Consider the following 57,671-nt stretch of genomic DNA (forward strand, 5'->3'; position numbering starts at 1 on the left):
ACCTTCAGGGTTGATCTCTTTAAGACCAAACTTAGCCACTGTGTCTACAAACGTTTTGTGCGTTAGCTCAACACCTTCAAACAAAGGCTTAACCACTTCGTTTTCAGCATCTGCAGCTTGCATTGCACGCTCTAGGTTGTCGATTACAGGAAGTAGACCTTCAGCAAACTTGTTCAAAGCGAATTTACGCGCTTTATCAATTTCTTGCTCGCTGCGGCGACGCATGTTTTCAACTTCAGCTTTCGCGCGAAGAACAGAATCTTGCTGCTCTTTCACTTTAGATTCGCTAGATAGCAGTGCAGCTTCTAGTTGAGCGATTTTTGCTTCCTGCTCATCAGCAGCGTCTTCGTTCAGCTCAGCAGCTTCCACTTTTTCTGCTTCAGCAATGATCTGATCTAGCTCTTCTTCGGTTACTTTGTTTTCTTCGTTGCTCATGATATCTCCAGAATTCGTTTTCAATGCAAGTGACAGGCGTGTTTGCACCCCAAATTGATATAAAACACTCGCATAGACGTTCAACTTGCCTTTATTATGGGGATGAAGAATTTTGATTCAAGCCTAATTCGTTTGGAAACGTTATGAAAAAGCCATTTGAAGTCATCGCCATTATCGGTAAACCTCGAGATCAGCAAGCAATTCAGACTCATAGAGAGCTCTATCAGTGGTTAAGTGCTGAGGGTTATCAAGTGTTTGTTGATGACAGACTCGCCACAATTTTAGACGATATCCCAAAAGAACATTTTTCTAGCCTGATTGAATTAGGTAAACGCGCCGATCTCGCGATTGTGGTCGGTGGTGACGGAAATATGCTAGGTGCTGCTCGAATTTTGTCACGCTTCGATATTTCAGTGATCGGTGTTAACCGAGGCAACCTTGGTTTCCTAACCGATCTTAACCCTGAAAACTTCCAGAGCGCGCTGACGGATGTGCTTAAAGGCGAGTTCATGGAAGAAGAGCGCTTCTTACTTGAAACTGAAATTCATCGCCACGGCCAAATAAAAAGCCACAACGCCGCACTCAACGAAGCAGTACTTCACCCCGGTCAAGTTGCCCACATGATCGAGTTTGAAGTGTACATCGATGACAGCTTTGCTTTCTCTCAGCGTTCTGATGGTTTGATCGTGTCCACGCCAACAGGCTCTACCGCCTACTCGCTTTCTGGTGGCGGTCCTATTTTGTCATCAAGTTTGAATGCAATTTCATTGGTGCCAATGTTCCCACACACGCTTTCAAGCCGCCCACTGGTAGTCGATGGCAAGCGCCGCATCAAGCTGATCGTATCGCCTGATAACCGCGGCACTCAAGAAGTCAGCTGCGATGGTCAAATCTCGCTACCTGTGTCTCCGGGCGACGAGATCCACATTTACCAAAGCCCAAATGTGCTCAAGCTGATCCACCCGAAAGACTACAACTACTACCATGTCCTACGTAACAAACTGGGCTGGTCGAGTAAGTTGTTTTAACTAAACGACTCTAGCAATAACCGAAAATTTTAAAGGCTGACGACATTCGTCAGCCTTTTTTATTTCCCACTGAACGCCCGTCGGCTCTCACTTCTCGTCAATTTGCTTATACCGTCATTCCCAAGAGGGAGGAACGACTGAGTTGGGAATCTATAGTGCTTTCAGTGATCTACACACAAGTTCAATTCTGAGAGCTATCGCAAAAAATTTTCAACTGTCGACTTTACTGTATAAAGAAACAGTATATACTGAACTTATATACAGTATTGTTCAGTTATACAGGTAAATAAAAATGCTGGCTCATTTAAGTGTTAATAATTTCGCTATTGTTAAGTCTTTACAGCTAGAACTCTCTAAAGGCATGACAACAATCACCGGGGAAACTGGTGCGGGTAAATCTATCGCTATCGATGCTTTAGGCTTATGTCTTGGAGGAAGATCAGATGCAGGAATGGTTAGACAAGGTGAAGAGAAAACCGAAGTCAGTGCCGCTTTTTTACTTGAGAACAATCTGCATGCAACTCGCTGGTTAGAAGACAACGAATTGCTTGATGGCGGTGAATGCATCCTACGCAGAACTATCTCTAAAGAAGGTCGCTCTCGTGCATTCATCAATGGTAGCCCGGTTCCTCTTTCACAATTGAAATCACTTGGCCAGCTGCTGATCAACATTCATGGTCAACATGCTCATCACCAGTTAATGAAGAGCGACTACCAAATGGCCATGCTTGATCAATACGCAGGCCACTTGAACCTATTGAAGTCGACACGTAACGCTTACCAAGCATGGCGACAAGCAGATAACCATCTAAAAGAGTTGCGTGAAAACAGCCAACAAAACCAAGCTCAAAAACAGCTTCTTGAATATCAAATCAAAGAGCTAAACGAGTTATCTATTGGAGAGGATGAATATGAAGAGCTCGAACAAGAGCATAAGCGCCTCTCCAATAGCGGAGAATTGGCCTCAACCTGCCAACAAGCTATCGAACTTATTTATGAAGGTGAAGAAGTTAATGCGCTTGGTATTCTGCAATCGGCCAATCACTCCCTAATTCAACTTGCCGATTTAGATGAAAGACTAGCTGAGCTACCAAATCTACTCTCTGAAGCCATCATTCAGATTGAAGAAACCAATAGCGAGTTAAGAAGTTACCTAGACAGCATTGATGTCGACCCTGCTCGCATGGCTTACGTAGAAGAACGCTTCTCAAAAGTGATGTCGATGTCGCGTAAACACCACGTGTTGCCAGAAGAACTTTATAAGCACCATCAAGACTTGCTACAACAAGTCGAAGCGCTGGATTGCTCTGATGAAAAGCTGGATGAATTAGCTAACGAAGTTGAGAGCCAATACCAGTCGTTCGTGGCGAAATCCGAAAAGCTGCATAAATCACGTACTCGTTACGCAAAAGAGCTGAACAAACTGATCACGCAAAGCATGCACGAACTCAGCATGGAAAAGGCGCAGTTTGCTATTGAAGTGAACAACACCAATACACACCCATCGCCACTGGGTATGGATAACGTGACCTTCATTGTGTCCACCAACCCAGGCCAACCGATGCAGCCAATTGCTAAAGTAGCCTCTGGTGGTGAGCTATCGCGTATCTCACTCGCGATTCAGGTAATCACGGCACAGAAAGTCGACACACCAAGTCTGATTTTCGATGAAGTCGATGTGGGTATCAGTGGACCAACTGCTGCGGTTGTCGGAAAAATGCTACGTACATTAGGTGAATCAACTCAGGTGATGTGTGTGACTCACTTACCTCAAGTAGCAGGTTGTGGTCACCAACAACTGTTCGTTGCCAAGAATACCAAGTCAGGTAAAACAGAGACGCAAATGCACACGCTTGATGAGCAACAACGTATTTCTGAGCTTGCTCGCCTGCTTGGTGGCAGCCAAATTACAGAATCGACCCTTGCCAACGCAAAAGAGTTATTAATCGCAGCTTAGGTCAAATATTCAGCAAATCTCTGATAATTTACCGAAAATTCTTGGCAATTTTGCAACTAAATTCAAAATTGCCAGTCATAACAAGCTCAAAGCGCAAGGAGCTTTTTACTTCTTGCTGGAGCTTGTTTATTATCAGGCAGTATTTTAGCGAAGAAAGATCTCAAACTATGCGAATTAAAAAGTGGTTAGTTGCAGTTCCACTTGCACTAACAATGTTGACCGGTTGCTCTCTACTAGAGAAGTTGGTTTATCGAATTGACATCAATCAGGGTAACTATGTTGAACAAGAAGCTGTCGACCAGCTCAAGTTTGGCATGACAAAAACACAAGTTCGTTACGTTATGGGCTCACCTATGCTTATCGAAAATGGCTACCCAGATACGTGGTACTACATTTACCACCATCAAAAAGGTCACAACGACCCTATTCAGAAAAACCTTGTCGTGAACTTTGATGCTACAGGCACTCTAGTAACGATCAATGGTGATTTTGAAGCCAGTGATGAGTTCTTCGAAAGCCTTCGCTAGCTTTCCAGTCAACAAAGCTCTCAGCTAACAAAGCTACTAGTAGACAAAAATAGATCACAAAAGCCTGCTCACATGAGCAGGTTTTTTTAATATCTGCTAACAAATTAGACTGTAGACTGTATTGTCTAACCAACAGATGCAAAAAAAAGCTCGCCAATGCGAGCTTCTTTATCATTCAAATTTGTCTAGCATTACGATTTAGCTGCGGCCGCTTTTGCTTGTTCTGCACGCTTGCGGCGAATCTCTTTTGGATCAGCTAACAGAGCACGATAGATTTCGATACGGTCTTTATCACGAACCGTTGCATCTAACTTCACGTTACGGCTGAATACACCAACCTTGTTCTTAGCCAAGTCGATCTCTGGGTACAGTTCCAAAACACCAGACTGCGCGATGATCTCTTCAACGGTCGCGTTCTTGTTCACAACTAAGGTAAACACACGCTGCTCGTGTGGAAGCGCAAACACAACTTCTACGTGGATCATATCTGATTCAATAGTCATGGCTTAGTAAACCTGTTTCGCTCGTTGAGTAAAAGCACTGACCATATTGCTCGTCAGCTCATTGAAAATCTTACCAAAAGCCATTTCAATCATACGGCTAGAAAATTCAAACTCCAACTTAAGCTCAACCTTACACGCTTGGTCGTCAAGAGGAGTAAAGTACCAACCACCCTTCAGTTTCTTGAATGGGCCGTCCACCAGCTCCATCAAGATCTCAGCACCATCCGCTAAGCGATTCGACGTTGTAAATGTTTTGCTTATACCGGCTTTAGAGACATCAACCGAAGCCACCATAATTGAATCTGAAGATTCGATCACACGTGAACCAGAACATCCTGGCAAAAACTCAGGATAACGAGCAACATCATTGACCAAGCTGAACATCTGGTCGGCACTAAAAGATACTAATGCTGAACGAGTAACCTTTGGCATATAGACTCCTGTTAAAGACAGCGTTACATTAACACAAACTGCAATTTTAATTGTATTGGGCCAGAGCGCAAATAAAAAGGATTCCCCATCTAGGGCGCATTCCGTATAATGAGGCCATTATGGCAAAGAATAAATCAAAATCAAAAGCCGGTAGTAATACCATTGCGCTTAATAAGAAAGCTCGCCACGAATATTTCATCGACGATGAGATAGAAGCGGGGCTTGAGCTACAAGGCTGGGAAGTAAAATCCCTACGTGAAGGCAAAACCAATATCGCAGAAAGCTACGTTTACATCCGAGATGGCGAAGCATTCATCAGTGGTATGACGATCACTCCGCTTACTCAAGCGAGTACTCATATCGTGGCGAACCCAACACGTATCCGTAAACTCCTTATGTCGAGAAAAGAACTCGACAACCTTATCGGTCGTATTAACCGTGAAGGCATGACACTTGTCGCAACCGCACTTTACTGGTCTCGCTCTTGGGCGAAGATTAAAGTTGGCGTAGCGAAGGGTAAAAAACTGCACGATAAACGTACTGATATGAAAGAAAAAGATTGGGCGAGAGATAAAGCACGAATTATGAAGAGTAATTTGCGTTAATTTTAAGCACTTAAACGCACAGTGCTAGACAGGTTAAGCTTTTCTGGTACTATGCAAATAACACTTGGGGCTGATTTAGGATTCGACAGGAATTTTGAAGTCTGAGGTGCATGCCGTGGGGCGGTTGGCCACGTAAAAAGCCGCAAAAAAATAGTCGCAAACGACGAAAACTACGCACTAGCAGCTTAATAACCTGCTCAGAGCTCTCTTACCCTAGCTTCCGCTCGTAAGACGGGGACCAATAAGAGATCAAACCCAAACTAGCTAGCGTGGCTTCTCCCACCTGAGAGGAAAAGCGCGAATTATAATTCAGGTTAGCCTTTAACTAGCGTGTCGGTTCGCAGGTTGCTGGTGAAATTAAAGATCGACTAAGCATGTAGTACCAATGATGAATGATTTTTGGACGCGGGTTCAACTCCCGCCAGCTCCACCAAACGTTTGGAAAGGGCGGTAACTCACTGAGTTATCGCCCTTTTTGTTTCTAAGCTATGAGTTTTTGCAGTTTGGTACTAAAAGTAGGTACTAAACATGCGCTATGTCAAACTGAGCAAAACTGGAATCTGGATATTTAGATTTCAGCTCCCAAAATCAAAGCGTCATCATTTCGAAAATAGATATGAGGTGAAAAAGCACCTCAAGGCCACCACCAAAGACTAAACATAGTCCATTTAAATGCCTAGAGGACTATAAGGCATACAAATCCTCATACATATCTAATAAGTCCATCATGGGTGCTGTAGCCAAATGTAAGTTGGTTCTTATACTTTCAGGACAAGACCACATATCGACAATACGCAGAGCCGGTGCTGAACGAGTTAGACAGCTGCTAACAAAACTTCCATCTAATATTAAAAAACACCGCCAATTTACTGGACTTTCACCTTCTCAAGCCATTACCCTTAATGAGAAGCTTCAGCTTCCAACTATTTCTCAAAACAGTGTAAAAGACTATATCCAGAAAGCATCTTCATTTTTTGAATGGTGTGTTCAAATGGAGCTAACAGACGAAAATCCGTTTAAAGGTTTTAAGTTTCGTAGTGATAAGAAGATAAGCCAATCAAAGCATGCTTACTCTAATGAAGACCTTAGAAAACTGTTCAGCTCTTCCATTTACTTAAACCACGACTTCAAACACCCTGTTACTCTTGGAGAGATGCACGAGCAGAGATAGAGTTCATTATCGCGGACGAGCTAGATCGTATCATTCCTGTTGAAGTAAAAAGCGGAAAACGCACTCGGGCAAAATCACTGCAATCCTATATCGAGAAGTGCAGCCCTCACAAAACCATTAAGCTGACGGAAGCTCAAGGATCTCCAGCATCAGAAACAGAAACAGAACACATTGATATTCCTTTGTACTGCATACACGGAATACTTACCTAAACACCTGAGTGTGAAGGCTCGAGATATCAGTGTGTGCTAGCGTATTTTCTAGAGGTTGCCACTTACGAGCGTCACTGAAGCTTAAGCAATAAAAACTTCCTTTTTGTTTGCTGCGGATCGCGGTAATAAAACTAACTCGACCTATTCAAACCGACAAGGTTTGGGCATAAGCTATATTAACAGCCTCTCATTTGGATCCACCTCAAAGCCCAACGCGCGATAGCCTTTCTCCCTTTTCTTAAACATCCTCGACAGCATGGGGATTCTCGAATCGACGTAGTCGATAACTTTAACTTCATCTTTCCCTTCAAACTCACGCTGGATTCGACCAACATACTGAATAAGCGAACCTTTCCAGGATACTGGCAGTGCCAATATCAGCGTATCTAATCTAGGTAAGTCGAAGCCTTCTCCAATAAAGCGCCCAGTAGCAACAAGTACTTCGGTGGTTGCTAGTTTTGCCATAACTTCCGCTTGCTGCTTTTTTTTCATAGCTCCAACAAGCATTTGGTGGTTAAGTCCAGTATCCTCTAACATCCTAGAAATGATATTGGCGTGCTCTCTTCGCTCTGTTAATACAATGGGAACTTTTCCTTTAGCAACTTCATTTTTGATGTCATCAACTATTATCTTGTTACGTTCAGAGTGCAGCATCAACCAGCGATATACATCAGAGATATGCGGCTTAGGCTCAGCAGAAACCAAGTTTAGCGGGACTTCAAATGATAAGACTTTCTTTTCCAATCGCTGAAATAACCGAGCTCCTTGATCTGACTTGATACTATGCCTGACCTTACCCGCTTGCATGAAGATAATCGGTTGATGTCCGTCTCTCCGCTCTAAGGTAGCACTTATACCAACAATAAACTTGGCAGGGGATTCAGATAAAACTCGTTCAAATTGAGGCGCAGATAAATGATGACACTCATCGACGATTACTTGTCCATAATCCTGAACCAGTTCATTAACGCTGTTGTCACTTCTATTGACCAAACTTTGATACGTCGCAATATCGATTTGCCTCGTGGGCTTCTTCTTGCTCCCAGTCCACACACCAACCTCAACACCCTGAGCAAAGACCTTCAACCTCTCTTCCCACTGCTCGACGAGTTGTTTATTGTGAACCAGCACTAAAGTATTAATCTTCCTTTGGCATATCAGACCAATCGCAGTAATAGTTTTTCCGAACGCTGTCGGTGCATGAAGTACACCATTATCATATTGAAGAAGTTTATCGACAGCTTTACGTTGTGCAGGACGCAGAGAACCTACAAATGTAATGGCTGCTAGTTGCTTTCCTTTGACCCTCTTATCTTCTAGCTGTAATGAGATACCATAAGAAGAACAGATATCCTCTAAATCATCCAAACACCCTCTAGGCAAACTCAAATAGCCACTGTCTATCTCCGCTAGACAAATAAACCGAGCAATACCATTTGTCGATAAGCGTAATCCCTGAGCTTTGAAGAACTTTGGATTTGAAAAAGATGCCAATTTTTTGAACTGAGCAATTAGAGGATTCGGAACTTGGTTTATCGGTAAGTACAATCGATTGGCGAGAACGATGTCTAACGCCTTAGGTTTGTCTGGGATGGCAGCGCTTGTGTTCACAGTTCGTTCCCATGGCTTGATTGATGCGCCATCTTCACTATTATTTCGATGGTCCACTCTGCTTTCGAGAAGTAATTCTATTTTCTCAATAGATAATCGTCCCGTCGACGCTAACACCTCCCATTGATCAGGGTATGGTGTAAAAGAGTGATCGACAAACACTGAGTTTCCATTTAAACGAGCTTGTTTTTGTAACGGCAAAGCAATCAGATTCCCAATTCCCCCGATAGGTAGCACGTCTTGATTGGGGAATAGGCGGTCATAGGAATCAAATGACAAAGCACCATGAATTTTCATGGCTTCATCAAGTAAATAGAACCCTAACTGCCGAGCTACTTTTGCATCAGTCGCCTGTGTAAAGAAAATCCATACATGTGCCCCCTGACCTGAGCGAGATCGTTCTAATAAACAATCGATGCCTTTTAGTTTGCACACTTCGACATACGCAAGAGAGGCTTCTTGCCAATCACTTTTATCGAAATCAACCGCTAGTAACCAACAGGTGTTATTCGCCAGCATAGGATACAAACCAACCACCTCTTTGCCAGTAAGGTGGGCATACATAGTATCGTCACCTAACGGCTTGAATGCTTGGTTGGGGCACTCCAAACACTTTACTTTAGGTTTACCGCATACACCTTGATGCCACTCGTTTTCGCAAGCAATCGCATAACCACTTCTGCCTTGTTGGTTCTGCCACCTATGCGCATAGCATTGAGTATTGCCTTTAAAATAACTCTGATAGATAGACAGTTTTTGCTGAGGTGACATTTCACATGCAGCTTCCTTTTCAATCGCTCCTTGCGTCAATAGACGCTGCTTCTGCTGTTCAAGTTGAGCCAGATCCTTTTTCAGCTCATGAATCTTTTGTTCAATTAGCTCAAGCTCATCCATATCTAGCCCCGACAATTACATCACTTTCATGCAGTTAATAACCGATTGTATAAAAGACAATACGAAAACAAAGGCACAATTCACAACCTATCTAACATATTTATAAAGCATTCTTGCCTAAAATCAGTACATACCGTCGCTAAATTGAGAGTTATTCACGTTTTGATGCAGCTTCAACATGTGCCTTTCGGCTTAAGAATCCAAGATCAGACATTCGTTGATGTCGCTGATGTTGTGCGAGGGAAGAATTGCGGCTGTATATGCCCTTCTTGCCACACACCACTGATTGCGAGACAAGGTGAAGAAAAGCAATGGCACTTTGCTCATGCGAGCCGTAAGGTTGAAGGAACTGACAAAGAATGTGATTTTTCTTTTTTTGTTTCTGTGCGCATGATGGCGAGACAAGTGATAGAAACGGGTATATCTATTGTTCTTCCTGAGTACAGAAGTTCTCTTACAAAACAAGCGAAAGGAAAGTGTTTCACAGAAGATTTTTTGGTTGCTAAGTCATCCACCATCTTACTTGATAGCGTCGATAAAGAAGCGTTATTTGAGAAATGTATTGTGGATGTAATGGGCAGAGTCGGTGAGTTCATCTTTGTTATTTATTTCACCCACCCAAACCGTCCACTTCCAAGTGAGTTGCTCACACCACATAACAGGCAATGCGGTGTGCTCGAAATCAAGTTGGATGATACACATCATCTATTTACACGCGATAAAGTGTCAGGGACTCGGCAACTGGACAGACTAAAAGGTTACCTTCAAAACGATGTCGAATCTAAAGTGTGGGTATTTCATCCGCGCTACGCTCAGTTGGAACAAGAAGCGACTGAGCGATTATCCTTAAAGGCATCTCAGTACACACCACCACCTACTCCGAGCTTTCGTAATGACCAATATCGTCATCGCAACCAGAGGAATGTCAACCTTCACAGCTCCGACTCATGGCAATCAACAACGAAAGCTATCCCGCCTACACCTATACCAAAACGTTCAGCTCAATTTGAGTGCATCATGTGTCAATGCCAGTGGCAAGTTACGCTACCTAGTACACCAATCTGCCCTCAATGCCATAGCCACCTATACGCTAGCGAGGTCTCTTCAAGATAAGCACCACATCAATTGTTCATTTTATTCTTCTGTTCATTTTTTATGAACAAACAAAAAAATTGAACACCGCTAAACACTATTTCACGACATTACCTCCAAGTATCAATGTTTGTTTCACCAGACCCGCTTCTGAATCTAGCACTGGGAATAGCATTGAATACGGTACTGTCCAAGCCGTATTAGCAACTAATACAACAGCTCTCTTGGGGTTTAGTTTGGAAACTTGTCCAATATACTCTTGGTTGTCTCGACTACTGATAAAGCCCACCGTTTGACCGATAGACAGCTCAGCCTTCGACAGCCCTACAGCTTTATTTGATATTAACTCAGTATCAATGTGATCAAGGTTCAAAAAGTAAAAGGGCAATGACCAACCTTTACCTGTTTCTTTCTCACGGATCTCCACCCGAGTCCTGCCGACTTTCAATATGCTACAAAGCACAGAATGATTTCGTTCAGTACAAAAATATTCCACCTCCATACCTACCGTCATTTTGGCTTTTAAAGCCTTTGCTCTATCTGGATCTTCTAAAACTTTCTCTATGGCTGATTTGATCCGAAATAGTTCAAAGTCACTCGCTTTTTCTAGCTCTTCAAAAACTTGCTGGATATTCATAATATTCCTTAGGATGTTTAAAAATCGAGACCTCACCAATTCTGCCATAACATGACGCAGCTTTTTACCTTGTTGTTTTGATTATTCAATTTCAGATAAACAATAAAATCAACAATAACAATCACTTAAGCCTTACTATCAAAATAAACACTTGATAACGTCGTTGGTTATACTGAGTATGAATCACTCACCATATACTCATCACCGCGACTACCCCCCCACCACACATAATCATGCGCACACCAACATACACACTTTTACGCGCATAAAAATGTCAAACAAAGCATTTTAATGCGCGTTAAAATGTTTATCCTTGCATTTTATCGCGCATTTTTATGTAATGAATATCGAACATGAAATCGCTATCACTGAGGTGGCTAGATGAAACGAACACTGCTTGAAAACCTACTCACCTGGAAAGGCAAGCCAACCAGGAAGCCTTTACTGATTGACGGTGCTAGACAAACTGGCAAAACATTCTTATTGCAGGAACTGTTAGGAAGTACATTCGAAAATGTCCTAAGGATCGATTTCTTAGAAAGCCCTGAGTTAATGGAAGCTTTTTCTGGCTCTCTAAATCCTGATGACATCATCACCAATATTGAACTCTTAACAGGGCAAACCTTCGAACCATCTACAGATCTACTTATTTTAGATGAAATTGGTGAATGCCCTAGAGCGGTTACCGCACTTAAATACTTTGCAGAAAAGGCTCCCAAAGCTTATGTTGCTGCAAGTGGTTCCAATATTGGATTGCTCACCTCTTTCCCTGTTGGAAAAGTTGAACAGCACAACTTAAGACCACTGACTTTCAGGGAGTTTTTGTGGGCATCTGGAGAGAAAGCTCTTCAAAAAGCGTTTGACCAAAAGCTGAGTTCTTCTGCGGCTCATTCCAAGCTAATCGAGCTGCTAACCGATTATTACTTCGTTGGCGGCATGCCTGAAGCCGTAAACTCGTGGTTCGAAAACTCTCAACTCAGTATCATTGACCGAATTGAAGCCGTCTCTGAAGTCCATCGAAACTTAATTGAAGGCTACATGCGTGATTTCGGAAAATACTCTGGAAAAGTGGATGCGCAACTCATCGAATCTGTATTTAGAAGCATCCCAGCCCAGTTATCTTCGGTATTCGATGACTCCGTTAAACGGTTCAAATTCAAAGGCGTTCACGAACGCAAATCTCGATATGCTGAATATGAAAGTGCGATCACATGGCTTCACAAGTGTCGACTTGCGCTAAAGAATCATCCTATTGAAGGACAACCTCGTTCTCCTTTAGCTGCTTATCAGAAGGAAAATGCAGTTAAATTATTTCTATTTGATGTAGGTCTGTTGAACCATATGCTCGGCACGGGTTACCGTGAAATCAAACAGCAAGGCTATGAATACAAGGGATATGTCGCAGAAAACTATGTTCAACAGGAAATCGCCGCACTAGGTATTGAACCAAGTTTCTCTTGGGGAGACGCAAGGGCTGAGATAGAGTTCATCATCGCTGATGACCTAGGCCGTATTGTGCCTGTAGAAGTAAAGAGCGGTAAGCGAACCCGAGCAAAATCATTGCAGTCTTACATCGAAAAGTGCAAGCCCCACAAGACGATCAAACTTACAGGCACTCAAGGCTCTTCAGCAACAGAAAAAGAACACATAGTGATGCCACTTTACTACACTGAATACTTACTTGATCACCTAAGAGATCTAGATAAAAGCTAAGTGAGTAAGAGCATACTCATTAATACCGAAGAATCCATGATATGGGCAATATTTGGCTCATATCATTTAAACAAAGTGTTCAAACCTTTGGGTCTAAGAGTTGGTCTGATACTGTCCTCATCTAGTATGCTAAACTCATTGCTCGACAGTAATAAATCACCTGTTGATGAATAACCATTACATGTAGTTTTAAGATTATTTTGCTATGATTAACACTGGCTTTAATAGCAAAAAGTTATATTTGGACGGGGGTTCAGTTCCTTTTGCAGTAGGAAATTGATGTAACATTTGATGCTACACCAAATTGGTAACACCAAGCTAATTACCTGAATTTTAAAATATTGACACATTGGTTCAACTCCCGCCAGCCCAAACGTTTGGAAAGGGCCAACTCGAAAGAGTTGGCCCTTTTTGTTTGTCTAAGGGTTATTTATTAGTAGATAATTCAATAAGCAACAAACACTTAGCATCACTAGCGTCAATATCCAAAAACAAACACTCAACAAAAGCCACACATTCCATTGCTGAAACGTGTGGCCGTTTAGAACTGTTCTATTTCGATTTTAATAAGTTGAGGCGTTACTCCATCTCACCTAGTACGTAATCTTCATCACTGCTGACTACCGCGCCGTGCTTTAGGAAGTTCTTACCTAAAATCATGCTGTACTCGAAGCGTGAACGATCTTGAAGGTTTACTCTCACCTTCTTCTCTAGGTCGCCTAGCTTAACGTTCATCTCTACCACAGGGCGAATGTTCACCTTCTCGCCTTTCTTGGCTTTAATGCGCATTACATCAATCACTGGCTTAGTGAACTCTTGCTTATCGCCTTGGTTGTTTTGATAAGTAAAGGTCACCATGTCTTGGCCATCTTTCTTAAATCTCTTGATGTTCACCGCATTCATTGAGCTTACATCAGCGCCTGTGTCTAGCTTGGCAGGGAATGTCATGCCGTTCACTTCAACGACTTCAATGTGTCCTACTTTAAACAGAGGCTCAGCTTTCAATAGATAGTCAGAACGCGTGTTTACGTAAACGCCCTCTTTCGCCATCTTCTTACCTAGAATGAAGTAGGCTTCTTTTTCATTGCTGTTTAGCACATCGATAGCAAACTCTTGTGTGCGAACCTTGCCAGATGCCGAGAACTCACCACTTACAACTGGGCGACTATCATCTCCGACTTTAAGCTTTTTAATGATTGGTTTTGTGACCTTCTGCTGTTCGCCATTCGCGTCAGTTAGGTAAAGCTCAACGGATTCATCTTTACCCTTGCCGACAATCTCAAAGCTGTCGACCTTCAACAGAGGCGTGTTTACCGTGAAAGAAGCCACAGCCTTAAGCGGAAAATCATCAAGTGTGATGTCCTCTTCCGGTGAGATAATCATAGGCTCACCAGACTCCGCCACATCACTAAAGCTCTCTGAACCTTCTGATAAAATGTTTTCAGCGCTGGTATCTATCATGAAGAGTTCGCTAGCTGTGTTGGTTCCCAATCTTAGCTGTGAGCTGCTGCTTGAACGGTCACGTAAGTATACGAGAACATCTTTAGTCGTGTTCTCATCAAGTTGAACTGGTACATACACTAATGGTCTCTTGTTACCGCTCACACTTAACATACGAACCAGTGGCAATGTCATCTCTTTCTGTTTGCCATCGTTATCGAACATATCAAACGTCACTTGTTTGTTCTTTTTGTCTACGTCGATATTTTTTGCATGCAAAATACTGTAGCGGTTCTTTAACGAGAAGGTCGCGTTCATCGCCATGCCCGAGATAGACACTACCTCTTTACGGCCTACCACCGTCGCGTTCTCTTGCTCTTGCAAATAATCGTAGCCAGCAAAGACTAATGCGTTATCTGCAAGGAAGGTTTTGCCAATCAATACAGGCGCGGAGAAGTGACTTCTGTCTGTCAGGTTAACATCAGTTTTTAGCTCTTGGTCTGCAATGGTCAGCGACATTTTAATCGTCGGGCGAAGCAGAGGTGTGCTGCTAGTGCGGCTGCGGATCATGCTGACACGCTCTAGTGGCGCCTCAACCAATACCATCTCACCAGTACGTGGGTTTTGAACTTTAAAAGAGACCACAGCTTGGTATTTCGCAAAAGTGCTGCCATCCCAATCGTCATATTCAACGTCGCTATTGTTCAGCACATCTTCAGTCAATGCAGACATCAACTCTTTGTCTTTGAGGTTCTTATAGTCGGCATGTGTGCTTTTTACATGGATGTCTTCTGCATGCATGGAGGTGGTTTCGGCACCGGTGTCGATTTTGCCAATGAAAGGAACATCTTTAAGCCCTTGAACGCTAGAGAGGTACACATTCTCAGTACGGCCTAATACCGCCTTGCCATCAAGTTCGTAAGTAGGGTTTTGAGTCGTGTGCGAAGTGTCTGTTGCCAAAGCACATTGTGAAAAAAGTAGCGTACTTAGAAGAGTTAGAGCCAAAGGTATCTTTTTCATTAGTTGGTCCATTGTGATCAATTCACTAATAATACTGGTGTTTTGGCGAAGAGTTCCCCTACCAGCACAGGTTCTCACATAACGTTAACGCTATGAGTTTTTCAATGACAAACCGATGACTTTACAGAGCAATACGTCATCAATTTTTGACTAAGGTGCACCCAATCACCTTTTGAGTACTCAGTGTTCTTTTGGAGAAACGACTATAAAATCAGCCAACGACATAGGTTGGTCTTAGCGATTCAGAATACACCTTAAACGAGCTTAACTTGCTAAAACAAAAACGATTCTAGATAAACATAGCACTAAAAAGTGCCTACGGTTTTCTTTGCGCAGATAGCCCGAGCTTTTTCTGCGTCCCCGCTTTTATTCTGATTAAAACATTGGCGATAAGATTCGACATAGCGCTCAAATAACACCTTGGCTTCAGGTTGTGGTTTAGAGAGCAGTTGGTTAACGAACTTTCTTGAGCCGACCTCAAAATGCTGAGTATCAATTGGGGAATTCCAATCCCCTCCCCAGATCATAAATCCGTGATGGGCAAACAGCTCCACCACATCTTCCGCCATGCCTCGGCGTTCAATGTCGTTACGAGCACGAAAGCGAGTTCTATTCACGTAGCTGGTTGCCGATTGCGATGGCTTTACCGTGATGGTTCCGTTGCTATCGAACGCTAAGAAGGGGTTTTGAACTGGATTGATATCGATTGCCACACCGTAAGCATGCTTCGACCAACCTCCTCCGCCAGTGATAGGCCGAGCATTAAACGCGCTACTGTTATTGGCTTCCATCGAGGCATTATCATCACCGTTAAACTCACGCATTAAGCGCGCAGAATGCAGTGGGAAGTTACGCTGTTTGAGCACTAAAAAGATTTGTTCAACAGAAGGGGCGATAACATCAAGCACAATCATATTTCCCTGCTGCGTTTCGCCCTTAAAGTTAACGAAATCAAAGTCCACTTTGGATAGGCGATCACAGCCAACAGGAGATCCACTATTCAATACCTTGTTCTTTTTCATCATGTCGCATTGCCACTGAGAGACAGGGGCAACTTGGCCGTAACTCGTCGCACTGATCAAGGTTACCAGCAAGCCAACAATTAAACGTTTCATATCAAGGCTCAAAAACAGTAAGAGTAAAAAGACAGGAAGTGGAAAATAACACACTCAACCTAACAGAGCGCATACTTTGCTAGTGCGTTTTGTTCCAATAAACGATTTCGCGAACTCGACCATTCTGATCCTTATCCGCCTTTCCGCCAATCTCAGAAAGTTCAGGCAAGCACGACAATGTTGGAACGTGATAAGCAATCAGCATCAATATGAATGCGTCATAAATATCATCTATCGCGACATCTTTACGCTTGGTGTTTGAGATTGCTAACGCCACACCCTCACACCATTGTGGGGCGAGTTGCTGAATAATCGAAAGCCTTTCCTCTTTGCCCTCTTGAGTTCGCTTAGAAAAGGTCAGCGGTTCTCCTTTTAAGGCAGCGAATACCACCTCAGGGTGAGATTCTCTGATCGACAAACTTGGGTGATCATCGATGAGTTTATCTAGCTCTCGGATTTTAGGAACAATCCCCCAAGTTTGCTTAGAGAACTTCTTACCAAGCTGCTGCACATTGGCATTACACGCCGTAATGTAATCGGTTTGGTAAACCGCCTCACGACACGGAACAGGAAACACTGAAGAACCACGTTTGCTGGTTAGAAAACGCCTTGCAGCTTTGTCGCACAAGCGATCTGGAGTTTGTGCGTCACTAAAACCAATCGGCATATCGATAAGCGCCGTTGAACCGATAAGATCACTCGCTAGCTCATCAAGTGCCTTTACTACTTTGAAAACTGGCGCCTGATCATCAGAGACAATCCAAGCGATCCAACCCGCCTTACAGCCATCAATTCCGATGTATTTCATTGTTATCTCAAGTTACGTATACATGTAATCTACGTACTGTCGCTAACTATCGGCTCTGGATCAACTTAACTCCGGAATATATACCAACAATGATACTCAGCACAGAAAAAACACCCGCTAGAGAGAGCACAGGCATAGCCACAAGAAGTTGAGTGTCATTCCCTCCTCCTGCCATCACGGCCCCAAACCCCATAAGTACACCAGCAATTAAATGTTTACCAAACCGACGTATCGGGCTAAACCTCAATGAAAAAGATCCTGTAAATAGTGCAGCACTGATCATTCCAACCAATAGTGAGGTCATCAATATAAAACGCTCACTACTCGGCCAGTCTTCTGTCTTCCCATGCCAAATTGAAGTACCCATAGATTTCAGCAAACCACTTGGCGTCCAATGCGGTTCATACAAGAATACGAAGCCGGCCATCAACCCAATACCCAGCATTGAAAACCACAGCTTACGATTGACCGAGTTCATAAAGTAACAACTCACCACAATTGTGAGCGAGATACTTCCAAGGAATACGTATCTGGAAAAGTCGGACAGTACCAACCTAGAGCCTTTCAACTCCAAAGGCAAAACCGGAGCAAACACCAGCCAAGCAACAAACCAACCGAATACAGTAGCCAACATAACCACTTCGCCGCGCGCTAACCTGCTCACTGTAGAAACCCCACAGCCACTGTTGATTGCCGCGCCAATACCAAATAGAAAGCCACCAAGCAGTGAGAACAAACTCGGCCAAAAAGCTATGGACAACTGGCGCCCCTCAATCACTGAACCTAACCCCATTGATACCCAAGCCAGCGATCCACTAAAAACAATCGCAACGATGAACATTGGTGATCCTTTTATCGCCTCTTTTACTCCTCTCACCATACAAAGGCCTGTGGTTTGGGCGAGATATCCCAATAAGAAAATGCAGAGCAAAGCGAGAATAAACAACATACATAGCCTCCAGATTGCATTGATTTTGCTGTCGTCGTTCGTTAAATATAGTAAGAACGTAAAATTCCAAGGTAAGAATATGAACCACATGCTGGTTAACTGGTATAAGTGCAAGCACCCTGAGTACTTGGGTATCAACACAACTAACGAACTTTCTGCCGCGGAATTACAGCGTCTAGCGGCTCAAATTCTGCAGCCTATAGAACGAGAATTTGGAAAACTAACGGTTACCTACGGCTACACCAGCCACTCTTTACTTCGTTGGATATTAAAGAATAGCCCTGGTGACATGGCTTCAGACATTGACCAACACGCTTCCATGGAACTCAACAGCAAAGGCAAGCGTATTTGTAAACGCGATGGAGCAGCCTGCGATTTCTATATTGAAGGCTATGAAACCCGAATGGATGAAGTCGCAAAATACATTTGCACTCACCTAGCGTTCGACCGCCTCTACTTTTATGGAAAGAACAAACCGATTCACATCAGTATTGGCCCAGAAAACAACCGATATGCGCTGATTCGGCAAGCACGAAGTGATGGGCTTCGCGTAAATATGAAAAGTGCAAACGGCAGCGCCACACAGACCTTATTCGATGACTTATAATCGAGAAAACACCGGAGAGGACAAGGAATGAACGAAGAACTGTTTGCTGAGTTGGTAGCACAAATCAAAGTGGGGAAACAATTGCCGGATGCCGTTTACCTTCATAGAGATGCCTTCAATGCCCTTCCAAATGTTCTTACACAATTCATTCCTGCCGTTGCAAAAGCCGTTAGCTTAGAAGACGACAACTGGAACCTAGTTAAGCTATTCAAGAAAGAGTTCCGCTTATCCCTACTTCACTACCCTGACTTTTACACCGATTCTTATCCGGCTTTAAAACAGAGCTTAAACGTCGACCTCTCTAAACTCAGCCATAAAATCATGAGCTACGAAGGCTCTGATAACCCTCCGATTTTGCACCGCAAAGAGACCATGATTCAGCCCGACAGCGACCACTTCGAACACTTCACCTCTCTTACACAAGAAGGTGAAAATGCAGGGCTTTATGAGAACAGCCGCGTCATTGGATTTAAGCGCTCCTGGGAGAACTTGATTGCACGCCATGGCTACGAGCTTGTCGATGGCCGCCTATTTCGTAGCTCTGCAATCTCGCATGTGGAAGACGCAGGCATAGACAGGCACAAAACTGCATTAGTACGACATGAGTTGTCTGCACCGATGAAAACATTGGTAAAGCATGGTTATTTGGAAGGCTCCTATTCTATTTTCGACTACGGTTGCGGCCGAGGTGACGACTTAAGAGAGCTTGAAGCGCACGGTTTAGATGTGCTTGGTTGGGACCCTAACTTTCAACCGGACAACGACAAGGTTAATTCCAGCATCGTTAACTTAGGCTTTGTACTTAACGTTATTGAAGATCAAGATGAACGGTTAGAGGCTCTATTAGGAGCATGGGAATTAGCAGACAAGTTCTTGGTGGTGTCTGTGATGCTGGCGAACGAGAACTACATTGCACAGTTCAAACCTTATAAAGATGGGGTGATCACCTCACGTAATACCTTTCAAAAGTACTACGCGCAATCTGAAATAAAAGCATACATAGAAAGAAGCCTTCAAGAAGACGCCATTACCGTCGCGCCCGGTATTTTCTATATATTCAAAGACAAACTTGAAGAACAGCAATACCTACAAAGTAAATACAAACGACACCATAAATGGCAGCAACTGACCTCGCCAGAACCTATCGAGGCAAAAGATAAAGCCAAGCTACTTATCACTCAGCATCAAGACTTGTTCAACAGCTTTTGGAATACCTGCTTAGAGCTAGGCCGTATTCCTGCCAATGATGAATTTGTACAATCCGAAAAAATCCGAGAGTTAATCGGTTCACACAAAAAAGTGTTCAACCTGCTGCAAGAAATGTTCGATACCCAAGAGTTTGAGCAAGCAGAAAAGAGCAGAAAGGAAGACTTGTTACTGTACTTTGCAATGGGGCTGTTTGAGAAAAGAAAGCCTTACACTCAGCAGCCTGAGCCCCTAAAGCGCGATATCAAAGCCTTGTTTGATGACTACAAAACTGCCACTAACTTGGCTGCCGAGCTGCTGTTCGCGATTGCCGACACCGACTTAATCCAGAAGCAGTGTGAGAAAGCACATAACCAGTTACCAGCCAGCCTTCTAAATGAAGGGCACTCATTGATTTTGCATCGAGACTTTATTGATGATTTGCCATTACTGCTGCGAGTCTACGTAGGCGCGGGGCTACAAATGTATGGTGAGCTAGATGAAGAGATAGACCTTATCAAAATTCATATCGCATCCGGTAAGCTCACCCTAACCGCATATGACGACTTTGAAAAATCGGTTCCTTTCTTAGTCGAGCGCATAAAAATCAAGATGGCCGAGCAAGACATCGACTTCTTCGATTATGTTAATGAAGATCGCAGGCCACCATTGCTGAATAAGCACCTTTACATGCCAACCGAACACGAGAACTATAAGAAACAACAGAGCTTCGACAAACGATTGGCGAAGCTCATGGAGCTTGAACCAACCGAAGAAACACAGATGATAAGAGCAGAATTTGAGGTGCTTTTAGGGAAGGAACACAAAAAAATCAAAGGGTTTACGCTAAGTTCAAAATAGCGTTTTTTTAATAATATAAAAACCTATGGTTGCCATAGAATTCTGACCTACATACCTGTAAGATATTCAGCCTATTTTGGCATACCTATGTAATAATTCGCATAGATAAGACTAATGCATAACAAACTAAAAGCTTAGTTTGTCAAAATATGACATACCAACTATGGTTTATGTCATAGGCAAATAACATAACTTAGAGTTCACTATGCAAAATCAAGATTCAGGCTATTGCTATTCATTTCCAGCTGTCAGAGGTATTCAAGCAGGACGTCCATTTTACATTGCGACATGCCCTCTTCGAATCATCCCAAAGATTTTCAGTTATAACGAAGATGATGTTCCACCAGAGCTTAGAGCTCAAAGAACATTAAACAAGACTCGCATACCTGAAATGGTCAGATACCTACTCGACAACCCTAAAGAGTACGTATTCTCAGCATTAACAGCATCGGTTGGAGTTGATATATCTTTCCACGATCATGAAGGTGCGCCTAATTTAGGTACACTTCAAATCCCAATGGATGCGCAGATTCTAATTAACGATGGGCAACACCGCCGTAAAGCGATAGAAGAAGCACTAAGAGAGAATCCAGACCTTGGGCAAGACAACATTCCAGTATTGTTTTTCATCGATGAAGGTTTAGGTAGAAGCCAACAAATGTTTGCTGACTTAAACAAATACGCAGTAAAACCCAGTCCATCTCTTGGCACTCTCTACGATCACCGAGACGAAAGCTCTGAATTAGCGCGTGAATTAGCAGCTAAAGTGAAGCCATTTATCGGAATGACTGAAATGGAAAAATCCAACATCAGTCCAAAGTCGAACAAACTCTTTACTTTAAGCAGTATTAAACAATCAACACGAGCACTTTTAAGTAAAGGCCCTAAAGATGGTTTCACTGAAGAAGAGAAGCTGTTAGCGTCTGAGTTTTGGGAAGAGGTCACCCGCCATATTAAAGATTGGCAAATGGTGATCGACAAACAAGTATCCCCTGCACAGCTTCGCCAAGAATACATCCACGCACATGGTGTCGGGCTGCATGCGATTGGCGTCTTGGGTAAACACCTGTTGTGCCAAGAACCAAAACAATGGAAAGAAAAGCTCCAGTTACTAGGGAAAGTTAATTGGTTGAAAACCAATCCTGAATGGATAAAGCGTAGCATGAATCACGGCAAGTTGAGTAAATCAAACATCAACATTCAGCTCACGGCAAACGCACTTAAAATTGAACTTGGGTTACCACTAACCCCAGAAGAAAAAGCTCTAGAGAAGCAGTTATCATGATACACGAGCTAAAATTGGCAGAAGATCTCGCCGAAGAATACCAAGAATTCATCAACGCTGAAGAGTTCGCAAATAATAAACTCAGCTACTATGTTGCTGACGTTCAACGCGTCTATTGTGCAGACAACCGCCCATGGGTAATTGGCTACAGTGGTGGTAAAGACTCCTCCGCTATCATGTCTTTAATCTATATGGCACTACTTGGCCTAGAAAAAGAACAACGCCACAAACCCGTATTTGTCGTTTCATCAGACACACTGGTTGAGACACCTGTTGTTGTTAACCACATTAAAGACTCCTTAGCTGCGATACAAAAAGGAGCCAAGCGCGACGACTTGCCAATCAGCTGTCACAAAGTGGTACCTGAGTCAGACCAAACGTTTTGGTCAAGTCTTCTTGGTAAAGGCTACCCAGCACCGACACGTTCATTTCGCTGGTGTACAGAGCGAATGAAGATCGACCCGGTTAGTGACTTCATTAAAAGCAAAGTATCTCAATTTGATGAGGTGATTGTTGTATTGGGCTCACGTAGCCAAGAAAGTGCCTCGCGTGCTCAGGTTATCGCTAAACACAAAATTGATGGCTCTCGTCTAGCTCGCCATACAACGCTAGCCAATGCATTCATTTACACCCCTATTGATACATGGGCTGTTGATGATGTTTGGAAGATCTTGCGTTTATGTCACCTAGAGACAAAAGAAACGCCACTAGGTACTAGAAACATCTGGAAAGATGACTATGACCTAGAATGGGAAAACCCATGGGGCGGTAAAAACCTAGTACTTTGGAATCTATATAAAGACTCTTCAGGCCAAGGTGAATGTCCAATGGTGATTGACGAAACTACCCCCTCTTGTGGTAACTCTCGTTTTGGTTGCTGGACATGCACCGTAGTAACCAAAGACCGAGCGATGGAAAGCCTTATCCAAAACGGCGAAGAGTGGATGGCACCTCTTCTTGAGTTCCGCAATAAGTTAGCAATGACGACAGATCCAGCTAACAAAGCAGAGTTCAGAAACCATAAACGTCGTACTGGTCGCGTAAGTTACCAATACGCAAAAGAAGGCGAAGATATTGCTAGCGAACGTAAACACGTTCCGGGTCCTTACTGGCTTAAATACCGCCGCCAATGGCTCCGTGAATTGCTAGAGCTAGATAATAAATTTAAAGCTGAAGGGCGAGAGATTGAGTTAATCACTGTGCCAGAGCTGCATGCTATTCGCCAAGAATGGATCCATGATCCAAACGAGCCGGATTGGGATGACTCTCTACCAACTATTTTTAAAGACGTTTATGGCTACGACCTTGATTGGGTATATGACGATAACGCAAGTTTTGGTAAAGATGACGCACAGCTGATTCATGAGCTTTGCAATAATTTCGATGTCGAACCTGAAATGATCATGAAGCTGATCGAGCTAGAGGTCTCTATGGAAGGTTTGAGCCGTCGTAGTGGTATCTCGAACAAGATAGCATCGCTATTGAAACGAGACTGGGGAAGCTTGGAAGAAATCAAACAAAAGCATGCTTCACTGCAAAGCAAAGCCGAGTTTGATATTCACCAACAAGAAATTGAGCGCTATAACGAACAGCTTGCTGACCTAGATAAACAGCTTCAAAAAGAGTTTTAAATACTGAAATGTTGATTACAAAACTAACTTTAAACAACTTTCGCGTGTTTCGCGGTGTGCATGAAATTGACTTGCGCCCAGCCCCAGCTCGTTTAAGTAAAAGTGGCCCTATTGAAGGAACCGAACGACCGATTATTTTGTTTGGCGGCTTAAATGGTGCCGGTAAAACATCAATACTGACAGCAGTTCGCTTAGCGCTTTTCGGGCGTCAATCATTTAGCCAAGTTCTGTCAAACGGCGAGTATGTTGATACTCTCTCCGAACTCATCCATAAAGGTGTCGGCCACGGTGGAGTTCAAGATAATGCATCGATCGAGCTTGAGTTTAAGTACAGTCAAAACGGCGAAGAAAACACTTATAAAGTGATTCGCGGCTGGAAACGAGGCAAAAAAGACAACCTTTGCCTTGAGAAAGATGGTATCCAAATTCCAGAGCTAAATTACGAACAGTGCCAAGGTTTTCTTAATGAACTGATTCCCACAGGCATCGCTGACTTATTCTTCTTTGACGGTGAGAAGATTGCCGAATTAGCTGAAGATGAGTCTGGTAGCGTACTCAAAACCGCCGTTCGTCGTTTATTGGGATTAGATGTTATAGCTAAGCTTAAAAGCGATCTGAACATCTTCTTAAAAAAGCAGGGAGCAGGCGCTTTAAGTCAATCCCTAAAAGAAGAAATGAATTCACTAGACGAGCAACGCATTATTCACGAGCGTAACGCTGAAAAGCTGCGTGGTGAAGCAGACATCGTTGATGCTCAAATCGAACTCGTGTCACGCGACATCCTTAGTCTGGAGAATAAGCTTTCTCAAAATGGTGGCGCATGGGCAAAAACCAGAGAAGATGAACAACTAAAAGTTGAAAGCTTGCTGAAAGAAAAAGTGGAGCTTGAGAAACAGATCCGTATGGAGATGGAAACCAACCTTCCATTTTCACTTGCTCCAAAGGCAATGCAAAGACTGCAAACTCAAATCAAGCAAGAGCAGCAGGTTAAGAAGAAACAAAACTTTGGTAATGAGCTAGATTCCTTCCTAGAAACTCTATGCTCAAAATATCCAAGCTTTGATACCGAAATGGCGCAAAATGCAATCGCAGACAGCTTTAAAGCACACGTCGGTGAATTCGATTCAACTGAGCTTCTTTTGGATATCTCCGATCGTCAGTCGAACACCATCGATTACCAGTTATCAAACCTTTCGCAAGATTCTTTTTCTCGCTTTGATAAGGCACGAATACGTCTTAAAAAAGTTGAAGACGAGATCGACCATGCTTCAAACAATATCGCGCGAGCTCCCGAACAAGAGCAGGTACAAGAGTTGTTTACGGATGTTCGAGCATTAGATAAGAAGAAAGAAAAGCTAATTATCGAATATCATGATTTACTTGAAAAAGCTAAGCGTGAGCTTCGACTAGCACTGGAAACAGCTCGTCAAATCCAAAAACTACACGACAAGCACAAAGATCAGTCCAACAAAGATCAAAGCGTTGGCAACGCTCAAAACTCAATCTTATTGCTAGATAAGTTTGGTGAACAGCTAACTAAAGCGCGTGTGAACCAGTTAGAAAATGAGTTCGTTCAATCATACAAAAAGCTTGCTCGTAAAGAAGATTTACAACTCACAGCTTCAATCAACCCAACAACATTCGATGTTGAGTTAGTTGATGAACACGGTATTAAAATCAACCGTAAGGCGATGTCTGCTGGTGAAAAGCAGATCTACGCTATATCAATTCTAGAGGCACTTGGTCGCACGTCTGGTCGTAAGCTGCCAATCATCATTGATACACCATTAGGCCGATTAGATTCGCATCACCGTGATAAGCTGGTAGAGAACTATTTCCCAACCGCAAGCCACCAAGTTGTAATTTTATCTACCGATACAGAGATCGATAGAAACTACACAAGTCTTATCCAAGACGATATTGCTCGTACTTATGAGATCTGTTTCGACGGTACAACTAAGGCTTCAACATTGAAAGACGGTTACTTCTGGAAAGAATCGATTAAGGAGGCTGTTTAATGCTACCTAACCGTATGAACTTAACCCGCTCTACTGAAGAACAGCTCAAAAAGCTAAAGGGGTATACAGGAATCACTCCAAACGTATCGGCACGTATCGCTTTCTTCCGCTCCATCGAAAGTGACTTTCGATACCAAGGACAAGAAGCAAAATTAGATGGGTCACTGGTGTTAGATAAGTACACATGGCTTGGTGAGACCGGTGAAGTGACTGAACTCATGCTGAAATTGTATTACCCAGAGCTTGATACAAAAGAGTACCAACAAGCTTGGGCAGCACACGTTGAAGATGGGATAGCTTCGATTCGAAACCATAAATCTTGTCAAGAGTTTAGCCTCCCACTTTAAGTCAACCAATCGTATTCTAGCTATTGAATTCGCTCTGAATTCAATAGCTAGATTATAATATAAATTACGAAGCCCTATCGGCGTACCGCTAAAACTTATCTAAAAGCTCTTCTTTAAATCGAGTTTGGCTCATTTTTCGGACATTCGATGTATCTTTGTCTACCGTATAGGTACAGATATGATCTTCCAAAATATCCATCTTGCGAGTCAGTGAAACTTCCGGAAACTCTTGGTTAAGGTAAATCAGGTAGTAGTGCTTAATATCTAAGCTTTCATATGAAGAGCTCTCATACGCAGCCTTGATAGAATAGAAATCAGTTACAAGCCTTTCAGATTCATCAATATCAAACTTCTTATCACCGAAAATTGTAGTATAATTTTTAGTGAAAATACTCTTCTTACTACTTGTGGACTTTTCTGGAAAACCCTGTTTGGCATACAACAACTGACCGAATTTAATCATTGTAATGCTATACTCATAGTTAGCATCACCTTTACCTAAGTCTCCAGATTTCCTAACATAGTTAATATTTTTTTCTTTTAAGTATTTTTCTATTTGAATTTGCCTTTCATCAGAAGACTTAAGATCAGCTGGTGAAATTGAGTTTTGACTATTTGTATACTCAGCAATGTTATTGATCTCGCCAGTATTTGACTTCCCAGTCATAAATATTCTTACAAGGACCTCACTATATGGTAAATAGTCCGTTATGTGGTCTTCATGTTGAGAGTTAAAGTTATGAATAGTTCTTACTGTTTGCCCGCCATTTAGAACTTGAAAATTGTCAATTATAATTTTTTGCTTAGTATTCCCATTTATAGATTCAGTTTCAATGCCTTGAGCAACAATTGTAATACCATTGTTATACATGAAAAATTTTGAAGGGTTATCTTTTAGTGTTTCTTTAATATTCTCATTATATTTAGATTTTTGAACAAAACCTCGAACGTTGTCAAATAAAACACCAAAGTCTAGCTTCACATCACTTAACTCTCTATAATTTTCTAAATTATGATTATGCCTCAGGTTTTTATCGTTACATGTAATTCGTACGATTTCACTACTCTTAAGCCTTGCAATATAAGATATTGAAGACGATAAGTCACTTTCACTATATGACATCAAAGCATTATTCGGCAGAACTAAAGTTGCGCTGATTGGCTCAGGCCTGATAGAAACCATTTCAGAAATATCTTTTAAGCAAATAGCATTAACTTCAACGTCAAAAGAATTAGAAATGTTTTTAATATGCGGGTCTGAGAGATCTACTGTAGACATATCATTACTTACAAAGTAGATCCTAGTTTTCCAAACCTCATTAGAGTTGTATAAATCTTTTATCTTCTCTGCATATTCGCGAGGTTTCCCTGAAAAGTGGCTAATATCACCTTCAGCTAAAGCCGTTATGTATTTCAATGATGTTGTAACATCGTTAAGCTTTTGCCTAGAGTCAACACTAAACTTTTCTCTATACTTAAAATTAAATAGGTTTACTATTTTCTCTTCATCATCAATATATACGGCATCAATACCACCATCATCATCCTTACTCCCCATGATGATTTTATTAAAGTTAGTATCCGTTATCAAATCCCTAGCTTCTTCAATATCATTTACACCATAGAGAATATCTAAAATAAAGAAATAAAAACCAAACCTTGCTTGCTCAACTTGATTGCTGATTGATATATCTAAAACTCTTTCAGCTTCCTTATAATAATTAGTAGATTTAATTTTAAGTAATTTAAAATCATTAATATTAGCCATCTGACAACCTTTTAAAGTTAATATATAAAAAATTAAAGAGATTAAGATTTAAACCTCAATCAATAGTAAAGAAATTCTTATCCACCTCGAAAATTTGATAGATTTTGGCAATAGCAACACCGAGGCCATATTGTACTAATAACTCAGTTAACGACTCCCCGTCAATTAGAGTTATAGTCATATTTTGAGCGTCATGTGCGTGCTGAGACGCTTGCTCGGTAAACTTAGATGAAGTAAAGAACACTCCTTTTCGAGCTCCTTTTATCGCCATTGCACCGATAAAATCCCTAATCTCAGAAGGGCTAACTTTATTATCTGCATAACGTTTAGCCTGTATATATATTTTTTCCAAGCCAAGTTTATCTTCATTAATGATACCATCTATACCTTCGTCACCTTTACCTCCGACAACATTCCCTGAAGTGGATTGGTCCCAACCATATCCCATTTTTAATAGCAACTTTACTACTAGAGATTCAAAAAACTCAGGTTCAGATAACTTAATATATTCTAACAACTGCTCACTGACAGATTTAGTATGTGCATTGTAGGCTGAATGTATTTTTTCTTCTGGAAGTTCATCCTTTTTAATCTTATTCTCAGGGACGGCCTCCTTCTTTTCACCATCCCAAACTTGGTATAAAGCGTTTCTTGAGCTAGCTTGTCCATTAACTTGCATAAAAAGCTTTTTTGGGCTGGCGCTTGGAAAATCTATACCATAGCAGTGCTTTCTTATTTTACTTCTGACGACAGCCTGGGGATCTTTAGCACCGAAAGAGTAGTATGATTGAGCAATGATCTTTTTATAAATTTCCTTATGACTTAGTGGTTCTTTCGCTTCACTCAATACTTTTGTTATGGCATCAGTTATCGTCATTTAAAAACCCAAAATAGAAAAAAAATATAAGGCCATTCTATACAAACCCAATAGACATGCACCAAATATTAATAAAAAAGCCCTAAAAGGGCTTTTAAAATCATATATTTAGTGATGCAACTCCCAAAATGCTCTGTCTCTCATAGGGAGTATCTTCTTAGCTCCATCAATATATAAGCTGTAGTGCTTCTCTAGCTTATTGATGGTTTCCATCAGCTTCTCTTGCTCAGCTTTTTCGTTTACACCAAACATGGCTTTTAGCTCTTGCGGGCGAATCTTCGCTACGCGATGAATTACCCAAGTAAGTACATAGCTTGAGTAATCATTCTCACCAGTTTGGAAGTGAGTAATGTCTTGTGTAGAAAGGATCACACCTACCCCGTACTCGCGGCCTTCCTTCAAGATCTTACGTAAGCTTGGGAAGTTCTGAGACATGAAGTTATCGGCTTCATCCACCAAGATCATCTTAGTGATTTGACGGAAATCGCCTTGCACTTCTGGCTTACCTTTCTTCTGCATTTGTGAATAGAACAGATCTAACGTAAGTGCAACGACAAGGTTTTGGATCTCTGATGGGTAACCCGCCAATTCAACCACCGTGATACCATCCACCAAGTCATAAAGGCTCATGCACTTGGTGTGGTCGTCTTCAAAAATCTCTAGCTCATATAAGCTCTCAAGTGCCGCATATAATGAATCTTCATCTGGGTCTGTTTCAATAAACAAGTCCCATACCTGTAAGATTGTCGGAGCTGGTTTTGACCAAGTGCTTGGATCCGCTTTACGGATACCCGCTAACTCATACGCTTCGCCTACTAACTTACGCAAACGCAGTTGCTGTTTTTGCCCTAAACCAAAAGCTTTACCCATGGTTTCAGAGAAGCCACGTGCAGTATGCACTGGCAGCATTGGCGTATCACCAAACAAGCTCAGTGGGTTGTATGGCAGCTTATGAAGGTTAAACTTCTTACCTGCAGTCGCTTGTTGGAACTTGTCGTCTACATAATCGGATTTGTAGTCGAAAATAAGCATACCAATTGGCGCACCGTTTACGTTGTCTGCTTGGTTGCGGTAAAGCTGAGTGATCACCGACTTGGTAAACTGCGTTTTACCCGTACCCATGGTGCCAATAATACCGGTATTGGTATTCATGAATTTAGCAGTATTGGTTGGTTCCCAGTTTAGTGGTGCTTGTGTTAGCGCATTGTGGCCAAATAGCACGTTTAGGTTGCTATTAGACTCGACCTTCATAGGCTCAACTGCTGGCACTACTTGCTCTTCAATGACAGGTTGTTCCGGCTGCACTGATTCTGTCGTTTCAACCTCATCAGATACCACTACTGAAGGCTGTGTCCTAGCCTCTGCGACTTGCTCTAGTCGAGTTTCACCATTCAGCACATATTCACTTGGCACGTGGCAAAGTTTCACGACATCTAATTCGTTCAGCACTTCTTGCAGCGGAGTTTCCACCAAGCCAGGAAGTAGCCCCATTGGTAGGTCGACTTTTAACACACCTTCCATCATTTGGTAGTCGGGTTGTAAACAGCCAGCCCCTTCAAGGTGGCTAACCACAAAGCCCTCCGGGTAGTCTGCGATTTGGCCAAGTGAATAGTCGCCTCTTAGCCACTCTTCTTTGTTAGCAAGTAAGCTATCGAAGTAATCATCTGCAAACACCTTGTATAGGCGATACTTGTCGACTTGCATCAATACTTGGCGCATAAATAGGCCACGGTAAAGCTTGCTCGCTAGGTCATCATTTCCTAGTAAGTCTTGGCTTAAGTAACGCAGTAGCTCTTTCGACTGTTTAACGGCTTTGTTGTAATTCGGCACCGAGCCCGTTTTCACTTCAACAGGTAATAAATACATGTCTTGGTCTTTGAAGCCAACCAGCAACACATCGTCAGAAATTTCGCCTTTCTTGTAACCTTGAACATTACGAGAGAATTCACTGTCAGACATCTTCAGGCCAATGTTGCCCGATACTCGGATCATCTCAGCGACAGACAGCGGCACCCATGTAATGTCTGAGTCATGCACTAGGCTAGTCACAAACTTGTAGGCACCAATCACGCCTTTGCGTTCTTTATTGATGGTTGGCGCACAGGTCATCATTTTAAGGAGCCAATCGCCGTTGAACGCGTTGAACTCATTAATTTGGCCACCATCACCTTGCTTGATGACTTTTTCAAACAAACCGCGCTGCGCAGTAACAGTGATTGCATCGTAGCTAGATGAGCTGGTGTACTGATCTGAATAGTGAATCAATACTACATCTTCATTACTGTGGAAGAAGTCCAACGTCACTTTAGGGTCAATAATAGTCGTCCAGATAGAGCTATCGTATGAACGTTCCAGTAAGCCTTTAAAGTCCTCACTGACTGCTAAGGCAACTGCATTTGCACCGTGATATTGAGTGTTCGCTTTGAGTGCTGGCTTTAATAAAGCACCAACATACTTCGCCATCATTAAGTGTGGGTGATCTTGGTAGTCCGTACCTTTCAATCCAAAGCCCGTAAAGTACGAACCTGATTTACTTTCAGAAGCATCACCTGTTAGTAGGCCATCACATGCAATGCCTGATGCCATGTCTTCTATTGCAATATCTGAGCAATCAACTTTGTCGTTATTACGGAAGAAAGAAAGGTGCGCGTATGACTGGCCATCTTTCTCAGCCTGAGCATTCGTGAACTTACTGTACGTTAGACGGGTGCGAAGGATATCGATAATAGTGTCGGCAACCTCTCGTACTTTACCCTTGTTAAGCTCTAACCACTCTTTTAGCTCATCGTAATTGGCTGTTTCTGCGAATCGGTCAAACGCATTGAACGCTAGCTTATCGTCATACAGGTTAATGTGAATCGATGCTGACTGCTCTTGATTGCTACGGATGTAATCCACCAGCCCCATAAACAGCTCTTCAGCGCTATCTTGGTTCACCGCATTAACGATAATGCTCTTCTCAGAGCCAGTGAACAGTTGGCTAAATGCAGTTTGGAACTCATCGATTTTCTCTTTTACCAGCTTACGAACGAACGTAAGAGAGCTTTTCTCTTGCGGCACACTCTTGATCCAAAACGCGTTCTCTTTCACCTGCTGGTTATAGGAAAACTCATGTTTAGGATGGTAAACATATGGCAGCAAACCTTTTGGCGACAAGCGTTCAAAGGTGACATCAGGAAGCTGAGCAAAGCTCTTATCATCACGAATCGCATCTCTTAGATTGAGGTAATAAGCCAAAATCAGTGGGTGGAAGGGTGAGTAGTACTCTTCACCTTCAGATTGTACCAAACCGATTTTCAACGCTGATTTTTGCTCTTTTGTCAGCATGCTACCCGTTGGGATTGCTTCAAAATACGCTAAGCAAGCATCAACTGTATTTTGGACAAGTGTTGTAAACTCATCGCCCCAAGATGCCAATGATGGTGTGCTACGGCGCTGTTCTAAGTATTCAAAAAGCTCAACGTAAGAAGAGTAAATAGCCTCATCAATCGCTTGAAGGTCATCGAGCTTAATCGAACCAGAATCAGCAATAGAAACAACTTTCTGGTTGATGAACTCTTCTTCCCAACGAAGCAGCTTTAAACGAACACCTGGAACAACAAACTCACTGTTATCGATGCCTACTTTGCCTTTTTGAGAATAAAACTCGCCGTTGTATTCATCTTTGAAAAGCTTGTGATAACGACTTCTATTGATCAATAAAGGTAGGCTCAATGAATCAGTCGCTACTGCACCTTCAACATTAAACTTAAGCTGGTTATCACTCGATTTAACGGCAAAATCTATTTCGTCAGCTTCATTAGCTAACGCTTCAAAATCCACTACGGCGTAATCTGCTGAATCAACAACCTGCTTAGCATCAAGCAGTGAACATGCGCTGCCTTCGTTGGCTCTGATTGGCAGTTTGTTCTCTTCCATGTTCAAGGTTAAACGCTGCTTTGCTGGCGCAGGTTCTACCAAGAAGATGTTTTTGAATGGCTCAATATAGAACTCGCCTTTACGAACCACTAAACAACGGAAGTTATAAACCTCAGATTTATTCTCACGTTTTAGGGCCAAGTTAAAGAACAGTGGCTCGTGCTTGTACGTACCTTTCAAGCTAGCTCGTGTCGTTTTCAGACCGTTAAGTGTGGTAATCACTTCTTCGCTATTAAGCGCTTTTGCTGGCTGGATTTTGAATTGGCTTTTATCAAGATTGCTCGCACCTTGGAAGATCAGCTTCAGTTCAAACTCATTTACATCTTCATCTAATTCGATGATTAAGTGGCGATCACGCATGCCCGCTTTGGTCTCTGCACGGTTACGTGCAGTGATTGTCATGCCATCGCTAGCTTGCTCCTCTTCAAGAACAAGTTGCTGCTGAGCATTGCGCTTTTTCTCTTGTAGGAATGCTTCGAGCTCAACGTCTTTCCATGCATCTGTTTCTGAGAAGTTCTCTTTAATAAATTTCTCGCCGAATGATTTCAAACGGTCTTGAAGCTGACCACCAAAGTGTTCAACTTCAAAAGATAGCTCTTCATAAAGCGCACGGTTGTCTTCTAGGCGCTTTTTAATCTGCTTATTGTTACCTCTCATTTCAGCTACGAGTGGATCTTCAAACATACCCAATTCATTGAAACGCAAGTCACCATCTTCAACGGCTTTGTATAGCGACTCGAACCCAAACATAGTGGCCCCATCCTCCAAGATGGCGTTAAATTGATCATCAAGGAGACAGTGTGACACATCGCGTCCTTTATCTTGCTGATCAATTAATCCTTTCATTGCCGCTTTGATCTTTGATGCGCTCCAAACCTGCCCCACTTGAGCCAAGTCTTCTGCTGAATTTATCAAGGTATCAAGCAAACTGTTGTGGATCACCACTAGTGCGCAACCTTTTAAGTAGCCTGATTGACTCGCCACTTCGTCACGCAGATGAGAGATGTAGTTTTCAGTGAAACCATCAAACTCTGCTGGGTTTTCGCTATGAATCACAGGAACGATTTTACAGCCTGACAGTTCAATGAATGGCAGTTTAATGTCGTTAGTCGCATCAATGCTGCTTTCAGAGTGAGCCGTCATCGCCTGGTACAAGCGCATGCTATTTTCATTATCTGGCGACTTAAACTGATAGCGAAAACCTGCCTTGATGTGTGTTTCAGCATCCGCTAAAAACTGCTCTACGAGAAAGGTCTCAAATTGTTTTACGGACATATACTGCGTCTCCACTATCACTCATGCGCTCTACGTTACCAATGCGCTCATAGAATTTAATTAGTTCTTGTTCTGTTTGTTTATCAACGAAAATGCCACGTTGCTCAAAGGCCGTGATCAGTTCGTGGAAACGGAGTTTGTCCTTTTCTCCAACAACAAGGTTGGTCAATAATATGATGTAGTCTTGATTGAGTACGAGTACTCGACCGCTGCGGCCTCGACTTTGAATGAAGTGAGACGCTAGGTACTTTTCTACCTCTGACACATATTTCTTGTTGATATTGAAACGCTCACCAAAGCTAAACTGCGCGGATGCGAGCTTCATTATGTTACCGAGCCAGTCGAGCGCCAGTTCAGATTCATCTAGAGCCGTGTCTAGATTACGCTGTGACTTAAACGCTCTGGCAAAGTTTTCTAGTTGTTCTTTTAGATGCGTCGATTTCGACTCTTGAATACCGTTCGATATCTCCCACAGGGGTACTTTTTTCGCGTTCTTATCTCCAACACCCGGCTGAAGTAGCTCAAGCATCGTCAGCATAGGAAACAGTCGAGTGGCTGACTCATTAAACAGCTTATAGCCATGGTTCTTAATATGAGTACGCTCATTACTGGCACGCTCATGATCCATAATGAAATAGAGAGGCTTAGCCACTGGCTCTTGACCACTACGCCAATCTGTTAGTGCTAAACTCAACTGCGCAGTGTATGCGAAACCATAAAAAGACAGGAACGACTCTATTTCACTAAGCAGATACTTAGGGCGACTTGCCAAGAATTTCAGGTCGTCACGGAATGCTTTCGAAAGATAAGGTAGATACGGTTTCTCGCTCGCTTGTAATGACGAGTCAGACTTCATTTTTCCACGAAGCGTAGAAAGCATTTCACGTTCAATAAAGTTTAACTTTGCATCAAACTCTTCTACACGCATGTTCTGAAGTAAATTGGTGTACATAGAAGCAACACGTGAATCACCTGCTGCAAATTCACCTTTTTGAGCACGGAACAGAAGGAGTTCAGGGCTCACAGTAAAGATGTCTTTGTTTTCAAAATACATCTCTTTTAGCACTTGCCAAAACTCTTCTTCACCAAGCTTTTCTTCAAACGCACTTTGGCAATCGGCCACAAACTGTTCGTAGCTATAACCTTCTACCTTTTTACGCAGAAGCCCACGTAGAACCAAGCCGATGACAGCATCAAAATCAAAGTCATTACCCTTGGTTCGAATAGGTAAGTAGCTGCTTAGGCTGTTTTTATTTGGCACGCCTTCCGCAGTTTGTGGCAACGATTGATTAAATGGTTGGGTGTAATTATCCATTGTCATTTTATAAACCACTCACTTCGAAATATTCATCATCTTCATTCACGATCTTGTAGCGTTTGTCGTTTTTCAGAATAAACAGAGTATTCTTTTCGTTCGCTACCGTGATGATCTGCTCTATTACTTCATCCAACAAAAGCACCGCATTTTTGTCATGCTTATTCGGACGGTACCCTTGGTTAATTTTTTCCAACAACTCGAGTAAATTAATGCTAATAGGCATAGGTAGAAGCGAATGATCGTCGACTCGAATATGAGCGTTAAATGAGCCTATCTTGCTCACCGCTTGTGTTTTAATCGATGAAAAATCAGGCTTCACTTCAAGTTCAGCCGCCGTTTTAAAGCCGTTGTATTCAGAGACAAAGAATTGGTCTTTATCGAGTGATGGCGAATTGCGGTTACAGTAACGATGCACAGCTGAAATGAGAGTGTCTTTATAGAACTTATTCAGCTCTTTCTTCTGCTTTCCTGAACCATCAAACTCGCGGTGAAGCAGCCAGATGTTTGCGTACTGATCAACCAAAGAGTTATCAAAGTCTGCTTTCAGCTCATTAATGTAATCATTCGCAAATTGCGCTTCGTCTTTCAACAGATAAACCATGCGTAGGTATGAAGCGGCAGTGAGCACATCAAATACACCCAGTGCTTTCACCTGATCTTTAAGTTGTGTAAAGCCTCCATCTTCAATCCCCAGGCCAAATTGAAGAACGAATTCGTCGATTTTACGAGTGTGAATATTGCTTGGGTCAAAGCTTTGAATATGCTCCAAAAGCTCGTTATCTGAACCAGAGAAGAGATTGTCGAATAGGTAGTCATCACCCGCTAAGATCTGGTACACAAAGTCCAGTAGCGCTCGCGCCGTTAGGAACTGATCTTTGATTAAACGAGCTTTCAGAAGTAAAGAAATAATATTCTTCTGCACGGATTCTAGCCCTAACAACGCATAGTTTGCCGTGAGCTTGCTGTGACCTAGCTTTTGGACTTCACTGTCATACAGCGCGTAAAACGGGTTATCTAGCGTTGGCTCTGTTAATCGAGCTAGAAACTTAGCTGCAAAGTCAGAGGTACTAACCTCATGGCCCAGAGTAAATTTCGGGTATTGCTCGAAATCTAAGAAAATATGGTTCGTTGGAATATCGTCCGTTTTGTTTTCCAAGAACGCTTTTATCGAACCTTTAATATCGTCGTGTTGTTCAGCACCTTCCTCAGCATAGTTGCCTAACATTCCGATATTAATGCCAACAACAAGTGGCTTATCATTTCCTTTGAACTGTGAGAATCGCTCATCCAACGCATTAATTGCGGTTTGATTTGGATTAAAGCTGTGTGTCGCATCAAGATGAAATTCATGTGTCGCTTTATGCTTCTGGCTGTATTGGGTCAGGATCTCAGACTTACCGTCACCACTACTGCCACACAAAAAAATGATGTCACTTTTCTTAGAAGACAAAAGCGACTTTTTAAAGTCCACTTCGATGTCTGTAGTGATATACACATGGCTCTTATAGTCGGCCAGAAGGTCTTGATTTTGCTCTCTTTCTGTACTTACCGCATAGGGCGATGATTTAGAAAGTATGCTGAGGGCTTTTTCTAAGTTCAAAGGAATCTCTTCAAAATTGGATTAAACGGACTTTTTTTGTGGAGATAAATAGTATCAAACACGGAAAAGTAACGGTACTCATAACCATAAAAATAGTGGAAATATTCACTCCACCATATGCAACATATCCATACTACTCTTTTTACAACTAACATTACGCCTAGTATTAGAAAAGTATGAAATAAGCGACATTGTTTTACGTAACACTATGCAATAAGACCAGGCGAAGCTGTACTATACCCATGTCAAAATTGTACGTATATTCTGTACACATCAACATGTATCATTTTCAGGCATTAGATAATTGTTATGACAATTAAGTGGGATCAGCTGCTGCGCTTTAAATTAATCGAAGTCGTTGCTTTGTGGGAAGGTCGCGTAACAACCAACCATCTATGTAATTCTTTCAACATAAAACGACAGCAAGCTTCTAGAGATATAAAGGCCTATCAAGAGCAGTTTCAATCACCGCCACTCGTGCACGATCGTAGTATAAAAGGATATCGACTTACTGATCACTTTGCGCCAAAGTTTACGAAAGGCACCCCAAACGAATACTTGTCGCTGCTGCACAAGTACAACAATGACCACGTAGATGGCTTCGACTTGAAAGATCTTGGCTTTGCTGACTCTATTGTCCTCTCAGTACCTGACAGACATATAGCTCCAATAATTGTTCGTCGACTTCTGCAAGCAACACGAGAAAGGCGCAAAGTTGATATTGAGTATGTTTCAATGGATAACCCTGAGGGGCGAAGTCGAAACATCATTCCACACACCATTGTATTTGATGGGTTCCGTTGGCATGTACGAGCATATTGTGAAGAAAGAGCAATGTTCTTAGATTTCGTGTTAAGCCGATTTAGAGGGGAGCCTGAACTGCTCAATGAGTCAGATATTAACATCGAAAACGATGAAGATTGGACAACAGAAGAAACAATTGAAATCATTCCAAATCCACATTTATCACCTGCACAGCAACACATTGTGAAAGTCGATTATGGAATGCATGATTCTCCACTCACAATAAGTTGCCGACGAGCACTGATTAAGTACTTGCTCAAACGCTTAGATGTTTGCGTGGATAACAAGAAACTCTCTTCGACTCCCAAGAAATATCAGCTAGCACTAGCGAACTCTGCAAACATCAAGCGCTGGCTTCTATAGTTGTAAAACTTGAAGTAGCCAGTTCTCATCTACAAGCTCAACCGCAATAAAACATGATGGTTCAAAATTGACAGTTAACACATACACTTACATAGACATCCCATTCAATCTGCGCCACACCTGTTGGTTTTGTGGTGAGCCTTCTAATCACACGGTTGAGTTTCCTAAAACCGCTTCGCTTTTTGCCAAGGTTGGTCATGCGCCGATATCACTGCCAGCGTGTAAAGAGTGCGCGAGTGTGAAATATGCAAAAGACCTGACTTCGATTTGGGCAGTGCGTGACCAGATAAAGCACGCGCTCATTGATAAGTATGCCAAGCACCTAGGTATTGGTGAGAACTGGACTGAGCAAGAGCTGATAGACAGTGAATTTACGGGCTCGACACTTGGCGGCTTTGGGCGCAGCGCTTGGAAGATGTATCAAATCGCCAAACAGCGAGTCGAGTATCAAGGCTGGCCTTTGTCGGTTGATAACACCGCTATTGAGGCCTATGACGAAACCAGTGGCTTTGAATTTGAAGGCACTCGTTATGCTTCAATCCATTCTTGTATCGACTATTTCACCAAGGCTGCAGGCGTAGACAAAGAACTGCTGTCGGAGCTGGTTAATATTGTTTCATCAGAGAGGTTTAGCTACGCACTGAGAATTGCGAAGCTGAATAAGAATGTCTCTAGTACCAAGCGCTTGGCGATCATCGACGAGGTGCTGCAGCAAGAGTCTGAACAACAAGAGATTTTGCTAGAGCAGGCTAATGCGATGTTTAACCCAGATATAGAAGAAGTCTCGGTTGCAGGTTCAACAGCTCCGGTGTTTGCGATTCAATGGGCAATCGCAAACAAGGTAGAAGATTTAGCTCACCTATGTACGCTTGAAGATGACTATTTTGACTATTTTGAACACCTTGGCGGCCCTGCAGCTTTCATGTCTTATAATGGCCTTCAACTCTATTTAGAGGCGCGCCAAGATCCTGAATGGGTAGCAAAAGCCGACCCAAATAAACAGTATTGGTTATCATGAGCCATTACTGGTGAACACGTGTAAGCTCGTTCTGCACGTCTAATACCTATTGTTAGTCATTGTTTTATATAAAGATCTAAAAAAAGGCCTCTAGCACAGTTAATTGTTGCAATTCGGTTAAATAGAGTGAAAACTTCAACTATCTAAAACTATTTAATCGCTGCATCCTTGCAGTGAATAAGGAGTGAATTGTGCTTGCTGTTCTTCGTATTATTTTGGCGACAGTGTTTATTATTTTCACCACTTTATGTGCTTTTGTTTACTGCTTGTTTAGCCCCAAGAACCCTAAGCATGTGTACGTTTTCTGTCGTTGGTTCAATCAACTACAAAAGATAGTTGGTGTAAAACTGGTTCAGCGCGGCCTAGAGAACGCGCCAACACCAGAAAAAAGCGTGTATATATCTAACCACCAAAGCATATTGGACTTTGTTACCGACCCTGGAATGCTAAGACCACGCACCGTTTCTTTAGGAAAGCGCGATTTGTTGGTGGTGCCGTTTTTTGGGCTTCTGTATTGGATCACGGGGAACATTTTGATCAACCGTGAAGACAAGTCGAAAGCGCGCGATACCATTAAACAAGTGGCAGAAGCGATTCATCAACGAGATCTGTCTGTGTGGGTTTACCCTGAAGGAACACGCAGTAAAGGCCGCGGACTATTGCCGTTCAAAACGGGCGCTTTCCGAATGGCAATTGAGGCGGGTGTGCCTATCACCCCTATGTGCACGAGCACCACTCACAACAAAATCGACTTTAACCGATTAAACAACGGCATTGTGATCACCGAGATGCTTGAACCTATTGACGTGTCCGGATACAAACTGAGTGACGCAAGAGAACTGGCGAATCACTGCCATGCGCTAATGGCTGAGAAGATTGCAGAGCTTGATGCCGAAGTCGCTAGATTGGAATCACAACAAAAACCAGAGCTTGATTCAGACCGTTCTTCTACGAGCTAACTCGCAGCGAAAACATTGAGTTATCGCTCAGTTACTTAAAAAGATACTCAACGATCGCAACTCTCATTGTTCTTGTTTTACTTGCTGGCGCTTACCCGCAAAATAAAAACAGGCGTTAACGGCTTTATAGAGCAATGGGAGTAAACGATGGAAGTGATTCACCATGGCGGCAAACATACTGTCACAGGATCTTGTCACGAATTAAGAGATTCAGGCCAAGCGATGCTCATCGATTGTGGCTTGTTTCAAGGTTTAGATCTTCAAGGTAAAAAGCTTCAAGGAGAAGACACTCGCCCTCTCGATATTGAATTTGAAACATCCCACCTCAACGCTCTGCTGCTGACTCATACTCACATTGATCATATTGGCCGATTACCTTGGTTACTCGCCAGTGGGTTTAACCAACCGATTTATTGCACGCAAGCCACCGCTGAACTCGCCCCTTTAATGATTGAGGATGGCTTAAAGCTGCAAGGACTCAGTAATAAACAGTCGAAGCTTATACTCAAAAAGATTCATTCATTAATTGCTCCCAAGCCTTACGGGGAATGGTTTCCTATCACGTCTAAGCAGCAAAACAACGGAAAGGATCATTATAGGCCAAATACTTTGCATACCCGCTTTCAACCCGCTGGGCACATCTTAGGTTCTGCCTATATCGAGATTAAATTACCCAACCAAGAGGTGGTAGTCTTCTCTGGCGATTTGGGCCCAAGTAACACACCACTACTGCCCGATCCTAAGCCACCACAACAAGCCGACTATCTGTTTATCGAATCCACTTATGGCACCAGTACACATGATGATATTGCGACACGAGCAGAGCGCCTCAAAAGCATCATAGATCGTTCGCTACTTGATGGGGGTGTCATCCTAATTCCGGCCTTCAGTATCGGTCGAACACAAGAGTTGCTATTTGATATCGAACACCTGATCTTTGAGCATCAGCTCAGCGCCGATATTCCTATCATTCTCGATTCTCCGATGGCAGAGAAAGTGACACGTTCCTATCGACGCTTTAAAGAACTCTGGGGACAAGAAGCAAAGCAACGGCTAGAACTGAAACGTCACCCGCTTGCATTTGAGCAGTGTATTACTGTTGATGGGCATAGAATGCACAAGAAAATCGTTAATCGCCTTAAGTCGACAGGTGAACCCGCGATTGTGGTCGCAGCTTCTGGAATGTGTCAGGGCGGCAGGATCATGAACTACTTATCCGCCTTGCTTCCCGATAAACGAACTGATGTAATTTTAGCTGGCTATCAAGCGCACGGAACGCTCGGACGAGAGCTGCAACAAGGCGAAATGCAGGTTTCTATTGATAACAAAGACGTTGAGGTTAATGCTCAAATTCATGGCATGTCTCGCTATTCTGCTCATGCTGATAAAGAGGATCTCTACCGATTTATAGAGGGTATCGCGACTCCACCGAAAGAGGTGCATTTGATTCACGGCGAGCCAAATACTCAGTCGGAGTTCGCTCAAGAATTACAAGAGCGAGGGTTCGTAGTTGTTTGAAACAGTCATCAAACTAACAACTTTCACTAAGTAATTCTTAAAGCCGCAATTATCGAATCTTCAAAAAACACAGTTTCTTGTATCTGCTAGATCACACGATGCAGGTGATAGATTCCAATCTACTTATCCCACAACTCCTATATCAGCCGTTTATGCTAGCGGCTTTATATGCTAGCGGCTTTAACCGCTGCTCTTTATTAATTTCGTATTTTATTCGCATCTCAAATCCCCCTTTTTGTATTAATCACTATTTATTCACTTTGCAAAACACCAGAAAACAAAACCAGTTGCATATCAGATTAAATAGGACGATCATCAAATTAGCACTAAGCATTAACAAACCCTCTCTATAACTTGCTTTATGTCACAGTAATCCTAATGCGCAGTTAAATAATTTAACACTTGAGTTACAAGTGAAGTATTGTGTTGTTCGAAAAACAATCATAAGCAAAACTAACAGGGAAAATACTCATGCAGTCATTCGTTGATTTTTTGAATGGAATAATCTGGAGCCCAGTACTTATCTACCTATGTTTAGGTGCAGGTTTGTTCTACTCCATCATGACTCGATTTGTTCAAATCCGTCACTTCTTTGAAATGTGGCGCTTGCTACTATCGGGTAAAAGCTCATCAAAAGGCATCTCGTCTTTCCAAGCTCTAGCCGTTTCGCTATCTGGCCGTGTAGGTACGGGTAACATTGCTGGGGTTGCTGCCGCTATCGGTTTCGGTGGCCCAGGTGCAGTATTCTGGATGTGGGTTGTAGCCTTCTTTGGCGCCGCAACTGCTTACGCAGAATCTACGCTAGCGCAAATCTACAAAGAAGAAGACGAAGGCCAGTTCCGTGGTGGTCCGGCTTACTACATCGAAAAAGCAATGGGGCAGAAGTGGTACGCATGGATCTTCGCAATCGCGACTATTTTTGCTTGTGGTATTTTACTTCCAGGCGTTCAGTCAAACAGTATCGGTAACGCTGTAGAAGCTGCATTTGGCTCAGGTGATATGATTGAAACAGCTGTCGGTACATTCAGTTTCGCTAAAATTTTCACCGGTACTGTTGTTGCTATCATCCTTGCTTTCATCATCTTTGGTGGTGTTAAACGTATTGCGAACTTCACACAAATCGTTGTTCCTTTCATGGCATTGGCGTACATCATCATCGCGTTCGTTATCATTCTGCTAAACATCAGCCAAGTGCCAACTGTTTTCGCAATGATTGTGGGGGATGCATTCACACCTATGGCAGGCTTCGGTGCTGCAATTGGTTGGGGTGTTAAGCGTGGTGTTTACTCAAACGAAGCGGGTCAAGGTACAGGTCCTCACGCGGCAGCAGCTGCAAGTGTTGATCACCCAGCTCAGCAAGGTTTGGTACAAGCGTTTTCTATCTACATCGATACTCTTCTAGTATGTTCTGCTACAGCGTTCATGATCATCATCACTGGTGCTTACAACGTTCACGGCGGCGCAGAAGGTGTGTTCCTTGTTCAGAACTTAGCAGCAAACGTTGGTGCGAATGGTCCTGTATTTACACAGCTTGCTATTGAAAGTGCACTACCAGGCATTGGTAAGCCATTCATCGCATTTGCTCTGTTCTTCTTCGCATTTACAACGATTCTTGCTTACTACTACATCGCAGAAACGAATATTGCTTACCTACGTCGTACCATCAAGATCCCTGGCATGATGTTCGTACTTAAGCTTGTTCTTATCACTGCCGTTTTCTATGGCACAGTGAAAACAGCGAACCTTGCATGGGCAATGGGTGATGTTGGTGTTGGCTTGATGGCATGGTTAAACATCGTGGGTATTCTGATCATCTTCTTCATGTCTAAGCCTGCGCTTAAAGCTCTAGCTGACTACGAAGAACAGCAGAAACAAGGCGTAACTGAGTACACGTTCAACCCTGTAAAACTAGGCATTAAAGGTGCTACTTACTGGGAAGAGAAGTACAAACGTAAAACAGGCAAGTCTCCTGAAACAGAAGCTGCAGACACTAAACCTGTAGAGCAACCTTCAGCTTAAGCTTGTGCCTTAACAAATGGATTGCTTTAGCAAATAGCTCGCTTTAACTCGCGCTATTAATAACGCATAAAAAAGGGGTTAGCCATTTCGGCTAACCCCTTTTGTTTTATTCATAACCAATAAACGGCTTATAACAAACTAACTGTTCCCGAGTTAGAGTATTAAGCAGCGATTTCTTGTGTTGCCAGTTGAGGTGCTTTCTTCTCACCGATAGGCAGAACTGTGCGGCCGTATTCGTTGTTGATTACTTGTGCCATTGCAAAGTAGATAGCTGAAGCGCCACAGAAGATACCTTCAAAACCAGCGATAGTGCCGATCAGTTCGCTACCAGTGAAATCACGAGCGGCTAGCAGGAAGAACAAGATAGTTAGTGAACCGAATACTACTTGCTTCGCTACTGGGTAGCATAGAGAACCGATGAACATGAAGCCAGTGAAGATGCCCCATAGAAGTAGGTACCAACCCATGAATGCCGCAGGGCTTGCTGGTAGCCCCATGTAAGGCATTACAATCAAACCAACCAAAGACAACCAGAATAGGCCGTAAGAAGTAAACGCAGTTGTACCGAACGTGTCACCACGTTTGAAACACATAGTGCCCACGATAACTTGGCTCAAACCACCGTAAAAAATACCCATCGCAAGGATCATTGAATCCATTGGGAAGAAACCTGCGTTGTGGATATTAAGAAGAATAGTGGTCATACCGAAACCCATTAAGCCTAGTGGCGCTGGGTTAGCTAGTTTGGTCGACATTGCGAATTTACCTTATTAAAGTGGTTAATTAAAAAAAATCGATAAAATTTGTAAGAAAATTTTAATTGATAAATTGCTTTTGGGATAATCCAGTTATCGAAAACTAAGGTTGTTGAAATGATCATATGGAAAATTAGTTTCATAAAAAGCTGTATTGATTCATAGAAACTATCAATGAGCAGATTCCCTATCGCGCTATAAAAAAGATGCGAGCGAAAAGAGTCTGTAGATTCGAGTAAGCGGGACAAGAGGAGCAGGTCTCGATTGAAGTTTGTGAGATGCGAAGTATGAAATGCAGAACAGTAGAGAGCTTTTCGTTACTCACATCCCGTATCTATTCACTCACCCGTCATTCCAGAATCGAGGGACGAGGTATCTGGAATCTCATCCCTCATTTTTCATCTTAAATTACGCTTGTTGTGGTTTAGATTCAGAGACTTGAGATTGCACTTTTGAAGAAGCGTTTTTACTCGCATCACGCTTGGCTAGCAGTGTTACAACAACCAACTGAGCGACAAGCGCACCTAACACGACTAACGAGCTGCCAGTAAAACCAGCCACTACAAAGCTCACTAGAGCAATAGAACCGTTCATTAATGCGTAAGGCAGTTGTGTCTTAAAGTGCTCAAACTGATCACAACCTGCCCCTGTCGAAGAGAGAATAGTAGTTTCAGAGAGCGGTGAGCAGTGATCACCAAACAAGCCGCCAGAAAGTACAGCGCCAATCGCTACCAGAAGCGGCGCATCAATCGCGATCGCGGTTGGAATAACTAATGGCATCATTATCGCGAAGGTTCCCCATGAAGAGCCCGTTGCGAATGAGATAATAGCCGACAGCAAGAAGGCTACCGCAGGCACTAACCAGTAAGGGAAACCGCTCTGCGCTTGTTCTGCAATATAAGCCGCCGCACCTAACTCTTTACCAATAGTGCTTAATGCCCAAGCCAGTACCAAGATAATCGCGACGGGCATCATGTTGCCCATGCCTTTTAGGTATACAGAAACACCATCCGAAAGCTTTCTTACGCCGTAGTAAGCCATCAACGAGATCAAGGTAATCGCAGCAAAGAAGTAAGCCGAAGATAATGCTGCTCTGAATGAAGAACCTGCAACCTTTTGGAATGGGAAACCTTGTGGAACTAACATGGCACACAATACCACCAGCATCACTAACAACGGAGCCCAAACAAAAGAGGCCTTTGCATTTTTATGCGAGAAAGGATTAAGTGATTCGCTGTTCATGCCAGTGTTGATTCCCGCTTGGCAATCACGCTCGGCTTTTGCCATCGGTCCAAAGTCTAAGCCTTTAAATGAAACCAAAGGAACGATAAAAATCGCGAGGAATGCGTAGAACTGAAAAGGAATAGCACCGATGAAGGCATCCCAGTCAGACATGTTGACATTCAAAGCCGTGAACTCTTTTTGAATCAGGCTCATGATGTAAACGCCCCAGCCAATAAAAGGAATAAGGATCGCAACTGGCGATGACGTAGAATCGATGATGAATGCTAGCTTCTGTCTAGAAAGTTTCAGTTTATCGAAAAGGGGACGAAAAACAGGGCCAACGATTAAAGGGGTGCCTAAGTCAGAGAAAAATATAACGATTCCACCAAACCATGCCGAGATTTGAGCTTGGCATTTATTGCTTACCCATTGGGTAACACGCTTGGCAAACGCAACACCACCGCCCGATTTCTCCATCAAGGCAACAAAGCCTCCGATGAACACCAACAGCATAATCACGCCAGCGTTGTAGCTATCAGTCAATTGAGGGACTAGGTAACCTTTAACCATGGTACCAAACGTATCAAGCGGATTGAGTTCGCTAAACATGCCAGTCAGCATCGCAACGCCACTTAACACGCCAGCAAAAAGGCCTATCACCACATTCCTTGTCGCCAACGACAACACCAAAGTAATCACAATGGGGATGAGTGACGTGATATCTGTCTGTTCCATAGGTACACCTTAACCCTAAAAATAAAGAATAAATATAATTTAAATTTGAATATAAATTCACAATCACAATTTGTACAGGACTTTATTCTCTAACTGGATAATTAGTCTTTCAATGCGCTTTAACATAGACCAATCGCCCTTCCTAGGTAGCCAAGTTCGAAACAAAAAAAAGCCGAAAGTAGAAACTTTCGGCTTTTGATAATTTATATCGCTACAGCGTAATACTGAACTCGTCGTTTAAACCGCGGTTCCGATATTCAGACTATCAATTACAAGTGATTTCATCCCAGAACCAATTCGACTGAACAGGGCTCTCCCAAACGCCCGGACCATTTTTAGCCACGAAACACTTACCGTTATGTGTCACTTTGTCACCGTTACTTACTTGGCTAACGCCCGCTTGCCATGTGATAAACACCGATGGGGCAACAACGACAGGTGGCTCAGTTACTGGTGGCTCAACTGGTGTTGGGTCCACCGGAGCAGGATCGATAGGTGCAGGATCAACAGGAGCAGGGTCAGTCACTACGGGTGGTGTTGGCTCACCTGCCACTAATTTCCAAGGGCCACCATTGGTAGGGTCATCCCCTTGAGTCCACCATTTCGCTTCGTAAGTCGCACCATTGTGAGTCACTTGATCGCCAGCGTTGTAAACCTTAGTCGCACTCCAACCATTGCCACCAGGATCGGTTCCTGGGTCTACCGGATCAAGCTTATCGACTACCTTTACTTCAGGCCAACTCGCATGAGAGCCATAGAAGTTGGTCACACACTTCTCGTAATCTCCAGCAACCAAGGCCGAGTATGCAGTTTGGAAACCAACAAGCTCACATTCAAACGAGTAGCCTTCTGGACGGTCTGCGTAGTATTTCCAGTTACCATCCCAGTTGGTGTATAGAACATCTGTTGCGCCATTAAGGTTCAAGCTTCCATAAGGCGTTTGTTGCCAACAAGTATTCGCTTCATCCGCTTCTATAGGAATTTCATAATGCGCCGCTAGCCCTTCCCAATAACGAATGCGGTTAACTGGCTGGCCTTTGTCTTTATTCTGTTCACCACACTCAATACCACCGTTGATCACGTTGATGGTAGTACCAAAGCCATAACCAATCCCCGCATCCAATTCTCGTTGAGATGGCGTCCATGTACGGTCGATAACATGCAGCATGGCAGGTTTAGGCGCTTGCGGTGTTAAGAAAAACCAGATAGCTGAAGCTAAGTTCAACCATGAATCAGCCACTAAACCCGGATTATTCAATAGCACTGTCGCATCGCCAGCAAACATCACCTCAGAGAAGGCACCGTAGTTAAAGTGGTAAGAAAGCTGTTTAGCACCACGACCGAAGTAGCCCTGCCCTGCGGCACATGGCCAGCGAGCATTTTGCCAATCGTTCTGACCACAACCAGTGGTGTAGCCTTCTTGACCTTCAGACCACCCCATTTCACGAACATGCACCAGCGCTTGCTGCCACTCTTCGAGAGCTAATGGGTTATCAGAGGTGTTATCTATTGCGATGTGACCGCCCGTCTCTTGAGAGAAGTGAGCAAAAGCGGTGATGATGGATTTCTTACAGATGGCATCAGAATCACGGCCATCAGTGTACTCTCCACAGAACGCAGGGAATTTACCAATCGCACGTAAGAAACGAGTGTAAGTGTATTCTGGTGCCGCCATCTGAGTAAGGAAATCCCATTCAGACTGAGGGAATACACGCTCAACCCGTTTTACATTTTCAGGATTGGTAGGTGAACCGGGCTCAATCGCTTCAACAATGGTGTTCGAACGAGTTTGTAGGGCCTGTGACCAGATCGCATACATAGGATCCGAGGTTTTTGCTTGTTCAGCGGCTTGTAATGCCGACTTTTCAACAAGGTAACCATTCGGGTTTTGCGGATCAGGTTGAATGTTCAAAGACGCATGACTTTGTGCTGCCAAGGTGCAGCCCAGTACAGTCGCCAAATATTTGATTTTTAACATGATGGATTCTCTTATCTGTCCTTAATAAGTCCATCAAAGAGTATGTGGCACGTGGGAAATAGCCTAGCTGTTGCGGTATGAATTTATAAAAAGTGCGAGTGATAGTTTTATGTAGAGTTAAACGTAGCAACACGTCTCATACTTTCTTGAGCTGATATCTAGTTTCCAACTGATTTGGTGTTTAGTTGTCAGCTATAAGCTTTTAATACCCTGAGTCAGAAAGAAAAAGGCCCCGAACAGAGTTCGAGGCTTTTAAGATTTTAATCAACCTTGGTCAAATCTCTAAGAGATTATTCCCACTCGATAGTTGCTGGTGGCTTACCAGAAATATCGTAAACAACACGTGAAATGCCGTTAACTTCGTTGATAATACGGTTAGATACCTTACCTAGGAAGTCGTATGGTAGGTGTGCCCAGTGAGCAGTCATGAAGTCGATAGTTTCTACAGCGCGTAGAGATACAACCCAATCGTACTTACGGCCATCGCCCATTACGCCAACTGAGCGTACTGGTAGGAATACCGTGAATGCTTGAGATACTTTGTGGTAAAGGTCAGCTGCGTGAAGCTCTTCAATGAAGATAGCATCTGCGCGACGCAGTAGATCACAGTACTCTTTCTTGATTTCGCCAAGAACACGAACACCTAGACCTGGACCTGGGAATGGGTGGCGGTAAAGCATGTTGTATGGAAGACCAAGCTCTAGACCTATCTTACGTACTTCATCTTTAAACAGCTCACGTAGAGGCTCAACAAGACCCATTTCCATATCATCAGGAAGGCCACCAACGTTGTGGTGAGATTTGATTACGTGTGCTTTACCTGTCTTAGATGCTGCAGACTCGATTACGTCTGGGTAGATAGTACCCTGAGCAAGCCATTTAGCATTAGACAGCTTCTTAGACTCTTCATCGAAGATATCTACGAATACGTGACCGATGATCTTACGCTTAGCTTCTGGTTCAGCTTCGCCTTCCAGAGCTTTAAGGAAACGATCTTCTGCATCTACTTTGATGATATTTAGGCCGAACTTGTTGCCGAACATCTCCATAACCTGCTCTGCTTCGTTTAAACGAAGAAGGCCGTTATCAACAAATACACATGTTAGTTTGTCGCCGATAGCGCGGTGAGCAAGCATCGCAACGACAGATGAATCAACACCACCAGAAAGACCAAGGATAACTTCGTCGTCACCTACTTGTTCTTTAATACGTGCAACTGCATCTTCAATGATTGAAGCTGAAGTCCACAGACCTTCACAACCACATACGTTAAGAACGAAGTTCTCAAGCATTTTCAGGCCGTTTTTAGTGTGTGTTACTTCTGGGTGGAATTGAACACCGAAGTACTTCTTCTCTTCGTTTGCCATTGCAGCGTATGGGCAAGTGTCTGTTTCAGCGATCTTTGTGAAATCAGCTGGAATCTCAACTACTTTGTCGCCGTGGCTCATCCAAACATCTTGAGTAGACTCAAGGTCAGCGAAAAGTGCAGATTCACCAGTCACTTGTACAGCAGCGTAGCCGAACTCGCGCTCAGTAGACGTTGCTACTTTACCGCCAAGTTGCTCAGCCATAGTTTGCATGCCGTAGCAGATACCGAATACAGGAACACCTGAGTCAAATACGTACTGAGGTGCACGTGGAGAGTTCTCTTCCGTTACACTTTCAGGGCCACCAGATAGGATGATACCGTCTGGATTGAATTCACGAATATCCGCTTCTTCTACGTCCCAGCTCCAAAGTTCACAGTAAACACCGATCTCACGAATACGACGAGCTACTAGCTGTGTGTATTGAGAACCGAAGTCCAGAATTAGAATACGTTGGTCATGAATATTTTTAGTCATTGTAAGCAGTCTTATTGGCTATGTGATAAAACGGAGGCGAGTTTACTCACCTCTGATTAACTCTTCAAGAAATAAAGCAAACGTTTTCGCTGGTTATCTGTAGGGCGATATTTTGTGAGAATCACTCTCTAAACAAAACAGGCCTCAAATAAAATAATGTGCCGACTAAATCAGCACATTATTCAAACGTTTGGACGTATCATTAACCTAAACGGTAGTTAGGTGCTTCTTTCGTGATCTGAACATCGTGTACGTGAGATTCTTTCATGCCCGCACCAGAGATACGAACAAACTCAGCTTTAGTACGCATGTCTTCAACAGTTGCAGAACCCGTTAGGCCCATGCTTGAGCGTAGACCGCCCATCTGTTGGTGAACGATCTCTTTTAGACGACCTTTGTATGCGATACGACCTTCAATACCTTCTGGAACAAGCTTGTCTGCAGCGTTGTCAGATTGGAAGTAACGGTCAGAAGAACCTTGAGACATAGCGCCAAGAGAACCCATACCACGGTAAGACTTGTAAGAACGACCGTTGTAAAGGATAACTTCACCCGGTGCTTCTTCAGTACCAGCGAACATTGAACCAACCATCACACAAGATGCGCCAGCAACGATAGCTTTACAGATATCGCCAGAGAAGCGGATGCCGCCATCTGCGATTACTGGAATACCGTACTCGTTTGCAACTTCAGCTGCGTCTGCGATTGCTGTTACTTGAGGAACACCAACACCAGTAACGATACGAGTCGTACAGATTGAACCAGGGCCGATACCAACTTTAACTGCACTAACACCGGCTTCGATAAGAGCACGAGCGCCAGCGCCAGTTGCTACGTTACCACCGATGATTTGTAGATCAGGGTATGCAGCGCGAGTTTCGCGGATACGGTTAAGTACGCCTTCAGAGTGACCGTGTGAAGAGTCGATAAGTAGAACGTCTACGCCAGCTTCAACTAGAGCAGCAACGCGCTCTTCGTTACCAGCACCAGCACCAACAGCTGCACCTACACGTAGGCTGCCGCGCTCATCTTTACAAGCGTTTGGTTTACGTTCTGCTTTGTGGAAATCTTTTGCAGTGATCATTCCAGTCAGTTGGAAGTCATCATTTACAACAAGAACTTTTTCAACACGCGCTTCGTGCATTTTCTCTTGAACTTCTTCACGAGTTGCACCTTCTTTAACAGAAGCAAGGCGAGCTTTAGGCGTCATTACCACATCAACTTTCTTAGAAAGGTCAGTAACAAAGCGAACGTCACGGCCAGTAATGATACCAACCAATTCGTTTGTTTCAGTAACAACAGGGAAACCGGCGAAGCCGTGTTTTTGAGTAAGGGCTACAACATCAGCGATTGTCGCGTCAGGGCTTACAGTTACGGGGTGAGAAACCACACCAGCTTCGTAAATTTTAACCTGGCGAACCATTTCAGCTTGCTGCTCGATTGACATATTCTTATGAATAAAGCCAATACCACCTTCTTGCGCAAGGGCAATTGCTAGGCGTGCTTCCGTAACAGTATCCATCGATGCAGAGATCATTGGGATGTTTAAAGAAATGTTTTTCGTTAACTGAGTGCGAAGATCAGCTGTGTTCGGAAGAACGGTTGAGTGTGCTGGGACGAGTAAAACGTCATCAAAAGTTAAAGCTTCTTTTGCGATTCGTAGCATTTGCAATATCTCACAACAAAGGTGTTAAAAGGAGTAAACCCAACTTTATCGTTTCGCATAATAAAGTGATTTGGATTTGATATTGCAGACGGATTATACGCACAGCGAAATCGCTTGGCTACACATTTTTGTATTTTTAATTTGCATTTACCCCCTTGCTATGTATTATATTGCCGCTATCTTCCATACTCACGCCCTGTGAGATTCCAAGAAAGACCTTCCTTCAAGGAAAGATAGTGCTTCTATGACTAATCCAAACATCTTTACTGTTTCTCGCCTCAACTCAGAGGTTCGTCTCCTATTAGAAAACGAAATGGGAATAGTGTGGCTCGTTGGTGAAATCTCAAACTTCTCAGCACCTGTCTCTGGTCACTGGTACCTCACGCTTAAAGACTCTCGCGCTCAAGTTAAGTGCGCCATGTTTCGTGGCAATAACCGACGTGTGACCTTTAAGCCTCAGAACGGCAATCAAGTTTTAGTCAAAGCTCGCCTGTCTCTTTACGAGCCACGCGGTGACTATCAACTGATCATCGAAAGCATGCTGCCCGAGGGTGACGGTAAACTTCAGCAAGAGTTTGAAAAGCTGAAGATGAACCTAGCCGCAGAGGGACTGTTTACTCAATCGAGTAAGCAAGCTCTTCCTGAACACCCAAAACGCGTTGGCGTTATCACCTCTAAAAGCGGTGCAGCGCTGTTTGATATTCTTGATGTCTTGAAAAGACGCGATCCTTCACTGCCAGTGGTGGTTTACCCAACCATGGTTCAGGGCGAAGAGGCCGCTATTCAGATTGCACAAGCGATTGGACGAGCTAACGAACGCAATGAATGTGATGTGTTGATCGTGGGTCGTGGCGGCGGTTCGTTAGAAGACCTATGGTGCTTCAATAACGAGATTGTTGCTCGCACAATCGCAGCAAGCCAAATCCCGATTATCAGTGCAGTTGGCCACGAAGTTGATGTCACTATCGCCGATTTCGTCGCAGATATGCGCGCTCCAACACCATCAGCAGCCGCAGAATTGGTTAGCCGTGATAACAGTCATAAAGAACAAGCTTTCGCGTCTAAACGTGCTCGCTTAGTCAGTGCGATTCGTCATGTGTTAATCAAACAAGCGCAATCAACTCAAACGTTGAAATACCGCTTAGAGAAACAACACCCTAGCTACCAACTGCAAAAGCAGAGTCAGCAGCTTGATGACCTAGATATGCGTTTGCGTCGTGGTATGACTCAATACCTAAAGCAGCATGCACAGCGTGTTGAACGTAAACAGCACCAGCTTCAATTGAACTCGCCAGTGAAGCGCCTTGGCGAGCAGAAACTGCATCTGCAACGTTCAGAGCAAAAGCTATTGGATGCGATGGATAAGACGTTACTAACGACTCGCCACCAGCTCGCTATGGCTGCAGAGAAGTTAGAAACAGTGAGCCCGCTGGCTACTCTAAAACGTGGCTACAGCATTACTCATTCTGCATCGAGCAATACCGTATCATCAATTAATGATGTCGAAGTCGGTGAAGTGATCACCACTCAGGTGGAAGATGGCGTGATTGAATCGCAAGTGACCCAGAAAACAGCAAAAGCGTAAGCAGCTAATCTGCACTCAATTAGAAAGCCCTATCAGATTTGATAGGGCTTTTGCTTATGGGGGGAATAATCAGGAGCTGCGAGTGACTAGCTTGTCTTCTCTGGCTCTTTAAGAGTGAGCATACCTTCGGTCACGATAAAGTTGATGATGGTGTCTAAACCTTTGCTCTCTTTGAGGTTGGTAAACACAAACGGCTTGGTTGGACGCATACGTTGCGTGTCTTGCTCCATCACTTCTAGAGACGCACCGACATACGGCGCTAAATCAATTTTGTTAATCACCAACAGATCAGATCGTGTAATACCCGGCCCACCTTTACGTGGGATCTTCTCCCCTTCCGCTACATCGATAACATAGATAGTCAGGTCGGCTAATTCAGGGCTAAACGTCGCACTCAGGTTGTCGCCACCACTCTCTACAAACACCACATCAAGGTTCTTATGCAGCTTAGCTAGCTCTTCGACTGCTGCGAGGTTCATCGACGCATCTTCACGAATCGCGGTATGTGGGCAACCGCCTGTTTCTACACCGATAATGCGGTCAGGTTCGAGAGCTTCAGCTCGTGTCAGTATCTTTGCATCTTCTTGGGTGTAAATGTCGTTGGTTACTACGGCAATGTTGAGCTTGTCGCGAATCGCCTTACACAGCACTTCCAACAGTGCAGTTTTACCAGACCCAACTGGGCCGCCAATACCAATTCGAAGGGGTTGCTTATAACTTTCCATGATCTACTTCCTTATATTCTTTTCTTGCTACCTCGTTAGCGCTGATCGCTACGAACGAAATAGCCGTGTGTATTGTGTTTCGTGCAGTGAACTCGCTAATGCCATCGAAGGCGAAAAGCTACCTATCATCCAATCTTCAATTGTGCGTGCTTTCTCAATCACCTCGGGAAAGGTATTAGTGATATTAATCAGCGCCAACTGCCCATCGGTTTGGCCTAAAGGCACCAGTTTGACGCCTGCCGTAACGATATTTTCAAGCCAGCTCCATAAGTAACCTTGCTTGAGGCTTTCTAAATCAATGTCCCAATGTTGAGCTGCGATACACATTCCTAATAGCTGGTTTGGGTGGCTATCAATCGACTCCACTTCCGAAATATCGATATCTAATCGCTTTAGCAAGGTGTTTAACGCCAGCCCGCGCTGCTTCTCTTCTGCTCGTAATTCACTGGTTTCACGGCTTGAGTACAAGTAGTTACACCAATGCTCAATTTCATCGAGTTCACCTTTTTCTAGAGCATGATAAAGACGTTCTAAGATAGGTAATTCCAAGGTCGCGACACTGGAACTGACGATGGTATTAAGCCACTGTTCCATGCTATCGCGATTGGTCACCCACCCTGCCTCAACCGCCAACTCAAGACCTTGCGAATAAGTGAAACCACCAATCGGCAACGACGGACTGATTAATTGAAACAGACGATAAATGGCGACATTTTCTGTTGTGCTCATACTCTGCTCTCTGTCTTCTAAAATCGAAAAGTTCGAGAGCTTACGCGCCTAACAGTAATAGTGCGCTCGCTGAAGCGACACCAACAGACAGCCATTTAGAGTAAACTGCGCGACCAACAAACGTACCGATAACCATTAATGCCAAAGCAGTGAGGCTCATACCTATTGCAAATTGAGTTAGGTTGCTCGCAGCTTCAACGCCGTGTGCGTAACCATGGAAAAACAACATCGCAATGGAAGCGACTAATACGCTGTTTACACGCTTGGTTGATGGTGAGAATACGTGCCATAGACATAGGCTGACGACGAACAGAGAAGCGATGATTGCTGGTTCAACAATCACAGAGAAACCTAAGGCTTGGCCTGCGATAAGCCCAACGACCAATGAAGCCAATCCACCGCCAATCAAAGCGGCTTTTATCTTGGTTGAAAACGACAGTGCGCCAATTAACAAGCCGAAAGCGATCAACATGATCAGGTGATCCATACCTGTCACAGGGTGAGTTAAGCCAGACATAAATGAGTGAGACTCATGAACCGAATGCGAACCATGTCCTGGGTGAGCCAAAGCCATCGTTGATGTTGTTAGAGAAGCCAGTGTGAAAGTGCTTAAGCCTGCTGCTGTTTTAAAGTTCATCGCGTAATCCTTGCTTTATTGTTATTAATATCGTTGTTTTATCTATCATTAGATGAGTCTCAAATGACTCGATTAGTGATGGTGGTGATGACCACCAGAGCGACCACCATAGGCGCCACCTTCAGGTTCAAAGGGTTGCTTTTCTGTGGTCACTGTCGCACCCAAACCTTCAACCATTTCGTCCAAAACATGGTCGTGTTGATAACGCACCCAACCCGCTTCTACTTGCAGTGGTACATGTCGATTACCAAGGTGGTAAGCAACACGAGTTAATAGGTGCGAGTCTTCACAGTAAACGGTCGACACGGTTTCCGGCGCCGCTTTTACTTCAACCGTTAAACCACACTCACTAGTTAATTGCTCTCCGCCACGCAAGATATGACCGCGTGGTAGAAACAATCCAGCATTGCGCCCGTCATCGAGCATCACCTTAAGGCGACTTTTAATGCGGCTATCGATAGGCAGGCTTAAATAGCCGTCCGGTGCATTTTGTATTTGAGTATTCAGTTGAGTAAGTTCAATCATGCTATTACCTCAATCTCCTTGTGAGATTTATAACGTTCAAAATAAGAGCCCTCAGCCAAGAGCTAAAATACGAGCTTCAGGCAAAGACTTAAAATAAGAGCCTTCAGCCGAGCTATTAAAATAGAAAATATCTTTGAGCCATTGGCAGCTCTTCAGCAGGCTCACACGTCAGCAGTTCACCATCAGCGCGCACTTGATACGTCTGAGAATCGACTTCGATCTTCGGCATCCAATCGTTAAGCTTCATGTCGGCTTTGCTGATGTTTCGGCAGTTGCTGACTACGCCAATCAAACTCTGCAAACCCAACTGCTTATCGATGTTCTGTGCCTTGGCTTCCTTGGAAACAAACAGCATCGATGTGTTCTGACATGCCTTGCCATAGCTACCAAACATAGAGCGATAGTGAACAGGCTGAGGTGTTGGGATTGAAGCGTTAGGATCACCCATGGGTGCCATCGCGATCATGCCACCTTTCAAAATCACACTTGGTTTCACACCAAAGAAGGCTGGTTTCCACAACACGAGATCCGCGAGTTTTCCTGCTTCGATAGAGCCGATCTCATGTGCCATGCCGTGCGTGATCGCAGGGTTAATAGTGTACTTAGCGACATAACGTCTTAAGCGGAAGTTATCGCTGTAGTCGGAATCTTCTTTTAGGCTGCCACGCTGCACTTTCATCTTGTGTGCAGTTTGCCAAGTACGGGTTACGACCTCGCCTACGCGACCCATTGCCTGTGAATCCGAAGCGATCATCGAGAATGCACCTAAGTCATGAAGAATATCTTCTGCAGCAATGGTTTCACGGCGAATACGCGATTCAGCGAACGCGACATCTTCAGCAATCGAAGGTGATAAATGGTGACACACCATCAGCATATCCAAATGCTCATCGACCGTATTGACGGTATAAGGTCGTGTCGGATTGGTAGAAGAAGGCAGAACATTCGGCTCACCTGCTGCGCGAATAATATCGGGAGCATGACCACCACCCGCACCTTCCGTGTGGTACGTATGGATTACGCGATCACCGATGGCGCTAAGGGTCGATTCAACAAAACCCGATTCATTTAGCGTATCGGTGTGAATCGCTACTTGTACGTCCATTTCATCGGCAACACTCAAGCAGGTATCAATTGAAGCGGGTGTGGTTCCCCAGTCTTCATGCAACTTCAAACCCACAGCACCTGCTGCCACTTGCTCACGCAATGCTTCCGGTTGGCTAGCGTTGCCTTTCCCGAGTAAACCAAAGTTCATTGGGAATTGATCGAGTGATTCCAACATACGGTGCATGTTCCACGGACCCGGTGTACATGTCGTCGCGTTAGTACCGGTATTCGGCCCCGTACCACCGCCTATCATAGTCGTAACACCCGACGCCAACGCTTCTTCTATCTGTTGCGGACAGATGAAGTGAATATGTGAGTCGATGCCACCCGCGGTGAGGATCGAACCCTCACCGGCTAAAATTTCCGTACCCGGACCAATCACAATATCGACGCCAGGTTGAACATCTGGGTTTCCTGCTTTGCCTAATGCTTGAACTCGGCCGTCTTTGATTGCGACATCGGCTTTTACAATGCCCCAGTAGTCCAACACAATCGCGTTAGTGATCACCAAGTCTGGCGTTTCGGCACTTGGACGCTGGCTTTGACCTTGCCCATCGCGAATCACTTTACCGCCGCCGAACTTCACTTCGTCGCCGTATACGGTGTAATCCTTTTCAACTTCTAGCCATAAATCGGTATCA

At 43.5% G+C, this 57,671-nt stretch carries 43 protein-coding genes, 1 other RNA gene and 1 pseudogene (2 of these 45 only partly in view); 21 read left to right on the forward strand and 24 right to left on the reverse strand.

Annotated elements, in window-relative coordinates:
• Nucleotides 1-435 carry the 5' portion of a nucleotide exchange factor GrpE gene (gene grpE, locus L1D22_RS02160; protein WP_239828550.1) on the reverse strand. The gene continues 147 nt to the left of window position 1, outside the view, so the window shows 435 of its 582 coding nt (coding positions 1-435); its start codon is at nucleotides 433-435; its stop codon lies off the left edge, out of view.
• Between the two features lie 143 nt (nucleotides 436-578).
• Between grpE and nadK the strand changes: the two genes are divergently transcribed.
• From nadK to bamE, 3 genes are all read left to right on the forward strand, one after another.
• Complete coding sequence (nadK, locus tag L1D22_RS02165) at nucleotides 579-1,463, forward strand: NAD(+) kinase (protein ID WP_017066747.1); 885 nt, start codon at nucleotides 579-581, stop codon at nucleotides 1,461-1,463.
• Nucleotides 1,464-1,755: 292 nt separating this feature from the next.
• Nucleotides 1,756-3,420 carry a DNA repair protein RecN gene (gene recN, locus L1D22_RS02170; RefSeq protein ID WP_239828551.1) on the forward strand — a complete coding sequence of 555 codons (1,665 nt, stop codon included), beginning with the start codon at nucleotides 1,756-1,758 and terminating at the stop codon, nucleotides 3,418-3,420.
• Nucleotides 3,421-3,587: 167 nt separating this feature from the next.
• Nucleotides 3,588-3,947, forward strand: a complete 360-nt coding sequence (gene bamE / locus L1D22_RS02175; RefSeq protein WP_009848326.1) for an outer membrane protein assembly factor BamE — start codon at nucleotides 3,588-3,590, stop codon at nucleotides 3,945-3,947.
• A 191-nt stretch (nucleotides 3,948-4,138) separates the two neighbouring features.
• Here bamE and L1D22_RS02180 read toward each other — a convergent pair whose 3' ends face one another.
• Nucleotides 4,139-4,450, reverse strand: coding sequence for an RnfH family protein (locus L1D22_RS02180; RefSeq protein WP_004735158.1), 312 nt, complete (start codon nucleotides 4,448-4,450; stop codon nucleotides 4,139-4,141).
• Nucleotides 4,451-4,453: 3 nt separating this feature from the next.
• Nucleotides 4,454-4,882, reverse strand: a complete 429-nt coding sequence (locus tag L1D22_RS02185; protein WP_239828552.1) for an SRPBCC family protein — start codon at nucleotides 4,880-4,882, stop codon at nucleotides 4,454-4,456.
• A gap of 119 nt (nucleotides 4,883-5,001) precedes the next feature.
• On the opposite strand from L1D22_RS02185, the gene smpB reads away from it, so the two are divergent.
• From smpB to L1D22_RS02205, 4 genes and pseudogenes are all read left to right on the forward strand, one after another.
• A complete protein-coding gene (smpB, locus tag L1D22_RS02190) occupies nucleotides 5,002-5,487 on the forward strand; it encodes an SsrA-binding protein SmpB (protein ID WP_004735156.1) in 486 nt (161 codons plus the stop codon).
• 66 nt (nucleotides 5,488-5,553) lie between these two features.
• Nucleotides 5,554-5,920: a transfer-messenger RNA gene (ssrA, locus tag L1D22_RS02195) on the forward strand.
• Between the two features lie 294 nt (nucleotides 5,921-6,214).
• Complete coding sequence (locus tag L1D22_RS02200) at nucleotides 6,215-6,658, forward strand: hypothetical protein (protein WP_239828553.1); 444 nt, start codon at nucleotides 6,215-6,217, stop codon at nucleotides 6,656-6,658.
• Nucleotides 6,622-6,910, forward strand: a pseudogene (locus tag L1D22_RS02205) (AAA family ATPase); the annotation flags it as partial. The gene L1D22_RS02200 and the pseudogene L1D22_RS02205, both read left to right, overlap by 37 nt.
• Nucleotides 6,911-7,041: 131 nt before the next feature.
• Here L1D22_RS02205 and L1D22_RS02210 read toward each other — a convergent pair.
• On the reverse strand, nucleotides 7,042-9,375 hold the full coding sequence (locus L1D22_RS02210; protein WP_239828554.1) for a DEAD/DEAH box helicase: 2,334 nt from the start codon (nucleotides 9,373-9,375) through the stop codon (nucleotides 7,042-7,044).
• Nucleotides 9,376-9,540: 165 nt separating this feature from the next.
• Here L1D22_RS02210 and L1D22_RS02215 point away from each other — a divergent pair, with 165 nt between their 5' ends.
• Nucleotides 9,541-10,488, forward strand: coding sequence for a competence protein CoiA family protein (locus tag L1D22_RS02215; protein WP_239828555.1), 948 nt, complete (start codon nucleotides 9,541-9,543; stop codon nucleotides 10,486-10,488).
• A 76-nt stretch (nucleotides 10,489-10,564) separates the two neighbouring features.
• On the opposite strand, the gene L1D22_RS02220 is transcribed toward L1D22_RS02215, so the two are convergent.
• On the reverse strand, nucleotides 10,565-11,104 hold the full coding sequence (locus L1D22_RS02220) for a hypothetical protein (RefSeq protein WP_012127121.1): 540 nt from the start codon (nucleotides 11,102-11,104) through the stop codon (nucleotides 10,565-10,567).
• Between the two features lie 381 nt (nucleotides 11,105-11,485).
• Between L1D22_RS02220 and L1D22_RS02225 the strand changes: the two genes are divergently transcribed.
• Complete coding sequence (locus L1D22_RS02225; protein WP_239828556.1) at nucleotides 11,486-12,817, forward strand: AAA family ATPase; 1,332 nt, start codon at nucleotides 11,486-11,488, stop codon at nucleotides 12,815-12,817.
• Between the two features lie 579 nt (nucleotides 12,818-13,396).
• Here the strand turns inward: L1D22_RS02225 and L1D22_RS02230 are convergent.
• From L1D22_RS02230 to L1D22_RS02245, 4 genes are all read right to left on the reverse strand, one after another.
• Nucleotides 13,397-15,277, reverse strand: a complete 1,881-nt coding sequence (locus L1D22_RS02230) for a RimK/LysX family protein (RefSeq protein ID WP_239828557.1) — start codon at nucleotides 15,275-15,277, stop codon at nucleotides 13,397-13,399.
• 305 nt (nucleotides 15,278-15,582) lie between these two features.
• A complete protein-coding gene (locus L1D22_RS02235) occupies nucleotides 15,583-16,392 on the reverse strand; it encodes a M15 family metallopeptidase (protein WP_239828558.1) in 810 nt (269 codons plus the stop codon).
• A 79-nt stretch (nucleotides 16,393-16,471) separates the two neighbouring features.
• Nucleotides 16,472-17,200: a DUF429 domain-containing protein gene (locus L1D22_RS02240; protein WP_239828559.1), complete on the reverse strand. Its 729-nt coding sequence runs from the start codon at nucleotides 17,198-17,200 to the stop codon at nucleotides 16,472-16,474.
• A gap of 46 nt (nucleotides 17,201-17,246) precedes the next feature.
• On the reverse strand, nucleotides 17,247-18,041 hold the full coding sequence (locus tag L1D22_RS02245; RefSeq protein WP_239828613.1) for a YeeE/YedE thiosulfate transporter family protein: 795 nt from the start codon (nucleotides 18,039-18,041) through the stop codon (nucleotides 17,247-17,249).
• A 187-nt stretch (nucleotides 18,042-18,228) separates the two neighbouring features.
• Here L1D22_RS02245 and L1D22_RS02250 point away from each other — a divergent pair, with 187 nt between their 5' ends.
• The 6 genes from L1D22_RS02250 to dndE all read left to right on the forward strand — a co-directional run bounded on the left by L1D22_RS02250 (nucleotide 18,229) and on the right by dndE (nucleotide 26,083).
• Entirely contained in the window at nucleotides 18,229-18,756 is a 528-nt protein-coding gene (locus tag L1D22_RS02250) for a hypothetical protein (RefSeq protein ID WP_239828560.1), read from the forward strand.
• Between the two features lie 27 nt (nucleotides 18,757-18,783).
• The gene (locus tag L1D22_RS02255; protein ID WP_239828561.1) at nucleotides 18,784-20,802 is read left to right on the forward strand and encodes a DNA phosphorothioation-associated putative methyltransferase; all 2,019 of its coding nucleotides are present in this window, start codon (nucleotides 18,784-18,786) and stop codon (nucleotides 20,800-20,802) included.
• A gap of 205 nt (nucleotides 20,803-21,007) precedes the next feature.
• Nucleotides 21,008-22,087, forward strand: a complete 1,080-nt coding sequence (dndB, locus tag L1D22_RS02260; protein WP_017065615.1) for a DNA sulfur modification protein DndB — start codon at nucleotides 21,008-21,010, stop codon at nucleotides 22,085-22,087.
• Complete coding sequence (locus tag L1D22_RS02265; RefSeq protein ID WP_016794127.1) at nucleotides 22,084-23,718, forward strand: DNA phosphorothioation system sulfurtransferase DndC; 1,635 nt, start codon at nucleotides 22,084-22,086, stop codon at nucleotides 23,716-23,718. Before dndB ends, L1D22_RS02265 begins: the two co-directional genes overlap by 4 nt.
• 8 nt (nucleotides 23,719-23,726) lie before the next feature.
• Nucleotides 23,727-25,736 carry a DNA sulfur modification protein DndD gene (dndD, locus tag L1D22_RS02270; RefSeq protein WP_239828562.1) on the forward strand — a complete coding sequence of 670 codons (2,010 nt, stop codon included), beginning with the start codon at nucleotides 23,727-23,729 and terminating at the stop codon, nucleotides 25,734-25,736.
• Nucleotides 25,736-26,083, forward strand: a complete 348-nt coding sequence (gene dndE / locus L1D22_RS02275; protein WP_239828563.1) for a DNA sulfur modification protein DndE — start codon at nucleotides 25,736-25,738, stop codon at nucleotides 26,081-26,083. The genes dndD and dndE overlap by 1 nt, the downstream gene beginning before the upstream one ends.
• 88 nt (nucleotides 26,084-26,171) lie before the next feature.
• Here dndE and L1D22_RS02280 read toward each other — a convergent pair whose 3' ends face one another.
• The 5 genes from L1D22_RS02280 to dptF form a co-directional block, all read right to left on the reverse strand.
• A complete protein-coding gene (locus tag L1D22_RS02280; RefSeq protein ID WP_239828564.1) occupies nucleotides 26,172-27,851 on the reverse strand; it encodes an AIPR family protein in 1,680 nt (559 codons plus the stop codon).
• A 55-nt stretch (nucleotides 27,852-27,906) separates the two neighbouring features.
• Nucleotides 27,907-28,728 carry a restriction endonuclease gene (locus L1D22_RS02285; RefSeq protein ID WP_239828565.1) on the reverse strand — a complete coding sequence of 274 codons (822 nt, stop codon included), beginning with the start codon at nucleotides 28,726-28,728 and terminating at the stop codon, nucleotides 27,907-27,909.
• A gap of 108 nt (nucleotides 28,729-28,836) precedes the next feature.
• Nucleotides 28,837-33,921 (reverse strand): DNA phosphorothioation-dependent restriction protein DptH, encoded by a 5,085-nt coding sequence (dptH, locus tag L1D22_RS02290; protein ID WP_239828566.1) that lies wholly within the window; start codon nucleotides 33,919-33,921, stop codon nucleotides 28,837-28,839.
• The gene (dptG, locus tag L1D22_RS02295) at nucleotides 33,902-35,242 is read right to left on the reverse strand and encodes a DNA phosphorothioation-dependent restriction protein DptG (protein WP_239828567.1); all 1,341 of its coding nucleotides are present in this window, start codon (nucleotides 35,240-35,242) and stop codon (nucleotides 33,902-33,904) included. Before dptG ends, dptH begins: the two co-directional genes overlap by 20 nt.
• Nucleotide 35,243: 1 nt before the next feature.
• On the reverse strand, nucleotides 35,244-36,839 hold the full coding sequence (gene dptF, locus L1D22_RS02300) for a DNA phosphorothioation-dependent restriction protein DptF (RefSeq protein WP_239828568.1): 1,596 nt from the start codon (nucleotides 36,837-36,839) through the stop codon (nucleotides 35,244-35,246).
• A 309-nt stretch (nucleotides 36,840-37,148) separates the two neighbouring features.
• Here dptF and L1D22_RS02305 point away from each other — a divergent pair, with 309 nt between their 5' ends.
• The 5 genes from L1D22_RS02305 to L1D22_RS02325 all read left to right on the forward strand — a co-directional run bounded on the left by L1D22_RS02305 (nucleotide 37,149) and on the right by L1D22_RS02325 (nucleotide 43,520).
• Nucleotides 37,149-38,006, forward strand: a complete 858-nt coding sequence (locus L1D22_RS02305; RefSeq protein WP_239828569.1) for a WYL domain-containing protein — start codon at nucleotides 37,149-37,151, stop codon at nucleotides 38,004-38,006.
• A 67-nt stretch (nucleotides 38,007-38,073) separates the two neighbouring features.
• A complete protein-coding gene (locus tag L1D22_RS02310) occupies nucleotides 38,074-39,024 on the forward strand; it encodes a hypothetical protein (protein ID WP_239828570.1) in 951 nt (316 codons plus the stop codon).
• Nucleotides 39,025-39,215: 191 nt separating this feature from the next.
• Complete coding sequence (locus L1D22_RS02315; RefSeq protein WP_239828571.1) at nucleotides 39,216-39,983, forward strand: 1-acylglycerol-3-phosphate O-acyltransferase; 768 nt, start codon at nucleotides 39,216-39,218, stop codon at nucleotides 39,981-39,983.
• 147 nt (nucleotides 39,984-40,130) lie between these two features.
• A complete protein-coding gene (locus L1D22_RS02320; protein ID WP_239828572.1) occupies nucleotides 40,131-41,501 on the forward strand; it encodes an MBL fold metallo-hydrolase in 1,371 nt (456 codons plus the stop codon).
• Between the two features lie 471 nt (nucleotides 41,502-41,972).
• Nucleotides 41,973-43,520 carry an alanine/glycine:cation symporter family protein gene (locus L1D22_RS02325; protein WP_048658817.1) on the forward strand — a complete coding sequence of 516 codons (1,548 nt, stop codon included), beginning with the start codon at nucleotides 41,973-41,975 and terminating at the stop codon, nucleotides 43,518-43,520.
• Nucleotides 43,521-43,681: 161 nt separating this feature from the next.
• Here the strand turns inward: L1D22_RS02325 and L1D22_RS02330 are convergent, their stop codons facing one another.
• The 5 genes from L1D22_RS02330 to guaB form a co-directional block, all read right to left on the reverse strand.
• Nucleotides 43,682-44,275 carry a GPR1/FUN34/YaaH family transporter gene (locus L1D22_RS02330; RefSeq protein ID WP_055318873.1) on the reverse strand — a complete coding sequence of 198 codons (594 nt, stop codon included), beginning with the start codon at nucleotides 44,273-44,275 and terminating at the stop codon, nucleotides 43,682-43,684.
• 408 nt (nucleotides 44,276-44,683) lie between these two features.
• Nucleotides 44,684-46,234, reverse strand: coding sequence for a Na+/H+ antiporter NhaC family protein (locus L1D22_RS02335; protein ID WP_239828573.1), 1,551 nt, complete (start codon nucleotides 46,232-46,234; stop codon nucleotides 44,684-44,686).
• Nucleotides 46,235-46,499: 265 nt separating this feature from the next.
• A complete protein-coding gene (locus L1D22_RS02340) occupies nucleotides 46,500-48,212 on the reverse strand; it encodes a chitinase (RefSeq protein ID WP_239828574.1) in 1,713 nt (570 codons plus the stop codon).
• A 290-nt stretch (nucleotides 48,213-48,502) separates the two neighbouring features.
• Nucleotides 48,503-50,056: a glutamine-hydrolyzing GMP synthase gene (gene guaA, locus L1D22_RS02345; RefSeq protein ID WP_239828575.1), complete on the reverse strand. Its 1,554-nt coding sequence runs from the start codon at nucleotides 50,054-50,056 to the stop codon at nucleotides 48,503-48,505.
• A gap of 202 nt (nucleotides 50,057-50,258) precedes the next feature.
• Nucleotides 50,259-51,722, reverse strand: a complete 1,464-nt coding sequence (gene guaB / locus L1D22_RS02350; protein WP_017062496.1) for an IMP dehydrogenase — start codon at nucleotides 51,720-51,722, stop codon at nucleotides 50,259-50,261.
• Nucleotides 51,723-51,966: 244 nt separating this feature from the next.
• Here guaB and xseA point away from each other — a divergent pair, with 244 nt between their 5' ends.
• Nucleotides 51,967-53,307 carry an exodeoxyribonuclease VII large subunit gene (gene xseA, locus L1D22_RS02355; RefSeq protein WP_239828576.1) on the forward strand — a complete coding sequence of 447 codons (1,341 nt, stop codon included), beginning with the start codon at nucleotides 51,967-51,969 and terminating at the stop codon, nucleotides 53,305-53,307.
• A gap of 86 nt (nucleotides 53,308-53,393) precedes the next feature.
• On the opposite strand, the gene ureG is transcribed toward xseA, so the two are convergent.
• The 5 genes from ureG to ureC form a co-directional block, all read right to left on the reverse strand.
• Complete coding sequence (gene ureG / locus L1D22_RS02360; RefSeq protein ID WP_152468218.1) at nucleotides 53,394-54,032, reverse strand: urease accessory protein UreG; 639 nt, start codon at nucleotides 54,030-54,032, stop codon at nucleotides 53,394-53,396.
• 48 nt (nucleotides 54,033-54,080) lie between these two features.
• Nucleotides 54,081-54,761 (reverse strand): urease accessory UreF family protein, encoded by a 681-nt coding sequence (locus L1D22_RS02365; protein ID WP_239828577.1) that lies wholly within the window; start codon nucleotides 54,759-54,761, stop codon nucleotides 54,081-54,083.
• Between the two features lie 40 nt (nucleotides 54,762-54,801).
• The gene (locus tag L1D22_RS02370) at nucleotides 54,802-55,398 is read right to left on the reverse strand and encodes a HupE/UreJ family protein (protein ID WP_239828578.1); all 597 of its coding nucleotides are present in this window, start codon (nucleotides 55,396-55,398) and stop codon (nucleotides 54,802-54,804) included.
• Nucleotides 55,399-55,470: 72 nt separating this feature from the next.
• Nucleotides 55,471-55,923: an urease accessory protein UreE gene (gene ureE / locus L1D22_RS02375; RefSeq protein WP_048669212.1), complete on the reverse strand. Its 453-nt coding sequence runs from the start codon at nucleotides 55,921-55,923 to the stop codon at nucleotides 55,471-55,473.
• A gap of 115 nt (nucleotides 55,924-56,038) precedes the next feature.
• On the reverse strand, nucleotides 56,039-57,671 hold the 3' portion of the coding sequence (ureC, locus tag L1D22_RS02380; RefSeq protein WP_239828579.1) for an urease subunit alpha. It continues 71 nt past the right edge of the window; only the last 1,633 of its 1,704 coding nucleotides appear in the window; its start codon lies beyond the right edge, outside the window — the gene reads right to left on this strand; it ends in the stop codon at nucleotides 56,039-56,041.

This window comes from Vibrio sp. Isolate34 (genome assembly GCF_022397915.1).
Lineage (GTDB): Bacteria > Pseudomonadota > Gammaproteobacteria > Enterobacterales > Vibrionaceae > Vibrio.

Coding starts and splice junctions, on each gene's coding strand:
- bamE (WP_009848326.1), top strand. CDS start 3,588: ATGCGAATTAAAAAGTGGTTAGTTGCAGTTCCACTTGCACTAACAATG.
- L1D22_RS02255 (WP_239828561.1), top strand. CDS start 18,784: ATGAACGAAGAACTGTTTGCTGAGTTGGTAGCACAAATCAAAGTGGGG.
- dndD (WP_239828562.1), top strand. CDS start 23,727: ATGTTGATTACAAAACTAACTTTAAACAACTTTCGCGTGTTTCGCGGT.
- L1D22_RS02305 (WP_239828569.1), top strand. CDS start 37,149: ATGACAATTAAGTGGGATCAGCTGCTGCGCTTTAAATTAATCGAAGTC.
- L1D22_RS02325 (WP_048658817.1), top strand. CDS start 41,973: ATGCAGTCATTCGTTGATTTTTTGAATGGAATAATCTGGAGCCCAGTA.
- L1D22_RS02265 (WP_016794127.1), top strand. CDS start 22,084: ATGATACACGAGCTAAAATTGGCAGAAGATCTCGCCGAAGAATACCAA.
- L1D22_RS02240 (WP_239828559.1), bottom strand. CDS start 17,200: ATGAAATACATCGGAATTGATGGCTGTAAGGCGGGTTGGATCGCTTGG.
- L1D22_RS02235 (WP_239828558.1), bottom strand. CDS start 16,392: ATGAAACGTTTAATTGTTGGCTTGCTGGTAACCTTGATCAGTGCGACG.
- L1D22_RS02185 (WP_239828552.1), bottom strand. CDS start 4,882: ATGCCAAAGGTTACTCGTTCAGCATTAGTATCTTTTAGTGCCGACCAG.
- L1D22_RS02200 (WP_239828553.1), top strand. CDS start 6,215: ATGGGTGCTGTAGCCAAATGTAAGTTGGTTCTTATACTTTCAGGACAA.
- L1D22_RS02280 (WP_239828564.1), bottom strand. CDS start 27,851: ATGGCTAATATTAATGATTTTAAATTACTTAAAATTAAATCTACTAAT.
- L1D22_RS02225 (WP_239828556.1), top strand. CDS start 11,486: ATGAAACGAACACTGCTTGAAAACCTACTCACCTGGAAAGGCAAGCCA.
- L1D22_RS02365 (WP_239828577.1), bottom strand. CDS start 54,761: ATGAGCACAACAGAAAATGTCGCCATTTATCGTCTGTTTCAATTAATC.
- L1D22_RS02370 (WP_239828578.1), bottom strand. CDS start 55,398: ATGAACTTTAAAACAGCAGCAGGCTTAAGCACTTTCACACTGGCTTCT.
- ureE (WP_048669212.1), bottom strand. CDS start 55,923: ATGATTGAACTTACTCAACTGAATACTCAAATACAAAATGCACCGGAC.
- dndE (WP_239828563.1), top strand. CDS start 25,736: ATGCTACCTAACCGTATGAACTTAACCCGCTCTACTGAAGAACAGCTC.
- guaB (WP_017062496.1), bottom strand. CDS start 51,722: ATGCTACGAATCGCAAAAGAAGCTTTAACTTTTGATGACGTTTTACTC.
- dptH (WP_239828566.1), bottom strand. CDS start 33,921: ATGTCCGTAAAACAATTTGAGACCTTTCTCGTAGAGCAGTTTTTAGCG.
- nadK (WP_017066747.1), top strand. CDS start 579: ATGAAAAAGCCATTTGAAGTCATCGCCATTATCGGTAAACCTCGAGAT.
- L1D22_RS02320 (WP_239828572.1), top strand. CDS start 40,131: ATGGAAGTGATTCACCATGGCGGCAAACATACTGTCACAGGATCTTGT.
- L1D22_RS02210 (WP_239828554.1), bottom strand. CDS start 9,375: ATGGATGAGCTTGAGCTAATTGAACAAAAGATTCATGAGCTGAAAAAG.
- L1D22_RS02230 (WP_239828557.1), bottom strand. CDS start 15,277: ATGAAAAAGATACCTTTGGCTCTAACTCTTCTAAGTACGCTACTTTTT.
- recN (WP_239828551.1), top strand. CDS start 1,756: ATGCTGGCTCATTTAAGTGTTAATAATTTCGCTATTGTTAAGTCTTTA.
- L1D22_RS02180 (WP_004735158.1), bottom strand. CDS start 4,450: ATGACTATTGAATCAGATATGATCCACGTAGAAGTTGTGTTTGCGCTT.
- dndB (WP_017065615.1), top strand. CDS start 21,008: ATGCAAAATCAAGATTCAGGCTATTGCTATTCATTTCCAGCTGTCAGA.
- L1D22_RS02245 (WP_239828613.1), bottom strand. CDS start 18,041: ATGTTCATCGTTGCGATTGTTTTTAGTGGATCGCTGGCTTGGGTATCA.
- smpB (WP_004735156.1), top strand. CDS start 5,002: ATGGCAAAGAATAAATCAAAATCAAAAGCCGGTAGTAATACCATTGCG.
- L1D22_RS02215 (WP_239828555.1), top strand. CDS start 9,541: ATGCAGCTTCAACATGTGCCTTTCGGCTTAAGAATCCAAGATCAGACA.
- guaA (WP_239828575.1), bottom strand. CDS start 50,056: ATGACTAAAAATATTCATGACCAACGTATTCTAATTCTGGACTTCGGT.
- ureG (WP_152468218.1), bottom strand. CDS start 54,032: ATGGAAAGTTATAAGCAACCCCTTCGAATTGGTATTGGCGGCCCAGTT.
- L1D22_RS02335 (WP_239828573.1), bottom strand. CDS start 46,234: ATGGAACAGACAGATATCACGTCACTCATCCCCATTGTGATTACTTTG.
- L1D22_RS02340 (WP_239828574.1), bottom strand. CDS start 48,212: ATGTTAAAAATCAAATATTTGGCGACTGTACTGGGCTGCACCTTGGCA.
- L1D22_RS02220 (WP_012127121.1), bottom strand. CDS start 11,104: ATGAATATCCAGCAAGTTTTTGAAGAGCTAGAAAAAGCGAGTGACTTT.
- xseA (WP_239828576.1), top strand. CDS start 51,967: ATGACTAATCCAAACATCTTTACTGTTTCTCGCCTCAACTCAGAGGTT.
- dptG (WP_239828567.1), bottom strand. CDS start 35,242: ATGACAATGGATAATTACACCCAACCATTTAATCAATCGTTGCCACAA.
- L1D22_RS02285 (WP_239828565.1), bottom strand. CDS start 28,728: ATGACGATAACTGATGCCATAACAAAAGTATTGAGTGAAGCGAAAGAA.
- L1D22_RS02250 (WP_239828560.1), top strand. CDS start 18,229: ATGAACCACATGCTGGTTAACTGGTATAAGTGCAAGCACCCTGAGTAC.
- L1D22_RS02330 (WP_055318873.1), bottom strand. CDS start 44,275: ATGTCGACCAAACTAGCTAACCCAGCGCCACTAGGCTTAATGGGTTTC.